Origin of the sequence: Pseudomonas sp. AA-38, from assembly GCF_029457475.1 — a bacterium.
Lineage (GTDB): Bacteria > Pseudomonadota > Gammaproteobacteria > Pseudomonadales > Pseudomonadaceae > Aquipseudomonas.
The window spans coordinates 688467-743391 of the sequence record NZ_CP120359.1 but is presented as its reverse complement, the minus strand read 5'-3'; the positions used below and the strand labels follow the sequence as shown (position 1 = coordinate 743391).

Sequence of the window (54925 nt, the reverse complement as noted above, 5' to 3'; positions counted from 1 at the left end):
GGCATGCTGGTGATGACCCCGAGCGACGAGAACGAGCTGCGCCGCATGCTCACCACCGGCCACCTGTTCGAGGGCCCGGCGGCGGTGCGCTACCCACGCGGCACTGGCCCCAACGCGCCGCTCGATGCCGGCCTGGAGCCGCTGCAGATCGGCAAGGCCGTAGTACGCCGCCAGGGCCAGGGCGTCGCCCTGCTGGCCTTCGGCGTGCAACTGGCCGAAGCCCTGCGCGTCGGGGAAACCCTGGATGCCACGGTGGTCGACATGCGCTTCGTCAAACCCCTGGACGAAGCCCTGCTGCGCGAACTGGCAGGCAACCACGCGCTGCTGGTGACCCTCGAAGAAAACAGCATCATGGGTGGCGCCGGCAGTGCGGTTGGCGAATTCTTCGCCGCCGAGAACCGCCAGGTACCGCTGCTGCACCTCGGCCTGCCGGACTACTACGTCGAGCACGCCAAGCCGAGCCAGATGCTTGCCGAATGCGGCCTCGACGAAGCCGGTATCGAACGTGCGGTACGCGAGCGCCTGAAACAGCTCCAGCCCTGACCTGACGCACCGCCCGGCCCAGTTATTGCTAGGGTCTGTTGCCGTTTCGACGCGAGCCGCGTTGCTGCGTCAACGGCAACAGACCCTAATACTTGGCCTAGACTCCCTGCACAAGAATCTCCAATCAGCAGGGGACAGGGGCGCATCATGCAACTACGCAGTGATGGGATGGATTTCACCGGGCACGAGCGACGCTGGCTGCCCTGGTTCGGCAAGACCGGCAAACTGGCCATGCGCTGGTCTTGTCTGCTCAACGCCGGGCAGGTCGAGCGGGTCGAGAAGACCTTCGCGGGGCTGGCCCGCACCCGAGTCGATCTGCTGACCAATTGGGCCAGCCAGCACTGGCAGGCACTGGAACTCATCGCCGCCGGCCTGCAGCAGGCCTGGCCACTCTCCAGCAACACCGATCTGAAACGTCTGCACCAGCATCTGCCGGAAGTCTCCGAGCTGTTCGTGGTCGATGCCAGCGGCCTGATCATCGCCTCCACCCATGCCCCTCGAATCGGCCAGCGTCACGATGCCAAGGCCCTGGCAGCAGGCCTGGCCGGGCAGTTCCTGCATGGCCCCTATGTCGACCCGCTGACCCTGCAACTGGGGGCCACCACCTCGAAGTTCCACGATGCCGTGACCCTGATGTTCCATCAGCCTCTGCACCAGGCCGGCAAGGCGCTCGGCTGCCTGTGCGCGCGCATCCCCAACGACGTGCTCAGCGATCTGATCCAGCGCGAGGCCGGTCACGTCTACCGCGACTCCGGCGATAACTACCTGTTCATGGTCAAAAGTGTGCACGATCCGCAGATCGTGCCAGGCACCGCCCTGTCCCGCTCGCGCTTCGAGGACGACACCTTCACCGGCGGCGACAACCTGAAACAGGGCGTGAAAACCCCCTTCGGCACCGTTAAGGTGCAGCATCACACCGAGTTCGAGCTGCGCTTCACCGACCCTTCCAGCGGCCAGTTGCATCCAGGGGTGCGGGAAACCATCCGCAAGGGGCACAACCTGTTCGCCCTGTACCCGGGCTACCCGGACTATCGCTACGTGCCGGTGATCGGTGCCGGCCTGACCTTGCAGATGCCCGGCTCCCCGGACACCTGGGGGCTGATGTGCGAAGGCGACCTGGAAGAGGTCTACCGCCAGCGCAGTCTCGGTTACAGGCTGACCAGCCACCTGCTGTTCGGCCTGCTGGCATTGGGCCTGCTGAACTGGCAATTACCACGCCTGCTGCCAACCCATGCCAACGCGCTGAGCATCACTGCCAGCGCCCTGCTGCTGCTCGTTTACTGGGCCTTCAGCCTGCGCCCACGCATACGCCAGCTCCAGGCGCTATCGGACTTCTTCCTGGAAACCGCCGAGTGCGGGGCGCCGCTGAGCAACCGCCTGCAACTGCAGCGTTTCAGCAGTGACGAGGCTGGCGCGCTGGCCGGCTGGGTCAATAGTTTCGTCGACAAGATGGACAACACCATGCAGGGCATTCTCAGCGCCGGGGCGGCCCTGCAGCAGAGTTCCAGCGACCTCAGCCGCATTTCCAGCAGTGCCAGCCAGTGTGCTGGCGAGGGACAGACGGCGGCGGTATCCACGGCCCGCGCGATGGTGGAGGTCAACCACAGCATCGGCGAAGCCACCGCCTACATAGTCGACAGCGAACGCGCCTCGCAACAGGCCCTGGCCATGACCCGCCAGGGCAGCGTGGCGGTCAAGCACAACGCCGAGGAAGTCAGCCAGTTGGCCGAGCGCATCAAGCAGTCCAGCCAGACCCTGCAAGCCCTGAACCAGCAGACCGAGGCCATCCAGCACATCAGCGAGGCCATTCACGCCATCGCCGACCAGACCAACCTGCTAGCGCTCAACGCCGCCATCGAGGCGGCACGCGCAGGCGACAGCGGACGCGGCTTCGCTGTGGTCGCCGATGAGGTGCGCAACCTGGCCAGGCGCACCTCGCAAGCGACCGAGGAGATCACCACCACATTGGCCAGCGTGCGCCAGCAGACGTTGGAGAGCATGCACAGCATGCACAGTTGTCAGGAAGCGGCGCAGCGCAGTGTGGCCCGCTCGGATGAGGCCACAGCAGCCCTGCAACGCATCCAGCATGACGTGGAGGCCATGCAAGACCGCCTCGCCAAGCTCAGCCAGAGCATGCAATCGCAACTGACCCAGGTGCATGCGGTCAACGAACAGGCCCAGGCCATCACTGGTGCCGCCGAGCGCAGTAGCCAGAGTGCCGAGGAGATCCTCCAGGCCGCTCAGGCACTGGCGCAACTGGTGCTGGATCTGCACAGGACGGCCAGTCGCCTCAGCCAGCAGGAGCCCACGACGAAGCCACGCGAGCTGCGCCACGAAAAGCAAGCGATGCCGCCCACGCCGACAAACCGCCCAAGCATGAACCCCGCTCATCGCTGAGTGAGCGGAGCTTGCTTGTCATTCCCACGGGCGCGCACTAAGGTGCGCGCACTTCATGTTCCGCCAGGGTGCGCTGCGCAAGCGGCGTTAAACGGGAAGTCGGTGCAATCCCGACGCTGCCCCCGCAACGGTAATCGACGGTAGCCGCAAGGCTGCAACGGCATCCAACAGCCACTGGGGCATCCTGGGAAGGCGGATGCCGGTCGAGAGCCCGGAGACCGGCCCTGACGGTGTGACTGCTGTTGCGGAGGGCGACAGGGTCGAGCGCCGCCCTGTCCGCGCTTGCGCCTGCCCCCTCGAACGTCTGCCGACCTTTGAGGAAAAACCATGAAACTGTCCCGCCTGGCCCTGGCCATCGCCCTTGTGCCCACGCTGTCACAGGCCGCCGAACCCTATGTGACCGAGCCGCTGGTGGTCACCTCCGGCCGCCAGGCCGAACCCCAGGCCCAGGCGACGGCGGCCACCAGCGTGTTCACGCGTGAGGATATCGAGCGTTTGCAGGCGCGCAGCGTGCCGCAGTTGCTCAGCCGCGTGCCCGGCGTGCAGGTTGGTAGCTCCGGCGGGGTGATTTCCTACTCCGTGCGCGGCACCAGTACCGCACAGACCCTGGTGCTGATCGACGGCCAACGCGTTGCCTCCGCTAGCAGTGGCATCGCCCGCCTGGACTACCTGAACATCGATAACGTGGAGCGCTTGGAAGTGACGCGCGGGCCGCGCTCATCCCTGTATGGCGCCGACGCCATTGGCGGGGTGATCCAGATTTTCACCCGCCGTGGCGAGGCAGGTCTGCAGCCACAGGTGCGCCTGGCGCTCGGCAGCCATCGTACCTTCCAGCGCAGCGTGACGCTGGCAGGCGGCGACGCGCGCACCACCTTCAACCTCGGTGGCAGCCTGGACGAAAGCCACGGCTGGGATCGCACCAGCGACGACGTCGGCGCCGACAGCGACCATGACGGCCTGCGCAACAAGGCCGTACATCTGAATCTGGATCATCGCTTCAGCGACGCCTGGCAAGCCGGGCTGAACCTGAACGACCAACGCGGCGACAGTGAATACGACGACGCTTACAGCTTCGCCCCCGGCCAGCCCCACGACGAGTTCCGCCTGAGCAGTTACAGCGGCTATCTGGATGGCCAGCTCAGCGATAGCTGGAACAGCCGTCTCGAACTGGGCCGCAGCTTCGACCGCAACAAGGCGCTGGGCGCGGCGGATAGCTGGAACAATGGCACGCTGGAAACCACACGCCACTCGGCGAGCTGGATCAATCGCCTGCAACTGGACGCCGCCAACCAACTGACCCTGGGCAGCGACTGGTACGAGGATCGGGTCGATGGCAGCACGGCATTTGCCGAAGACCAACGCGACAATCATGCCTTCTTCGCCCAGCACAGCTTCAAGGGCGAGCACTTCGGCACCGAACTGGGCCTGCGCCACGACGACAACCAGCGCTACGGCAGCCAGAATAGCTGGAATGCCGCGCTCAGCCTGCCCGTTGGCGACAGGCAGAGCTGGATCCTCAGCTATGCCGAGGGTTTTCGCGCGCCCACTTTCAGCGACCTCTACTACCCAGGTGCCGGCAACCCGAACCTGCAAGCGGAGACCTCGAAAACCTATGAGCTGCAATGGCGCGCCGACGCCTCCGGCACGCAGTTGAGCACGTCCCTGTATCGCACCGACATCGACGACATGATCGCCTGGGACAGCAACGCCAACCAGCCAGAGAACATCGCCAGGGCGCGCATCGATGGCTTCGAGGCCAGCGTTGCCCGCAACCTGCTGGGCTGGCGCGCCAACCTCAGCCTGAGCCTGATCGATCCACGCGACCGCGGCAACGGCCATACCCTTGCCTACCGCGCACGGCGTACCCTGAGCCTGGATCTCGACCGGCAGTTCGGTGCTTTCACCGTAGGCGGCTCCTGGCGCGCGGTGAGCCAACGCTACGATGACGCCGCCAATACCCGCCAACTCTCCGGCTATGGCGTACTCGACCTGCGCAGCAGTTGGCAGAGCACGCCCGAACTGCGCTGGGATCTGAAGCTGGACAATGTGTTGGATCGTCGCTACGCCCTGAGCAACTACATGCGACCGACCAGCGCGCTGGACTTCGTGGGCGAGCCACGCCCCTACCGAGATGCCGGCCGCACCGCGCTGCTGGCGGTGACCTGGACGCCAGCGCTGTAGATTCGATGTGGATGGGGTTAATTGCAGTTTTGGAGTGGACTGCTTGTTTGATACCGGACTGGCAAGTTTGTGTGATCCTGTTGGCTTGCGTTGGTGTTCTGGGCGCCGCTTCGGGTGTTTTCAGATATCCCGGGTTTCGCCCCCTCGGGCGACTCACTTTTCTTTGAAATGCGCAAAGAAAAGTAAGCAAAAGAAACGCACCCCCGCCATCCGGAACTAGGCGTCCCCGTCATGCTGCGCTCGACTGCCCTCACTCCGGCATCGCTCCGGGGTCGGCGTACATGGGCCATCCCTGGCCCATTACGCGGGGCCGCCATCGGTATCTCGCGGCATCCATGCCGCTCGCCCCCTGCGCAATGCCTACGTTCGGCCTCCTGAAGGGGGAGTTAGCGCGCCTGAACGTACACTGGCTCCGGACATGCCCGGCGTGTTCTGGTAACAGCGAAGTCACGACGTGGCCGTCGGTTAAACCAAAACTTTCATTCGCGTGATTTCATCCGCATGGATAGCTTGCCGGCTTTCAGCCGGCATTCGGGTCAGCCCTAAGGCTGACCTCATGCTCAAGCACTCAGAGCCCTTGGGAATAACCGCACGTTCAGGCGCGTGCAGAGCCCGCCCAGGAGGGCGAACGGAATCGCCGTGGAAGAGGTTGAGCGGCATGGATGCCGCGACGACTGCATGGATGCAGGAGGTAGAGCGACGCAGGATGCCAAAGCCGAGAGCCGCGATGGGCCAAGGATGGCCCACCGCGGCGGGCCTCTGGAGCGGTGATGGAGTGAGCGAACCCTCGCGCAGCAGGGCGGGGGCGCCTAGCTCGGATGATCGGGCGGAGGGTTTTGGTTACTTTTGCTCGTCAAAAGTGACTCGCCCGGGAGGGCGAAACCAGAAACATCAACAAAAACGCGGCAATTCGGAACAGGCACAAGAACAACCAACACCGTATTACCAAGCCAGCCCCTGCAAAGAACTACTGCCCAACGCAACTCCACCAGGACGACACCATGGGCGAGGCTCCAGGCACGAGCCGTCGCTGGCCTGAACAAACTCAACGCGCCACAGCAAGCCGCTCACACAACGCCTCGATAGCCCCGAGCATCTGCCCGCTCGGCCGCTCCAGTCCCTTGTCCGGCACCGTCCAGACCTGCCCCAGACGCACGGCATGGATCTGCGGCCAGGCCTGCCAGGTACTCAGCTCGGCGTCGCTGCCGCCAAGGATCACATCGGGATCTCGCGCCAGCACCGCCTCCACACTGACTTGCGGCGCCGGCTGCGGCAGATCGTCGAACAGGTTGCGCGCACCGCACACCGCCAATGCCTCACCGATCAACTGGTTGCCGCCAATGGTGTACAGCGGCTGGTGCCAAACCTGATAGAACACACCGAGCGGACGCTCGCGTCGATAACGTGCACGCAGTTCGGCCAGTCCTTGACGCAACGTGGTGGCCAGTCGCTCGCCCTGCTCGGGGCGGCCGATGCGCTCGGCGATGGTGGTGAAGGCACGGCTCAGTTGCGCCAGCGTTCGCGGCTCGACCGTCAGAAGCGGAATGCCGAAGTCCTGCAGCTGCGCCTGCTGCGCGGGCGGCACGCTCCCCGGTGCAATCAGGATCAGGTCGGGAGCAAGCTGCAGCAGGCGCTCGAACTCGAGCTGACCGTAACGGCCAACCCTTGGCAGATGCTTCAGCGCAGCCGGTTGGTCATCGCCCTCGAGCACACCGACCAGCCGATCGGCGGCATCCAGCTCCAGCATGATTTCGCTGAGCGAGGGCGCCAGGCTGATCACCCGCTCGGCGGCTTGCAACGGCAGCGCCAGCAGGCACAGAACCAGCAGCAGCGTGCGCATCAGCCCAGTTGGCGGGGAATACGATAAAGCAGGTGGATGACGACGCTGGAGAAAGTCAGCAGCACCAGCGGCACCGCTTCCAGCCCCGCCAGCACCGCCAGGGCAGCGATCCAGGCCGGCAGGGCCGCACCCAGCAGGGCACGCAGGCGCACCCGGTCAAGCTCCAGCCAGGCGGCCGGCTCTTCGGGACTGTCCAGGGCCTTGTCAGTGCCGATCAGGGCCTGCTTGTAGGCCTTGAACAGCGGCAGGCTGACGAACATCGAGGCGATGCCGGCGATGAACAGCGGCATGGCCAACAGCGCAGGGCCACCACCGCCGAACAGGGCATTGAGGATGATCACCGGCAGCACGGCCACGGCCAGTTGCCGCCACCAGGCCAGCGCCAGGCGCCGCTTGACCTGGGCGCGGGTCACAGGACTTCCTCGGCCTCGCCTTGATGCAGGTTGCCGAGCATGTGCCCGAGCTTGCCGGCCTTGGTGGCGAGGTATTTGCGGTTGTGCGGGTTCTGCCCCACCTGCAAGGGTCGGCGTTCGGCCACGCGCAGGCCGAAGCCTTCCATCGCCTTGACCTTGCGCGGGTTGTTGGTCATCAGCTTGAGGCTCTTGATGCCCAGGTGTTCGAGCATGGGCAGGCAGATGGCGTAATCACGCATGTCGGCGCCGAAGCCCAGGCGCTCATTGGCTTCGACGGTATCGGCACCGCCATCTTGCAGCTCATAGGCGCGAATCTTGTTCAGCAGGCCGATGCCACGGCCTTCCTGGCGCAGGTACAGGAGCACGCCACGGCCCTCGGCGGAGATCGCCTGCAACGCCGCTTCGAGCTGTGCTCCGCAGTCGCAGCGCAGGCTGAACAGGGCATCGCCGGTCAGGCATTCGGAATGCAGCCGGCCCAGCACCGGCTCGCCATCGGCCACATCGCCGAAGGTCAGGGCAACATGCTCCTTGCCGGTGGCCTCATCGAGAAAGCCGTGCATGGTGAACACACCGAAGGGCGTAGGCAGTTGGGAGGCGGCGACGAACAGAACGGACACCGAATGCTCCTGGCAGTGAATACGAAACAGGGCCGGCATTGTAGCAGCAGGCCAGCGTGGCGGGTCAGTCGGAATTACCGATCATCTTCATCGAAAACGGCATATCAGGAACCCTCAGAGGCGCGACTCGAGCACCAGCATGCCCTGCTCCTCGCGCCAGCCCACGCGGTTGAGAAAGCTCATGCCGAGCAGCGCCTCGGTGGGCGAGCCACCTTCCAGCACCACCGCCTCGACGCCCAGCACTTCGATATCGCCCACCTTCACCCGGTCGAGGGTCACCTGCCAGCCACGGCTGATGCCGCTGGCGGTATTGACCTGCAACGGCCGACCACTGGCACGAAAGTCGATGCCCAGACGCCGTGCCTGCCCTTCGTTGAGCGCCACCGAGGTGGCGCCGGTGTCCACCAGGAACGGCAGGTTATGGCCGTTGACCGAGCCCGTGATCCAGTAGTGCCCTCCAGGCCCCTTGGCGATGCTCAGGCGCTTCTTCAGCGGCTCGGCGTAGCCACCGCTGTATTCGCGGCTGAGCGGGTAGAGATGTTCGACACCATCGACGCGCAAGATCGCGCCCTGTTTGTCGACCTGCACCACCACCACGCCGCCCGGCCCGGTCTGACCTTCGCGAACCAGTTTGCGCTGGCCATCGACATTGATCACCGCCGCATCTGGAAACAGACCGACGACCTGCACCTGAGAGGCCGCACACACAGCCGAGGCGCCCAACAGCGAAAGAGCGAGGATGGCACGACGCAGCATGAAGGCAGCCTCCTGATTCAGAACGGATAGGGTTGTTGCCAACGCTTGAAGATCGGCCGCAGTTCGCCGCTGGCCACCAGTTGCTCCATGCGCTGATCGAAGATCCCAGCCAGTTGACGCCCTTTCGGGCTGGCGACGAAGCCGAGAAACAAAGGGATGTCCGCAAGCTTGGTCATGCGGTAACGATCACCCTGTTCGGCCTCGCCGAGCACATCCTCGACCTCGGTGAGCGAATCGATGTACAGATCCGCATTACCGAGATCGAGCATGCGCAGGATACCGCCGCGGCGCTGCACTTCCCGGTACTCACGCACATTGGGCAGAAATTCCTGGAATCCGTAGCCGTGAACCCAGGCCAGACGATAGCTGCCGAGGGTGTCCAGGCTCGGTGCCGGCGTGCTGCTGAGCCCCAGAGCAACGATATGGTCATCGTCATAGTGCCACTTGGGGTAGAGCACGCCATCGTCGATCTCGCCGCGGTAGGCACCGACCCAGGCGTCGGCCTCGCCGCGCTGCACCAGGCCGATCGAACGGGTATAAGGCTCGCTCTGAATACGCAGGCGCACCCCGGCGGGCTCGAAGACCTTGCGCAGCACGTCCCAGGCCAGGCCGCTGCCATCGGCATTGCTGTAATCACGCCAGGCTTCGCTGACGATGTGAATCTCGCTCGCCCGCTCGTTCGCTTCCAGCAGCGGCGCGAAACCGAGGAACAACAACAGGATCAGCCAGACGCGCCTCATGACCTAGAGCCCCAGGATCGAACCATAGCGAGCCCAGCTCCACACCAGGCCCTGCATCGCCAGCCAGGCGAACACGCCGGCGATCACATCGTCGAGCATGATGCCGACCCCACCATGCACGTGCCGATCGATCCAGCGAATCGGCCAGGGTTTGACGATGTCGAACAGGCGGAACATGAGAAAGCCCAGCAACAACCAGACCCAGCCCTCGGGCACCAGCCACAGGGTGATCCACATACCGACCATCTCGTCCCAGACGATGCCTTCGTGGTCGTGCACGCGCAGGTCGTCGGCCACCTTGCCGCACAGCCAGAAGCCGAACAGCATGGTCACCCCGAGCATCAGCCAGTAGCCCCAGTCCGGCAGCATCTGCCACAGCGGCACGAACGGCAGCGCCACCAGCGAGCCCCAGGTGCCCGGAGCCTTGGGCAGGGTGCCGGAGCCGAAGCCGAAGGCGATGAAGTGCCAGGGATTGCGCCATACCGAGGGTGGTACGTATTCGGCGGGAACCTGGTTGGGGTGATCGGTCACACGCGCTCCGCTCTTTCAGAAATGTTGATAGCCGCCGTGCGGCGCTTCGATGACCTGCCCCGCCGCGTCCAGCAGGTGCACACCTCGCCCGGCCACCACCTGGCCGATCATACGCACTTCGGGCCAGTCAGCCTGAATGACAGACAACCGCTCAGGCGGCAAGGTAAAGGCTAGCCGGTAATCGTCACCACCGGACAATGCGCAGGATAATGCGCGTTCATGACCGATCAGGGCGCACAGGGCGGCAGACAGCGGGATACGAGCTGCCTCGATCTGCAAGGCGACGCCGGAGGCCTTGGCAATATGACCGCAGTCGGCCAACAGGCCGTCGGAGATATCCAGGGCAGCCGTTGCCTGGCCACGCAATGCCTGGCCCAGCGCCAATTGCGGCATGGGCGACCAGTAACGCGCCAGCAAGGGCTCACTGATCTCGGCCGCCGCCTCATGCTGGCCCAGCACCAGCGGCAAGGCGCCAGCGGCATCGCCCAGTTGACCACCTACGCAGAGCAGATCGCCCTCTCGCGCGCCTGAACGCGTCAGCGCCTGACCAGCCGGAACACGGCCGAACACGGTCAGGGTCATGCTCAACGGGCCACGGGTAGTGTCGCCACCGACCAGCGCCAGCGTGCAGGCTGCGGCCATGCGCTGCAGCCCCTTGGCAAAGGCCTCCAGCCAGACGGCATCGGCCTGGTCGAGGGTCAGCGCCAGCGTGAAGGCCACGGGCGTCGCACCCATGGCGGCCAGATCGCTTGCGGAAACCGCCAGGGCGCGCTGGCCCAGCAGGAAAGGATCGCAGACGGCGGGGAAATGCACGCCGGCCACCAGAGTATCGGTGGATACCGCTAGCTGTTCGCCAGTCGACACGGCCAGCAGCGCGCAGTCATCGCCGATGCCGCGCACCACGCCATCCCCGCCCTGTGCACAGGGCGCCGTGGCGAAGTAATGCTGGATCAGCTCGAACTCACCCATGGGTATGCGACGATCTGCTGCGCGTCGGCCCTGCTGCGTTAAAAGCAGACTCGGAATGCTCATGTGCTACAGCACACTCCGCTTCCTCGCCTGCTTTTGCCTTGCATGGCTCTAGCTCGCAAGATCGTAAATCGAGCATCCCAAAAGGACTCAACGCTTGTTGGCGCCGACTTCCGCCGACCGCAGCTTGGGTGCCAGCTTGTCCAGCACGCCGTTGACGAACTTGTGCCCGTCGGTGGCACCGAACACCTTGGCCAGCTCGATGCCCTCGTTGATCACCACCTTGTAGGGCACGTCGACGCGATGCATCAGCTCGTAGGTGGACAGGCGCAGGATGGCCAGCTCGACCGGGTCCATGTCGTCCAGCGGACGATCGAGCAACGGAGCGAAGGCCGCGTCCAGCTCGGTCTTGTGCCGTGGCACGCCGTGCAGGATCTCATGGAAGTAAGCCCCGTCGACCTTGCTGAAATCGTTGTCGACGCGGAACTGCGCTTCGATCTCGTTCAGCGGCTGACCGGCGATATGCCAGGAGTACAGGGCCTGCATGGCCAGGGTACGGGCCTCGCGGCGGGCGAGGATCTTGCCGCTGGGGCCCTTCTTGGCCGGCTGGCCGTTGGCGGAGTTGCTCACTTGGCCTCCAACTGCGCCAGCAGGCTGACCATTTCCAGGGCAGACAGCGCAGCTTCGGCACCCTTGTTACCCGCCTTGGTGCCGGAACGTTCGATGGCTTGTTCGATGGAGTCGACGGTCAGCACGCCGAAGGCGACCGGCACGCCGTATTCCATGGACACCTGGGCCAGGCCCTTGGTGCACTCGCCCGCTACGTATTCGAAGTGCGGGGTGCCGCCACGGATCACCGCGCCCAGGGCGATGATCGCCGCATACTCGCCACGCTGAGCGACCTTCTGGGTAACCAGCGGAATCTCGAAGGCGCCCGGTGCGCGGATGATGGTGATGTCGCTCTCGCTCACGCCGTGGCGAACCAGGGCGTCGATGGCGCCGCTGACCAGGCTCTCGACGACGAAGCTGTTGAAACGGCCCACCACCAGGGCGTATTTGCCCTTCGGGGCGATGAAGGTACCTTCGATGGTCTTCAGGGTCATGACGGGTCTCACATGGGTTAAAGAGCCGGGGCGCTGTGCGCTCCGAAAATAAAATTCGTTTGTCGGCGTAGCCCGGATGCAAACCGGGGCCAGTGTGCCGATCTTCCCGGATTTCATCCGGGCTAGAGGTTTTAAGCTCCCCTCTCCCACTTGTGGGAGAGGGGCTGGGGGAGAGGGCTGCGCGTTGGTCACAACACCCTCTCCCGCCCTGCGGGCACCCTCGGCTTGAGCATCCTGCGTCGCCCTACCTCCTGCATCCATGCAGTCCTCTCCCATAAATGGGAGAGGATCATCAGATGCGGCTCTTCGAGCCGCCTGTTAATCAGCCGGCAGGTATTCTACAACCTCGAGGTCGAAGCCGGATATCGCGTTGAACTTCATCGGCGAGCTCATCAGGCGCATCTTGCGCACGCCGAGATCGCGCAGAATCTGCGAGCCGGCGCCCACGGTGCTGTAGGTCGCAGGGTTGGCCGGCTGCTGGCGGCTGATCAGCGCCAGCAACTCCGGCCCGGTCAGCGGGTTGCCGAGCAGCAGCACCACGCCGCTACCGGCCTTGGCCACTTCCGCCATCGCCGCACGCATGCTCCAACGGCCCGGCTGGTTGACCAGGAACAGGTCGCGCAGCGGGTCCATGTTGTGCACGCGCACCAGGGTCGGTTCCTCGGCGCAGATGGAGCCCAGGGTCAGCGCCATGTGTGCGGTGTCTTCCACCGCGTCGCGGTAGGTCACCAGATTGAACTGGCCCAGCTCGGTATCCAGCGGCTGCTCGCTGATGCGCTCGACGGTGCGCTCGTGGATCAGGCGGTAGTGGATCAGGTCGGCGATGGTGCCGATCTTCAGATTGTGCTGCTCGGCGAAGGCCTCCAGCTCCGGACGACGGGCCATGGTGCCGTCGTCGTTCATGATCTCGCAGATCACCCCGCTCGGCTCGAAACCGGCCATGCGCGCCAGGTCGCAGGCCGCTTCGGTATGGCCGGCACGCGCCAGCACGCCGCCGGGTTGGGCCATCAGCGGAAAGATGTGGCCGGGGCTGACGATGTCGTCGGCCACCGCATTGCGCGCCACCGCGGCCTGCACGGTACGGGCGCGGTCGGCGGCGGAGATGCCGGTGGTCACGCCCTCGGCGGCCTCGATGGAGACGGTGAACTTGGTGCCGAAACCGGAGCCGTTGCGCGGCGCCATCAGCGGTAGCTTGAGCAGCTCGCAGCGTTCGCGGGTCATCGGCATGCAGATCAGGCCACGGGCGAAGCGGGCCATGAAGTTGATGTGCTCGGCGGTGACGCATTCGGAGGCGATGATGATATCGCCTTCGTTCTCGCGGTCCTCGTCATCCATGAGGATGACCATCTTGCCGGCGCGGATGTCTTCGATCAGTTCTTCAGCGGTGTTGAGCGCCATCGGGGCGTCTCCTCAATTCTTCAGGTAGCCGTGTTCGGCGAGAAAGCTTTCGGTCAGGCCCGAGGCCTTGGGCTCGGCGGCCTTGTCGCCGAGCAGCAGGCGCTCCAGGTAACGCGCCAGCAGGTCGACTTCGAGGTTGACCTTACGCCCCGCCTGGTAGTCGACCATGATGGTCTCGGCCAGGGTGTGCGGCACGATGGTCAGTTCGAACTCGGCGCCATCGACCGCATTGACGGTCAGGCTGGTGCCGTCGACGGTGATCGAGCCCTTGTGCGCGATGTACTTGGCCAGCTCACGCGGGGCGCGCACCCTGAACTGCACGGCGCGGGCGTTATCGGCGCGCGAGACGATCTCGCCGACGCCATCGACGTGGCCGCTGACCAGATGCCCGCCGAGGCGGCTGGTCGGCGTCAGAGCCTTTTCCAGGTTCACCGCGCTGCCGGGTTTGAGGTCGACGAAGGCGGTACGCGCCAGCGTCTCGCGGCTGACGTCGGCCCAGAAGCCGTCGCCGGGCAATTCCACCGCGGTCAGGCACACGCCGTTGACAGCGATGCTGTCGCCAAGCTTGACGTCGCCCAGATCGAGCTTGCCGGTGGCCACGTAGACGCGCACGTCGCCGCCCTTGGGCGTCATGGCGCGGATGCTGCCGATGGCTTCGATTATGCCGGTGAACATACGCCCTCCGGTTTCACGTTGAAGATGATGCGCAACAGCATGGATGAACTCCTGTTTTGGTCAAAAACAGGGCAACTGCCGATCGATAGGGATTTCGCGGACGCACAAGAAGCGCCCGAGGAGGGAATCCCGCTCTCTCTTTATCCGGACTATACCGTCGGCCCCGGAATCGCACCGGGTCTGCTTGACCTCGCCCGGCAGGAACCGTGGCGAGCGCTCGCGGGCTAGGTTCTGCGAACCATTACCGCCGGTGGGGAATCGCACCCCGCCCTGAGAACGTTGCGGCCAAGCGAATGGCCGCGTGGCGTTTTACCATATTTATCGCCACGCCGCATGCGCCAGACAGCGGCCGCTTGCGGCAATGTCGCGCATGCCTGTGTGATTGTCGGATCCCACCCTTCGCATGCATTCGCGATTCTGGCGGCCGTAGGGTGCGCTGTGCGCACCGGGGTTAAGCACCGACCTGCCAGGCCAGCGCCTATCCCATTCCCGCAAGGGGTATTTGCAGAGAACCGCAGCGGCAGCGGTGCGCATAGCGCACCCTACCTGGGCTTGGGCACCGCGGTGATCTGCCAGTCCTCGCCCACCGCGCGGATATCGAGGATCTGCAACTCCGGCGCCTCGGCCATGCGGTTGAGCGGCAGGTCGAGCAGCGGTCGGGCACTGGAACCGAGCAGCTTGGGCGCCATGAAGATACGGAACTCGTCCACCAGACCGGCACGGGCGAAGGCGCCGGCCAGGCGTGGCCCAGCCTCTACCAGCACCTCGTTGGCACCACGGCCAGCCAGCTCACGCAGCAGCTTATGCAGATCCACATGGCCATTGCTGCCGGGCACGGCCAGCAGCTCATGGCCTTCGGCCAGGTAGCGGTCGCGCGCTGCCGCTGCCGCGCAGGTGGCCACCAGCGTCGGGCCGGCCTGGAAAAAAGCCTTGCTCAGCGGCACGCGCAGGCGCCCGTCGAGCAACACCCGCAGCGGTGGGCGACGCTGCGCCAGGGCGGTCAGCTCGGCGCCAAGGCCCAGCTCATCCGGGCGCACGGTGAGCCGCGCATCATCGGCCAGCACCGTGTCGGCGCCGCTGAGCACCACGCTGGCCTGCGCGCGCAAGCGCTGCACCTCGGCCCGCGCCGCCGGGCCGGTGATCCACTGGCTCTCGCCGCTGGCCATGGCGGTGCGCCCATCCAGGCTCATGGCCAGCTTGACCCGCACGAAAGGCAAGCCCTGCTCCATGCGCTTGATGAAGCCGGCATTGAGAGCACGCGCCTCGCTTTCCAGCACGCCGCTGCTGACCTCGATACCCGCGCCCATCAGGCGCAGCAGGCCATTGCCGGCCACCTGCGGGTTGGGATCCTGCATGGCCGCGACCACCCGGCTGACGCCAGCAGCGATCAGGCCATCGGCACAGGGCGGGGTGCGTCCATGATGGCTGCAGGGCTCCAGGGTGACGTAGGCCGTGGCGCCGCGTGCCTTGTCGCCGGCCTGGCGCAGCGCATGCACTTCGGCATGCGGCTCGCCGGCGCGGGCATGCCAGCCTTCACCCACGATCTGCCCATCGCGCACGATGACGCAGCCGACACGCGGATTGGGATGGGTGGAATACAGACCTTTGCGCGCCAGCTTGAGAGCTCGCGCCATGTACAGGTGATCGTGTTCGCTCATCGGCTTTTCGACGGCTCGCGCGCCAGTCGCTCGATTTCTTCGCGGAACTCGTTGAGGTCCTGGAAACGCCGGTAGACCGAGGCGAAGCGGATATAGGCCACCTCGTCGAGCTTGCTCAGCTCGGTCATCACCAGCTCACCCAGCACCAGCGACTTCACCTCACGCTCGCCGGTGGCGCGCAGTTGTTGCTTGATACGGGCGATGGCCTCTTCCAGGCGCTCGACGCTCACCGGCCGCTTCTCCAGGGCACGCTGCATGCCGGCACGCAGCTTCTCCTCGTCGAAGGGCTGACGGCTGCCGTCCTGCTTGATCAGGCGCGGCATGACCAGTTCGGCGGTCTCGAAGGTGGTGAAACGCTCGCCACAGGCCACGCATTCGCGGCGGCGGCGCACCTGATCGCCTTCTGCGACCAGGCGGGAATCGATGACTTTGGTGTCGTTGGCGGCGCAGAAGGGACAATGCATGGCAGGCGCGGACTGATTGGCGGCAAAGTCGCCATGGTAGCGCATAGCACGCCATTGAAAAATGTAAGGAGCCTTGAGATGGCCTGCTGAGCAGGCGCAAGACAAATTAAGCTATGCCCATACACGTCTAAAAAGCAGAACCTGCCATGAACCGATACCTGTCCTTCCTGCCACTGGCGTTGAGCGGCCTGCTCGCCGCTTGCGCCAATGAACCCACTGCTACTCCACCATCTCCCACGCCAGCTCCGACAGAGACCGAAGTCAGTACGCCTGCCATCCAGGGCCCTGGCCTGCGCGGCGAACTGCTCGGCGTTGCCGCCGGTGCCAATGTCGACCTGGCGCTATTGGGCGTGGACATGCGCGGCCGGCCGCGCGCCCTGCTCGGTCAGGTGCATCTGCGTGGCAACGGCGAAGCGCTGCCGTTTCATCTGCCACTGAGCAGCCAGCAGGCACCCCAGAATCTGCGCCTGGAACTGCGCGGCCGCGTCAGTCAGTCCGGGCGCCTTGTACAACGTCTGCCGGCACGCACCATCGCCGAGCTGACCGATCAGGATCTCGGCGCCCTGCATCTGGTGCCGGCGCCATGAGACCACCCGCAGCGCTGCAGCAGGCGCTGAGCGAATTGCTCGGCGATGCCCGTCTGCTGGCCGAAACGCTGCCGGGTAGCGATATCGCCCTGTGGCTGATCGACGCCAGCAATATGGATCGCGCCTTCAGCCCCGAAGAAACCCGGCGCATCCTCGAGGAACCACCCTACTGGTGCTTCTGCTGGGCCAGCGGCCTGGTGCTGGCGCGCTGGCTGGCCGAACGCCCGGAGTAGGTACGCGGCAAACGTGTGCTGGATTTCGGTGCCGGCAGTGGCGTCGCCGCCATCGCCGCGGCCAGGGCGGGAGCCACCGAGGTGGTGGCCTGCGACCTCGACCCGCTGGCCTTGGCCGCCTGCCGCGCCAATGCCGAGCTGAACGGGGTGACCCTGAGCTACTCGGCGGATTTCTTCGCCGAAGCCGATCGCTTCGACCTGATCCTGGTGGCCGATGTGCTCTACGACCGCGCCAACCTGCCGCTGCTGGATCACTTCCTCAGTCGCGGACGCGAGGCGCTGGTGGCCGATTCGCGGGTCAAGGACTTCCGCCACCCCTTGTATCAGCGTCTGGCGCTGCTCGACGGCTGCACCTGGCCCGATCTGGCCGAGCCAGCGGAATTTCGCGAGGTCAGCCTGTATCATGCGCGACGACCGACGTAGCCCAAAGGCAATCCGCGAAACAGCAACCGACCATCCCCGGATTGCATCGACGCCCCTTGTTTCACGTGCCGCCTGCCCGCATTAATAATGCCATTGCCCAGCTTTTCGAGACCGACCATGAGCGAATCCCCCTACATCTTCGATATCTCCGGCGCCGCCAACTTCGAGCAGCTCGTCATCGAGAACTCCTTCCACAAGCCGGTGCTGGTGGACTTCTGGGCCGAGTGGTGCGCGCCGTGCAAGGCGCTGATGCCGATGCTGGCGAAGATCACCGAGGAATACGCCGGCGAGCTGCTGCTGGCCAAGGTCAACTGCGATATCGAGCAGGACATCGTCATGCGCTTCGGCATTCGCAGCCTGCCCACCGTGGTGCTGTTCAAGGACGGCCAGCCGGTGGACGGTTTCGCCGGAGCCCAGCCGGAGGCAGCGATCCGCGAGATGCTCAAGCCCCATGTCGCCGAGCCGGCCCCGGCTGCCGCCGACCCGATGGAGGCAGCTCAGGCGCTGTTCGCCGAAGGTCGCTTCGCCGAGACCGAAGCGCTGCTCAAACAGGTACTGAGCGAGGACAACGAGAATGGCGCGGCGCTGATTCTTTACGCTCGCTGCCTGGCCGAGCGCGGTGAGCTGGGCGAGGCCGAAGTGCTACTCGACGCCGTGAAGGGCGACGAACACAAGCAGGCGCTGGCCGGCGCCAAGGCGCAACTGACCTTCCTGCGCCAGGCCGCCGACCTGCCGGAAGTCGCCACCCTCAAGAGCCGCCTGGCGCAGAACGCCGAGGACGACGAAGCGGTGTACCAACTGGCCGTGCAACAACTGGCGCGCCAGCAGTACGAAGCCGCGCTGGACGCTCTGCTCAAGCTGTTCGTGCGCAACCGCAGCTACCAGGAAGGCCTGCCGCACAAGACCCTGCTGCAGGTCTTCGATCTGCTCGGCAACGACCACCCCCTGGTCACCGCCTACCGCCGCAAGCTGTATCAGGCGATCTACTAAGAGCAGCTACAAGCGGCAAGCCTCAAGCTGCAAGCTGCAAGCAAAGCCAGGTGCTCTTTCTTGCGGCTTGAAACTTGCAGCTTATAGCTGCCCCTGCCAGTGATAGATCGGCGCATCCGCGCCGGTTTCCATGCGGATCTGCTCGCAATGGCGCAGGCGCACCAGCAGGCGTTTGCCCGCCGCGTCACCTCCCGCCAAGGCGGCCAGTTGTGCCAGCAGCTTCGGGCCTTCGATCTGGCCGGCGTCGCGCACCAGTTGCAGCGCCGTCTGCCATAAGCCATCACCTGCAACTGCCGGCGTTGCCACGGTGGACGGCACGGGCTCCAAGGGAGCGCCTTGCAGTGCCTGCGCCAGTTGCGCCCAATCCTCGCGCTCCAGCTCCAGCGTCAGGTCGACGGGCCAGTCGCCTATGCGTCCGCGTATTCGCATCATCATCTCCTTCCGGGGTGGCGCGCATGCTCCCACGAGCTGAACGAAGCGCCAAGTCGCACTGGTCAGCCGCATAATAAAGTTGTTATAACGTAACGCCTCATTTCACCCTGCTACGGAGCCGTCCATGCGCCGCTTACTGCTCGCCCTCCCCTTCGCCCTGCTGCCCCTGGCTGTCGCCCAGGCTCATGACGACCACGACCATGAACACGGAAGCCTCGGCGCCCACGAGCATGGCGTGGCCAGCCTCAACGTGGCCCTCGACGGTCAGACCCTGGAACTGCAGGTCGACAGCCCGGCGATGAACTTCGTCGGCTTCGAGCATGCAGCCAAGAGCGATGCGGACAAGGCCAAGGTCGCCGCCGCCAAGGCCGAGCTGGAAAAACCCATCGAGCTGTTCGGCCTGGCTGCCGGTGCCTGCCAGGTGACCAAGCAGGAGCTGGAAAGCCCGCTGTTCGGCGGTCACGAGCACCATCACGACGATGACGCCGACGAGCACGAGCACGAGCACGAGCACAGCGATATCGAAGCCAGCTATCAGCTCTCCTGCAAGCAGGTCGACGCCCTCGAGCAACTGGATCTGAGCGAGCTGTTCAAGCGCTTCCCCGCCACGCACAAGGTCAACGTGCAACTGATCGGCCGCAGTGGCCAGCAAGGTGCCGAACTCACCGCCGCGCAGCCGCGCCTGAGCTTCTGATACCCTGCCCGGGCCAGCCATGCGCGGGCCTGGATCCTGTCGGCGACCCTGTACCGGATGACGCCCGTGCATCGCACGGGCGCAGTCTGTCAGCCGCATGCAGCACCACCCAAGACGCCCAACGAGTGTGCCATGAGTTCAGCCCTGATCGAACTGTCCGACCTCGGTTTCGCCTGGCCTGGCCAGCCCGAGTTGCTCGACATCCCCAGCTTCACCCTCGCACGCGGTGAAACCCTGTTCCTCAAAGGCCCGAGTGGTAGCGGCAAGACCACCCTGCTGGGCCTGCTCGGCGGTGTGCAGAAGGCCCAGCGTGGCCATATCCGTCTGCTCGGCCAGGATCTGGCGGCGCTCTCGGCCAGCGCCCGTGACCGCTTTCGCGTCGATCACACCGGCTACATCTTCCAGCAGTTCAACCTGCTGCCGTTTCTCTCGGTGCGCGAGAACGTCGAGCTGCCCTGCCGCTTCTCGCGCCTGCGCGCGCAACGTGCGGTACAACGCCATGGCAGCGTCGATGCAGCCGCCGCCGGCCTGCTCGAACATCTGGGCCTGCGCGCCGATCTGCTCGAACGCCGCGCCGACAGCCTGTCCATCGGCCAGCAGCAACGGGTCGCCGCCGCCCGCGCGCTGATCGGCCAGCCGGAACTGGTGATCGCTGACGAGCCCACCTCGGCGCTGGACGCCGATGCCCGCGAGGCCTTTCTGCAACTGCTGTTCGCCGAATGCCGCGGCGCCGGCGCCAGCCTGCTGTTCGTCAGCCACGATCAGAGCCTGGCTCCCCTGTTCGACCGCAGCCTGTCGCTGGCCGAACTCAACCGCGCCGCCAAGCCTGTCGAGGTCTGAGATGCACCTTCTGCGTATCGCCCTGGCCAGCCTGGCCAATCGCCGTTTCACTGCCCTGCTCACGGTGTTCGCCATCGCCCTGTCGGTCTGCCTGCTGCTGGCCGTCGAGCGCGTGCGCACCGAGGCACGCGCCAGCTTCGCCAATACCATCAGCGGTACCGACCTGATCGTCGGCGCCCGTTCCGGCAGCGTGAACCTGTTGTTGTATTCGGTGTTCCGCATCGGCAATGCCACCAACAACATCCGCTGGGACAGCTTCGAGCATTTCGCCAACCATCGTCAGGTGAAATGGGCCATCCCCATTTCCCTCGGTGACTCGCACCGTGGCTATCGGGTGATGGGCACCAGCACCGCCTACTTCGAGCACTATCGCTACGCCCGCACGCAACCGCTGAAGCTGGCCCAGGGCCGACCGTTCGCCGACGACCCATTCGAGGTGGTACTCGGTGCCGAGGTGGCCAGTGCGCTGGGTTACGGCCTGGGGCAGAAGATCGTCCTGGCCCACGGCGTGTCCACCATCAGCCTGGTGCAGCACGACGACAAGCCCTTCACCGTGGTCGGCATTCTCGAACGCACTGGCACGCCGGTGGATCGCACCCTGCACATTTCCCTCGCGGGCATGGAGGCGCTGCACATCGACTGGCAGAACGGCATGCCGGCCCGTGGCGATGCGCGGATCAGCGCCGACCAGGCCCGTGCCATGGATCTGCAGCCCAAGCAGATCACCGCTTTCATGCTGGGCCTGAAGAGCAAGATCGCCACCTTCAGCCTGCAGCGCGAGATCAACGAATTCCGTGGCGAGCCGCTGCTGGCGATCCTCCCTGGCGTGGCGCTGCAGGAGCTGTGGAGCCTGATGGGCACGGCCGAGCAGGCGCTGTTCGTGGTGTCGTTATTCGTCGTGCTGACCGGCCTGATCGGCATGCTCACGGCCATTCTCACCAGCCTCAACGAACGCCGCCGAGAAATGGCCATCCTGCGTTCGGTGGGCGCGCGCCCCTGGCATATCGCCAGCCTGCTGGTACTGGAAGCCTTCGCCCTGGCCCTGGCCGGAGTGGCCTTCGGCCTGGCACTGCTGTACCTGGGCATCGCCGGGGCGCAGGGCTACGTGCAGGCCAATTACGGTCTCTACCTGGCGCTGAGCGCGCCGTCGAGCTACGAGTGGAGGCTACTCGGCGGCATCCTGCTGGCAGCGTTGCTGATGGGCAGCGTGCCGGCCTGGCGCGCCTACCGGCAGTCGCTGGCCGACGGTTTGTCGATCCGTCTGTAAGGCAAGGAAGGAGCGCCTCGCGTAAACTGCGCGGGCGCTCCTGCTACGAGGTATTTCATGTCCCGCCGCCTGCTCGCCACCCTGTTGCTGACGCTGTGCCTGCCGTTGTCCGCCGCCGAGGTGCGTGAGCTCAACTGGTCCGATCTGATTCCGCCCGATGCCCCACCACAGAAGGTCGACCCAACGCCCATCCACGACCTCTCGCAACTGGCCGACACCCTGTCCGAGGCCGGCCCGGCCGCCGCCCAGCAGTCGCCCGCCGCGCCGGTGGTCAAGGCGCTCGATGGCCAGCACATCAAGCTGCCTGGCTATATCGTGCCGCTGGATGTGACCGACGAAGGTCGCGTCACCGAGTTCCTCCTGGTGCCCTATTTCGGCGCCTGCATCCACGTACCACCGCCACCATCCAACCAGATCGTGCATGTCACCAGCGAGCTGGGGGTGATGCTCGATGCGCTGTACCAACCCTTCTGGGTCGAAGGCCTGGTGAAGGTGGAACACATGAGCAGCGAACTGGCCGAGGTCGGCTACCAGATGGAAGCGGACAAGATCTACGTCTACGAGTTACCCGATAGCTGAAAGCCCGACAGTGACTGACAAAACGTCGCATCTGCCCACGCTCATCTATTGAGCCAGGTCAAAAAGCGAATCGTTGCGTGGCTTAGCATTGAACCCAGCCAAGACACTCGACTCGACTGGAGTTCGCTATGTACAAGTCACTGTTCACCGCCTCACTGCTCGCCCTCGCCATTGCTGCTCCCGTAGCTCAGGCTCACCAAGCCGGCGACATCCTCATCCGTGCCGGCGCCATCACCGTCAACCCGGACGCCGACTCCTCCAGCGTCAAGGTCGACCGCGGCGGCCTGGCCGGCACCAACCTGGGCGGCAAGGCGACCCTGAGCAATGACACCCAGCTCGGTCTGAACTTCGCCTACATGGTCACCGACCACCTGGGCGTCGAACTGCTGGCCGCCACGCCGTTCGAGCATGACGTGAAGATCAAGGGCACCATCCTCGATGCCGCCAACGGCAAGCTGGGTACCCTCAAGCACCTGCCGCCAACCCTGAGCCTGGTGTACTACCCGCTCGATGCCAAGTCGGCCTTCCAGCCGTATCTGGGCGCAGGCATCAACTACACCTGGATCTTCGACGAGCACGTCGGCAGCGAGGCAACCGCCAACGGCTTCGACAACTTCCGCGCCAAGAACTCCTGGGGTCTGGCCTGGCAGGTCGGCGCCGACTACATGCTGACCGACAACCTGCTGATCAACGCCCAGGTGCGCTACATCGACATCGACACCACCGCCTATGTCGACAACACCGCTCTCGGCGTGCGCGCCAAGGTGGACGTGGATGTCGATCCGTACGTCTATATGGTTGGCCTGGGCTACAAGTTCTAAGCCCTCTGCAAACGAAAGAAGCCGGCATCAGCCGGCTTCTTGCATTCTGGGCGCGTGCCCGAAGTCACATACCGAGCAAGCGCGCCAGGCCTTCACGCAGCGGCGTTTGCGCAGGCAGTCGATATTGCGTGCTCAGCCGAGCGATATCGGCACGCGAATGGCGGATGTCGCCCGCACGCGGCGCCAGGTGGCTCACCGGCGGCAAGCCTCCGCACAATGCACCGATCTCGGCCAGCAACTGGTTGAGACTGACCGCCTGGCTCCAGCCGACGTTCACCGGTAGCGGCTCGATGCGCGCATCGGTCAGCGCCTGCAACAACAGCGCTACCAGGTCACCGATGTAGAAGAAATCACGGGTCTGCTCGCCATCGCCGAACACGCTGATCGGCAGCCCCTGCTGAGCGCGCTGGGTGAAGATGCTGATGACGCCGGAATAGGGCGAGGAAGGATCCTGGCGTGGCCCGAAGATATTGAAGAAACGAAAGATCGCCGGTTCCAGGCCATGCTGGCGGCGATAGAAGTCCAGGTAGTGCTCGCTGGCCAGCTTGTCCGAAGCGTAGGGCGTCAAGGGCGCCTTGGCGGTCTCTTCATCGATGGCCACCCCTTCACCATTGTTGCCATACACCGCCGCGCTGGAGGCGAACAGCACACGCCGCACCCCCTGCTGACGCATGGCCTCGCAGACATTCAGGGTGCCGATGAAGTTGCTCTGGTGCGTGGCCACCGGGTCGTCCACCGACGCCTGCACCGAAGCCACGGCAGCCAGGTGCGCCACCGCGCTGCAACCGGCCAGCGCCTCGCCCACCTGACGGGCATCGGCCACGTCGCCTTCGATGAAGCGCAAGCGCGGGTTGTCCAGCGGCAGGTTATCGCGCTTGCCCATGGACAGGTTGTCCAGCACGCGCACGTCATGACCTGCTGCCAGCAGGGCGTCGACCAGGTGCGAGCCGATGAAGCCGGCACCGCCGGTTACGAGAATTTCAGCCATGACGGTAGTAACGATCCAGCAAGGTCGGCAAACCGGCACGCCAGGCGCGCGGCTTGATGCCGAAAGTATGGAAAATCTTCTTGCACGCCAGCACCGCGTGCTGCGGTTCGTCGGCGGCATCCGGGCGGGCGGCATGCGCCTGTGGCGTCACCTCCTCGACCAGATTGCTGCGGTAATGCCGCGCCTCGCTCAGCACCGCCTGGCCCAGGCTCAGCGCCGTGCTCGCCTCGTGCCCACCGTAGTGGTAGGTGCCCCATAGTGGGGATTCGCAGTCGAGCTGCTTGAGCACCGCCAGGGTGACCCGCGCTGCGTCGTCCACCGGGGTCGGATTGCCACGGCGGTCATCGGCCAGGCAGAGCATCTCGTCACGCTCGGCGCGCTGCAGGAAACGCCCGAGTCGGCCATCGCGGCTGTCGTCGAGCAGCCAGCCGAAGCGCAGCAGCACATGCCGCGGACAGATCGCCCGTACGCTCTGCTCCAGACGCCACATGGCCTGACCACGCTGCCCCAGAGGCAGCGGCTCTTCCTTCTCACCGTAGGCGGTGATCCGCGAGCCGTCGAACACCCGATAGCTGGAGGGCTGCAGCAACATGATGCCATGGTGCTGACACAGCTCGGCCAGGCGCTCCACGGCCAGTTCCTGGGTCTGCAGGCGCACCTCGGCCACCGACTCGGCCTGGAACCAGTCGAAGTAATAGGCCAGATTGACCAGTGCATCCGGGCGGGTATCGTCGAGCAGCTCGGTGAGGTTGGTGGCGTTCCAGCCACCTTCCGGCGGGCGTGGCGCCAGGAAGCCGATGTCTTCCTCGGCACCGAGACGGATCAGCGCTTGCCCCAGGGCACTACCGCCGCCCAGCAGCATCAGGCGCATACGCATGGTGGTTGGGGTGACTCCAGAATTGTTCTGCCGGCCGGTATGGCGGCGATGATGATCGATATTTTGCTGGTTTTACCCGGTGTCGTCACCCTGCAATCGCGGGTTGCAATGGATCCTCGACACGTTCACTGGCCTGGTCGAAGGCCTGCTGCGCGCGGGTGATCTCGCTGACGTTGCGCTCCACCCAGTGGTCGATGGCGCGGATCGGCTCGCTGAGCGAATGCCCCAGCGGCGTCAGCGAGTATTCCACCCGTGGCGGCACTTCAGCGTAGGCCTGACGAGCGACCAGGCCGAAACGCTCGAGCCGGCGAAGCGTCTGGATCAGCATCTTTTCCGAAATACCCTCGACACGCCGGCGCAACTCGGCAGTGCGCAAGGTACCGCCGTGCGCCAGGGCATGAATCAGCAGCAGCGACCACTTGTCGGCGATCACCGCGAGAATATGGCGGGCAGGGCAAGCCCCACTGAATACATTGCCGAGGCGAACGGCATCGGGCATCGAAACGACTCCAATACTTACCCAAAGGTGGGTACTTGTCGAAATGAAAGCAAAGAGTAAGCTCTTTCGCGTCCATTCTCCACCCACGCACTCAAGGAATTTCGCATGAAGCTGTACTACAAAGCCGGCGCTTGCTCGCTCTCGCCGCATATCGCCCTGTGCGAAGCCGGTATCGAATTCGAGATGGAAGCCGTCGACCTGCAGACCAAGCGCACCGCCTCGGGCGCCGACTTCACCCAGATCAATGGCAAGGGCTATATCCCCGCCCTGGTACTGGACAACGGCAAGGTGCTGACCGAAGGCGCGGCCATCGTGCAATACATCGCCGACCTCAAACCCGAGAGTGGCCTCGCCCCGGCCAATGGCAGCGAAGCCCGTTACGAACTGCAGAGCTGGCTGAGCTTCATCTCAAGCGAACTGCACAAACCGCTTGGCAGCATGTTCAACCCGGCGCAGAGCGAGGACTGGAGGGCCGCGGCGCAGGCCCTGCTGAGCAAGCGCCTGGACTGGCTGGTCGGCGAACTCGGTGAGCGCGAATTCCTGCTTGGTGATCGCTTCAGCGTGGCCGACGGCTACCTGTTCACCGTGCTGGGCTGGACCGGCATGCTCGGTTTCTCCCTCGACCCATGGCCGAGTTTGCAGGCCTACCGAGCCCGTATCGGCGCCCGCCCAAAGGTGATCGAAGCGCTGAAGGCCGAAGGCCTGATCTGAAGCCAGAAAGAAAAACCCCGATACAAGCTCGGGGTTTTTCTATCGGCTCGATAGCGCGTCAGAACGGAATATCGTCGTCGAAGCTATCGTAGTCCGGAGCCGGCTGCGATTGCTGCGGCGCCGGACGTTCCTGACGCGGAGTCGACTGCTGCGGCTCACGCTGCTGCGGCGCCGGGCGCGATTGACGCGGGGCACCGCCTTCATCACCACCCGGACGACCACCGAGCAACTGCATCTGGCCGTTGATGTCCACCACGATCTCGGTGGTGTAACGATCCTGACCATCCTGCCCCTGCCACTTGCGGGTGCGCAGGCTGCCTTCGACATACACCTGCGAGCCCTTGCGCAGGTACTCACCGGCGATTTCCGCCAGACGCCCGAAGAACACCACGCGGTGCCACTCGGTACGCTCCTGCTGCTGGCCGGTCTGCTTGTCCTTCCAGCTCTCGGAGGTGGCCAGGGTGATGTTGGTCACGGCGTTGCCGTTGGGCATGTAGCGGGTTTCCGGGTCGCCGCCGACGTTGCCGATCAGAATGACTTTGTTAACCCCACGGGCCATAACGTTCTCCTAGGCGTGGCACGCCGTCGGCGCAGAGGAAATCATGCGCTCCAACGACGTGCGATCCACTTGTTGGGTGTCCACTTTGATATAAATGGCCGCTTCATCGACCACCACCACGGCGTCCGCCACTCCCGGCGTCGCCTTGAGGCGTTCGACCAGTCCGGCATCGGCCAGTGCCGCAGCATCGAGCGGCAGACGCAGGCTGGTGACATACGGCGGTTCACGCATAGTAACAGCAATGGCCAGCCAAATCGCACAGAGCAGGGCGCAGCCGATGAACACACCGCTCAGACCGACGTGCTGGTAGAGCCAGCCGCCAAGAATGCCACCCAGGGCCGCACCGAGGAACTGGCTGGTGGAGTAGACCCCCATCGCCGTGCCCTTGCCGCCGGCCGGCGCCACCTTGCTCACCAGCGACGGCAGCGAGGCCTCCAGCAGGTTGAACGCGGTGAAGAACACCACGATGCCCACCACCAGCATCCGCAGGCTGTGACCCAGCACGGCGAAATACAGTTCGCAGACCAGCAGCACCGTCACCGCGCCGAGCAGCACGCGCTTCATCTGCCGCTTCTTCTCGCCATAGATGATGAACGGCACCATACCGAAGAAGCCGATCAGCAGCGCGGTGAGGTACACCCACCAGTGCTGCTCCTTGGGCAGCCCGCCCTGCTCCACCAGCGCCAGCGGCAAGGCCACGAAGCTGGCCATGAGCACGGCATGCAGGGCCAGGATGGCGAAATCCAGGCGCAACAGGTCGGTGTGCTTCAAGGTCGGCCACAACGCCTGGGCCGCCACGCCGGACTCGCGATGCTGCAACGGCCCGGCACTTTTCGGCACGATGCCGGCGACGATGACGATGCCCAGCAGTGCCATGCCCGCCGTGGCCCAGAACAGCCCGGCCAGGCCGAAGGCGCGGGTCAGCAGCGGGCCGACCACCATGGCCACGGCGAACGACAGGCCGATGCTCATGCCGATCATGGCCATGGCCTTGGTGCGATGCTGTTCGCGAGTCAGGTCTGACAACAGCGCCATCACCGCCGCCGAGATGGCCCCGGCGCCCTGCAACACCCGCCCGGCAATCACACCCCAGATCGAGTCGGCATTGGCCGCCAGCACGCTACCGGCGACGAAGATCAGCAGGCCGGCATAGATCACCGGTCGTCGGCCGATACGATCGCTGATGATGCCGAAGGGAATCTGCAGCACGGCCTGGGTCAGACCGTAGGCACCGATGGCCAGGCCAATCAGTGCGGGAGTGCTTCCGGCCAGATCCATGCCGTAAGTAGCCAGCACTGGCAGCACCATGAACATGCCCAGCATGCGGAAGGCGAACACCAGGGCCAAGCCGCCGGCAGCGCGAGTCTCGCTGCCACTCATGCGGTCGCTATGGGAATCGTGCATGAAAAATGCCCCATGAAAAACAGCCGGCGATTCTAGCAGCCCTCACAGCGCCGATACAGGCACTCACTTTGCCGCGGGGTGCCGCCTGCCCCTATACTCGACCGTTTTCCGCTCGCCAAAGGTGGCCAGCACCAGGCCACTCGTCAGCGCTGATGAATGCACCTGCAACCGGCGCGCTGATGGCAACGCAGACAGCTTTTAGAGGTTTTCCAGTGGACAAGATCCTGATTCGTGGCGCCCGCACCCATAACCTCAAGAACATCGACCTGACCCTGCCACGCGACAAGCTGATCGTGATTACCGGCCTGTCCGGTTCCGGCAAGTCGTCGCTGGCCTTCGACACGCTCTACGCCGAGGGCCAGCGCCGTTACGTCGAGTCGCTGTCGGCCTATGCCCGGCAGTTCCTGTCGATGATGGAAAAGCCCGACGTCGATACCATCGAGGGTCTTTCCCCGGCCATTTCCATCGAGCAGAAGTCCACCTCGCACAACCCGCGCTCCACCGTCGGCACCATCACCGAGATCTACGACTACCTGCGTCTACTCTACGCCCGCGTCGGCACGCCGCGCTGCCCGGATCACGACGTACCGCTGGAGGCACAGACCGTCAGCCAGATGGTCGACCAGGTGCTGGCCCTGCCGGAAGGGCGCAAGCTGATGTTGCTCGCCCCGGTGGTGCGCGAACGCAAGGGCGAGCACCTGTCGGTGTTCGAGGAGCTGCGTGCGCAGGGTTTCGTCCGTGCCCGGGTCAACGGCAAGCTGCATGAGCTGGACGAGTTGCCCAAGCTGGACAAGCAGAAGAAGCATAGCATCGACGTGGTGGTGGACCGCTTCAAGGTGCGTGAAGACCTGCAGCAGCGCCTGGCCGAATCCTTCGAGACCGCCCTCGGCCTGGCCGACGGCATCGCCCTGATCGCCCCCATGGATGATGAGGAAGGTGAGGAAATCATCTTCTCCGCGCGCTTCGCCTGCCCGCACTGCGGCCATTCGATCAGCGAGCTGGAACCCAAGCTGTTCTCCTTCAACAACCCGGCCGGTGCCTGCCCGACCTGCGACGGCCTGGGGGTGAAGCAGTTCTTCGACGCCAAGCGCCTGATCAACGGCGAACTGACCCTGGCCGAAGGCGCCATTCGCGGCTGGGACAGGCGCAACGTCTATTACTTCCAGATGCTCGGCTCGCTCTCGAATCACTACGGTTTCAGCCTGGAAGAGCCCTTCGACGAGCTGGCGGCCGAGCACCAGAAGGTGATCCTGTTCGGCAGCGGCACGCAGAGCGTGGACTTCAAGTACCTCAACGACCGCGGCGATATCGTCAAACGCTCGCACCCCTTCGAGGGCATCATCCCCAACCTCGAGCGGCGTTATCGCGAGACCGAGTCGAACAGCGTGCGCGAGGAACTGGCCAAGTTCCTCAGCACCCAGCCCTGCCCCGACTGCCGTGGCACGCGCCTGCGCCGCGAGGCACGGCACGTCTGGGTCGGCGAGAAGACCCTGCCGGCGGTCACCGGCCTGCCGGTGGGCGAGGCCTGCGATTACTTCGGCGAACTGCACCTGAGCGGCCGCCGTGGCGAGATCGCCGAGAAGATCCTCAAGGAAATCCGCGAACGTTTGCAGTTCCTGGTCAACGTCGGCCTCGACTACCTGACCCTGGATCGCAGCGCCGACACCCTGTCCGGCGGCGAGGCCCAGCGTATTCGCCTGGCCAGCCAGATCGGCGCCGGCCTGGTGGGGGTCATGTACATCCTCGACGAGCCGTCCATCGGTCTGCACCAGCGCGACAACGAACGCCTGCTGGCCACCCTCACCCACCTGCGCAACCTGGGCAACACGGTGATCGTGGTGGAGCACGACGAGGACGCCATCCGCCTGGCCGACTACGTGGTGGACATCGGCCCCGGCGCCGGCGTGCATGGCGGGCAGATCGTCTCGCAGGGCACACCCGACCAGGTGATGGCCGACCCGCAGTCGCTGACCGGCAGCTACCTGTCCGGGCGCAAGAAGATCCTTTACCCGGCCACCCGCACCCCGCGCGACAAGAAGAAGTTGCTCAAGCTCAAGGGGGCGCGCGGCAACAACCTGCGCAAGGTCGATCTGGAGATCCCGGTCGGCCTGCTCACCTGCGTCACCGGCGTGTCCGGCTCGGGCAAGTCGACGCTGATCAACAACACCCTGTTCCCCATCACCGCCACCGCGCTGAACGGCGCCACCAGCCTGGAGGCCGCGCCCTACGACTCGTTCGACGGCCTGCAACACCTGGACAAGGTGGTGGACATCGACCAGAGCCCGATCGGCCGCACACCGCGCTCCAACCCGGCCACCTACACCGGCCTGTTCACCCCGATCCGCGAACTGTTCGCCGGCGTGCCGGAGTCGCGCTCGCGCGGTTACGGGCCGGGGCGCTTCTCCTTCAACGTCAAGGGCGGGCGCTGCGAGGCGTGCCAGGGCGACGGCGTGATCAAGGTGGAGATGCACTTCTTGCCGGACATCTACGTGCCCTGCGACGTGTGCAAGGGCAAGCGCTACAACCGTGAAACCCTGGAAGTGAAATACAAGGGCAAGAGCATCACCGAAGTGCTGGACATGACCATCGAGGATGCCCGCGCCTTCTTCGACGCCGTGCCGGCCATCGCCCGCAAGTTGCAGACGTTGATGGACGTCGGCCTGTCCTATATCAAGCTGGGGCAGAGCGCGACCACCCTGTCCGGCGGCGAGGCGCAGCGGGTCAAGCTGAGCCGCGAGCTGAGCAAGCGCGACACCGGCAAGACCCTGTACATCCTCGACGAACCCACCACCGGCCTACACTTCGCCGATATCCAGCAACTGCTCGATGTGCTGCACCGCCTGCGCGACCACGGCAACACCGTGGTGGTGATCGAGCACAACCTGGACGTGATCAAGACCGCCGACTGGCTGGTGGATCTCGGCCCGGAGGGCGGCTCCAAGGGCGGCATGATCATCGCCACCGGCACACCGGAAGAAGTGGCGGCCAATCCGGCTTCGCATACCGGCCACTTCCTCAAGCCGTTGCTGGAACGAGATAGCGGCAAGCGGCAAGCTTCAAGCGGCAAGTAAGAGCAAAAACAAAAAGCCAGAGCATCAGCTCTGGCTTTTTCTTGCAGCTTGCGGCTTGAAGCTCACATCTGACTTTGCAGGTACTTCTCCAGCCCCAGCTTGTCGATCAGTTGCAGTTGGATCTCCAGCCAGTAGGCATGGTCTTCCTCGGTGTCCTTGAGCTGAGCCAGGAGGATGTCGCGGGTCTGGTAATCCTGGTGTTTCTCGCACAGTTCGATGCCCTTGCTCAGGGCCGCACGCACTTCGTACTCCAGGGCCAGATCCAGCTTCAGCGCTTCGGGTACGGTCTGGCCGAACTTGAAGGGGCTCGGCACCATGTCCGGCACGCCTTCGAGAAAGAGAATCCGCTTGAGCAGCGCATCGGCGTGCTGGGTTTCCTCTTCCATCTCGTGATTGATGCGCTCGTAGAGCTTGTCAAAGCCCCAGTCCTCGTACAGCCGCGAGTGGATGAAATACTGGTCGCGCGCGGCCAGTTCACCCTTGAGCAGGTGCTTGAGGTAGTCGATGACTTCGATATGGCCTTTCATGCCGGCAATCCTTGTTGCATTCGAGTGGGCAATGCTCCGCTTGACGGCGCTCATGGTCAAGCAAAAGCACAACGCCTCCACGAGGGAGGCGTTGTGTTTTGCTGACGCACTGCGGTGCGTCATTCAGACTCAGGCCAGGTCGAAGCGATCCAGGTTCATTACCTTGGTCCAGGCAGCGACGAAGTCCTTGACCAGCTTCTCCTTGCCGTCGGCACTGGCGTACACCTCGGCGTAAGCACGCAGTATCGAGTTGGAGCCGAACACCAGATCATTGCGGGTCGCCGTGTATTTAACCGCACCGGTCTTGCGCTCACGCCCCTCGAACACTTCGCTGGAGCTGTCCACGGCCTTCCACTCGGTGCCCATGTCCAGCAGGTTGACGAAGAAGTCGTTGCTCAGTACGCCGACCTTGTCGGTGAATACACCATGCTGGCCACCGTCATGGTTGGCACCCAGTACACGCAGGCCACCGACCAGGGCGGTCAGCTCCGGCGCGGTCAGGGTCAGCATCTGCGCCTTGTCCACCAGCATGGCCTCGGTGGGCACACCCAGGTTGCCCTTGCTGTAGTTGCGGAAGCCATCGGCAACCGGCTCCAGCACATCGAAGGACTCCACATCGGTCTGATCCTGGCGCGCATCGACACGGCCCGGTGCGAAGGGTACGTCCACAGCCACGCCAGCGGCCTGGGCGGCCAGCTCGACACCGACGTTACCGGCCAGCACGATCACATCGGCCAGCGAAGCCTTGCCGGAGGCCTGCTGGATCTCAACCAGCTTCGGCAGCACCTGAATTGCCCGCTGGTTCACGGCCCAGTCCTTCTGCGGCGTCAGTGCCAGGCGCGCACCATTGGCACCACCACGCTTGTCGCCACCACGGAAGGTGGAAGCCGAAGCCCAGGCCACGGACACCAGATCGCCCACCGACAGCCCGGATGCAGCGATCTTCGCCTTCAGCTCGGCGATATCGGCAGCGCTCGGGTTGTGCACGGCAGCCGGCAGCGGGTCTTGCCAGATCAGATCCTCTTTCGGCACTTCCGGGCCCAAGTAACGCGCTTTCGGCCCCATGTCACGGTGGGTCAGCTTGAACCAGGCGCGGGCGAAGGCATCGGCGAAGGACTGCGGATCCTCGTAGAAGCGCTTGGAGATCTTGCCGAACTCCGGATCGAAACGCAGGCTCAGATCGGTGGTGAGCATGGTCGGCTTGTGGAATTTACCCGGCACATGGGCATCGGGAATGATTTCCGGTGCATCCTTGGCCACCCACTGCTTGGCGCCTGCGGGGGAATGGGTCAGCTCCCACTCGAACTTGAACAGGTTCTCGAAGAAGTTGTTGCTCCATAGCGCCGGCGTCTTCGTCCAGGTCACCTCCAGGCCGCTGGAAACGGTGTCCTTGCCATGGCCGCTACCGTAGTTGCTCATCCAGCCCAGGCCTTGCGCCTCAATGGGCGCAGCCTCCGGCTCCGGCCCCTTGTGCGACTCGGGCGCCGCGCCATGGCATTTGCCGAAGGTATGGCCGCCAGCGATCAGCGCAACGATCTCCTCGTCATTCATGGCCATGCGGTAGAAGGTGGCGCGAATGTCCTTGGCCGCCTCCATGTAGTCGCCGCTGGCATTAGGGCCTTCCGGATTCACATAGATCAGGCCCATGTGCGTGGCACCAAAGGGCTCGGCGAGTTCACGCTTTTCATCCACACGCTTGGGATCGACCCCCAGCCAGGCCTCTTCGGCCCCCCAGTTGACGTCCTGATCCGGTTCCCATACGTCCTCACGACCGCCGGCAAAACCGAAGGTACGGAAGCCCATGGTTTCCAGCGCGACGTTACCGGCGAGGATATACAGGTCAGCCCAGGAGATGGACTGGCCATATTTCTGCTTGATCGGCCACAGCAGGCGACGCGACTTGTCGATATTGACGTTGTCCGGCCAGGAGTTCAGCGGGGCAAAACGTTGCTGACCACGGCCACCGCCGCCCCGGCCGTCGGTGGTGCGATAGGTACCGGCGGAGTGCCAGGCCATACGGATGAACTGCGGGCCATAGTGACCGAAGTCCGCCGGCCACCAATCCTGGCTGTCGGTCATCAGCTTGACCAGATCGGCCTTGAGCGCCTTGTAGTCGAGTTTCTTGAAGGCTTCGGCGTAACTGAAGGTTTCGCCCAGCGGGTTGGAGCGGTCGGAATGCTGATTCAGCAGATCCACACGCAGTTGCTTCGGCCACCAATCCCTGTTGGACGTGCCGCCACCGGCGACGTGATTGAATGGACATTTACCTGGGTTCGACATGGTTCTCTCCTTCTCCTCATCGGGTCGACCCTTGGCCTGCAGTCGACTTTGGAACAAGCGTAGCCGCGCTTTGATAAGAGAACCAATATATGAATTCCAAGAAGCCGATAGGTTTTATCTTTATTTGTTTCAGGAACCAAAGAGCAATGGAAAGCATCAGAGCGCCAAGCCCCTGAAACAAAAAAACCGGGCACAGGGCCCGGTTCTTTCTACAACGTGACGCTTACTCGGCAGTTTCTACCGAGCCAGCGACCGGACGGTCAACCAGCTCGACATAAGCCATCGGGGCGTTGTCGCCAGCGCGGAAGCCGCACTTGAGGATGCGCAGGTAGCCGCCGTTACGGGTGGCGTAGCGCTTGCCCAGATCGTTGAACAGCTTGCCGACGATGGCTTTCGAGCGAGTGCGGTCGAAGGCCAGACGACGGTTGGCAACGCTGTCTTCCTTGGCCAGGGTGATCAGCGGCTCGGCAACGCGACGCAGTTCCTTGGCTTTCGGCAGGGTAGTTTTGATCAGCTCGTGCTCGAACAGCGAGACCGCCATGTTCTGGAACATGGCCTTGCGGTGAGCGCTGGTGCGGCTGAGGTGACGGCCACTTTTACGATGACGCATGGTTCAATTCCTTACCAAACTTGTTCGTTCGGTGATGATGACGATCAGGCAGTCGCCTTGTCGTCTTTCTTCAGACTTGCCGGCGGCCAGTTATCGAGGCGCATACCGAGGGACAGACCACGAGAAGCCAGAACGTCCTTGATTTCGGTCAGGGACTTCTTGCCCAGGTTCGGAGTCTTCAACAGCTCTACTTCGGTGCGCTGGATCAGATCGCCGATGTAGTAGATGTTCTCCGCCTTGAGGCAGTTGGCCGAACGCACGGTCAGTTCCAGATCGTCGACAGGGCGCAGCAGGATCGGATCGATCTCGTCTTCCTGCTCGACCACCACCGGCTCGCTATCACCCTTGAGGTCGACGAACGCGGCCAACTGCTGCTGCAGGATGGTCGCGGCACGACGAATGGCCTCTTCAGGGTCGAGGGTGCCGTTGGTTTCCAGATCGAGAACCAGCTTGTCCAGGTTGGTACGCTGCTCGACACGGGCGTTTTCCACCACGTAAGCAACACGGCGAACGGGGCTGAACGAAGCGTCGAGCTGCAAGCGACCAATGCTGCGGCTTTCGTCTTCGTCGCTCTGACGCGCATCGGCCGGCTCGTAACCGCGGCCACGGGCCACGGTGAGCTTCATGTTCAGCGCGCCGTTGTCGGCCAGGTTGGCGATGACGTGGTCGCCGTTGACGATTTCGACATCGTGATCCAGCTGAATATCGGCAGCGGTAACGACGCCCGGGCCCTTCTTGGACAGAGACAGGGTCACTTCGTCACGGCCGTGCAGCTTGATGGCCAGACCTTTCAGGTTCAGGAGGATCTCGATGACATCTTCCTGCACACCTTCGATCGCGGAGTACTCGTGGAGTACGCCATCGATCTCGGCCTCGACCACTGCACAGCCAGGCATGGAGGACAACAGGATGCGACGCAGCGCGTTGCCCAGGGTATGGCCAAAGCCACGCTCGAGAGGCTCGAGGGTGATCTTGGCGCGGGTCGGACTGACCTCCTGCACATCGATGTGGCGGGGGGTCAGGAACTCATTTACCGAAATCTGCATGGATGCACCTATTTTCTAGCCCTTACTTGGAGTAGAGCTCGACAATCAGGCTCTCGTTGATGTCAGCGGACAGATCGCTACGAGCCGGGACGTTCTTGAACACACCCGACTTCTTCTCGGCGTCTACTTCTACCCACTCAACACGGCCGCGTTGGGCGCAGAGCTCGAGAGCCTGAGCGATGCGCAGCTGGTTGCGCGACTTCTCGCGAACAGCAACGACGTCGCCAGCCTTAACCTGGTAGGACGGTACGTTTACGGTCTTACCGTTGACGCTGATCGCTTTGTGCGAAACTAGCTGACGGGACTCGGCACGAGTGGCGCCAAAACCCATACGGTAAACCACGTTATCCAGACGGCACTCCAGCAGTTGCAGCAGGTTTTCGCCGGTGGCGCCCTTCTGGCTGGCAGCTTGCTTGTAGTAACCACTGAACTGACGCTCCAGCACGCCGTAGATACGACGGACTTTCTGCTTCTCACGGAGCTGGGTGCCGTAGTCGGATTGACGACCGCGACGCTGACCGTGGATGCCGGGAGCGGATTCGATATTGCATTTGGATTCCAGCGCGCGAACACCGCTCTTCAGGAAGAGATCGGTGCCTTCACGGCGAGACAGTTTGCACTTGGGACCAATGTAACGAGCCATTTCTCACTGTCTCCTGTTTACACGCGACGCTTCTTCGGCGGACGGCACCCGTTGTGCGGGATGGGCGTCACGTCGGTGATGCTGGCGATTTTGTAGCCGCAGGCGTTCAGAGCACGCACAGCGGATTCGCGACCCGGGCCCGGGCCCTTGACGTTCACGTCGAGGTTCTTCAGGCCATACTCCAGGGCGGCCTGACCGGCACGCTCGGCGGCGATCTGGGCAGCGAACGGAGTGGACTTACGCGAGCCGCGGAAACCCGAACCACCAGAGGTAGCCCAGGACAGGGCGTTACCCTGACGGTCGGTAATGGTCACGATGGTGTTGTTGAAAGACGCGTGGATGTGGGCGATGCCATCGACCACCGTCTTTTTGACTTTCTTACGAGTACGAGCAGCAGGTTTTGCCATGACTAGATTCCTGTCGATTCGCGAATGCGATTACTTGCGGATCGGCTTACGCGGGCCCTTACGGGTGCGAGCGTTGGTCTTGGTGCGCTGACCGCGAACCGGCAGACCTTTACGATGACGCAGGCCGCGGTAGCAACCCAGATCCATCAAGCGCTTGATCTTCATATTCACTTCACGACGCAGGTCGCCTTCGGTATTCACCTTGGCTACTTCGCCACGCAGTTGCTCGATCTGCTCGTCAGTCAGATCCTTGATTTTCGCAGCCGGATTTACGCCGGTAGCGGCACAGATTTTCTGTGCAGTGGTGCGACCAACACCATAGATGTAGGTCAGCGAGATAACAGTGTGCTTGTTATCCGGAATGTTAACGCCTGCAATACGGGCCATTCAGTGGAACTCCAATTGACAGCTACCTACGCCCCGGAAGCCAAGAAATAGGGCGCGAGATATTAACGCTGTAAAAACAAATAATCAACCCGGCAGCGCACTAGCTGCCGGGCTTATCACGCGTGGTTCACACTCAGCCTTGGCGCTGCTTGTGACGCGGCTCTGCGCTGCAGATCACCCGCACGACACCTTCGCGACGGATAATTTTGCAGTTACGGCACAGCTTTTTCACCGATGCACGAACTTTCATTACCAACTCCTCGAACCTTACGGGTGGATCAGCGGAGCATGCCGCTGCCATAACCCTTCAGGTTGGCTTTCTTCATCAGGGAATCGTACTGGTGAGACACGAGGTGCGATTGCACTTGGGACATGAAGTCCATGACAACCACGACCACGATCAGCAACGAGGTCCCGCCAAGGTAGAACGGAACGTTGGCCGCCACCACCAGGAACTGGGGCAGCAGGCACACGGCCGTCATGTACAGAGCACCGAACATGGTCAAACGGGTCAGAACGCCATCGATATAGCGCGCCGACTGCTCGCCCGGACGGATACCCGGAATAAAGGCACCGGACTTCTTCAGGTTTTCCGCTACGTCTTTCGGGTTGAACATCAGCGCCGTGTAGAAGAAGCAGAAGAAAATGATCCCTGCACTAAACAGCAAGATGTTCAACGGCTGACCGGGAGCGATCGCCTGCGCAATGTCCTGCAACCAGCCCAGACCTTCGGACTGACCGAACCAGGAACCCAGCGAAGCCGGGAACAGCAGAAGGCTGCTGGCGAAAATGGCCGGAATCACACCCGCCATGTTCACCTTCAACGGCAGGTGACTGGTCTGCGCAGCGAAGACCTTGCGGCCCTGCTGACGCTTGGCGTAGTGCACCGCAATGCGGCGCTGACCACGCTCGATGAACACCACGAAAGCGATGATCGCCACAGCCAGCAGAGCGATGGCAACCAGAGCGAAGATATTGATATCGCCCTGACGCGCAGACTCGAAAGACTGCCCGATCGCCCTCGGCAGACCGGCCACGATGCCAGCGAAGATCAGCATCGAGATACCGTTGCCGACACCGCGCTCGGTGATCTGCTCGCCCAGCCACATCATGAACATCGCGCCCGCCACGAAAGTGGTGACCGCCACGAAGTGGAAACCGAAACCGACCGAGAACGCGACGCCCTGACTGGCCAGCCCCACGGACATGCCGGTGGCCTGTACCAATGCCAGGACGAGAGTGCCGTAGCGGGTGTACTGGCTGATCTTGCGACGGCCAGCTTCACCTTCCTTCTTCAACTGCTCCAGCTGCGGGCTGACGGCGGTCATCGGCTGCATGATGATCGAAGCCGAGATGTACGGCATGATCCCCAGTGCAAAGATGCTCATCCGCTCCAGCGCGCCGCCGGAAAACATGTTGAACAAGCTAAGAATGGTCCCCTCATTCTGGCGGAACAAGTCCGCCAGGCGGTCCGGGTTAATGCCGGGCACCGGGATGTGCGCGCCTATCCGATAGACGATGATCGCCAGGAACAGAAAACGCAGACGAGCCCAGAGTTCGGACAACCCGCCACCTGCCAACGCAGAGAGAGCACCTTGCTTAGCCATTTAGTCCTCGAACTTACCGCCATCTGCTTCGATAGCCGCACGCGCACCCTTGGTGGCAGCGATACCTTTCAGGGTGACCGCACGGGTAACCTCGCCGGACAGCATGACTTTCACACGCTGTACGTGATGGCCAACCAGATTGGCATCCTTCAGAGCCTGCAGAGTGACGACACCTTCGACCTTGTTCAGCTCGGAGGTACGCACTTCGGCGCGATCCATAGCCTTCAGGGAAACGAAGCCGAACTTCGGCAGACGGCGGTGCAACGGCTGTTGACCACCCTCGAAGCCCGGAGCGATGGAACCACCGGAGCGGGAGGTTTGACCCTTGTGGCCACGGCCACCGGTCTTGCCCAGACCGCTACCGATGCCACGGCCCGGACGGTGCTTTTCGCGACGGGCACCCGGCGCGGAACGCAGATCGTTCAGTTGCATGATTAACCCTCCACCTTCAGCAGGTAGTAAGCCTTGTTGATCATGCCGCGGTTTTCAGGAGTGTCCTGAACTTCGACGGTGTGACCAATGCGACGCAGGCCCAGGCCCTTGACGCAAGCTTTGTGATTGGCCAGACGGCCATTGGTGCTCTTGATCAGAGTCACTTTGACGGTGTTAGCCATGGTTAGAGAATCTCCTCGACGCTCTTGCCACGCTTGGCCGCAACGGACGCAGGGGATTGCATGGCCTTCAGACCTTCGAAAGTGGCATGCACCACGTTCACCGGGTTGGTGGAGCCGTAGCACTTGGCCAGAACGTTCTGTACGCCAGCCACTTCCAGCACGGCACGCATGGCGCCGCCGGCGATGATGCCGGTACCTTCGGATGCCGGCTGCATGTACACCTTGGAGGCGCCATGAGCGGACTTGACCGGGTACTGCAGGGTGGTGCCGTTCAGATCCACCTGGATCATGTTGCGACGCGCAGCTTCCATCGCCTTCTGGATGGCAGCCGGTACTTCACGGGACTTGCCACGGCCGAAACCGACGCGACCCTTGCCATCACCTACCACGGTCAGCGCGGTGAAGGTGAAGATACGGCCGCCTTTAACGGTCTTGGCAACGCGGTTCACCTGAACCAGCTTCTCGATGTAGCCTTCGTCGCGCTTTTGGTCGTTATTTGCCATAACTTAGAACTCCAGCCCGCCTTCACGAGCAGCATCGGCCAGCGCCTTGACGCGACCGTGGTACTTGAAGCCAGAACGGTCGAATGCAACCTGGGTCACACCAGCGGCTTTCGCACGCTCGGCTACCAGCTGACCAACTTTCTTGGCGGCGTCGACGTTGCCAGTGGCGCCGTCGCGCAGTGCTTTGTCCAAAGTCGAGGCACTGGCCAGGACCTTGCTGCCGTCGGCCGAGATGACCTGGGCATAGATGTGCTGCGAGGAGCGGTACACGCACAGACGCACGGCTTCGAGCTCGTGCATTTTCAGGCGTGCTTTGCGAGCGCGACGCAGACGAGTAACTTTTTTCTCGTTCATATCTCAGCCCCTTACTTCTTCTTGGCTTCTTTACGACGGACGACTTCATCCGCGTAACGAACACCCTTGCCCTTGTACGGCTCAGGACGACGGAAATCACGGATTTCCGCAGCTACCTGACCCACCATCTGCTTGTCGATACCCTTGATCAGGATCTCGGTCTGGTTCGGGGTTTCGGCCACGACGCCTGCCGGCAGTTCGTAGTCGATCGGGTGGGAGAAGCCCAGAGCGAGGTTCAGCACCTGACCTTTGGCCTGAGCTTTGTAGCCCACGCCGACCAGTTGCAGCTTACGCTCGAAGCCTTGGCTGACACCGATGACCATGTTGTTGACCAGGGCACGAGTAGTACCGGCCATGGCGCGGTTCTGCTGATCGCCATTACGAGCGGCGAAACGCAGCTCGGAGCCTTCCTGGATCACTTCCACGGACGAGTGAACGTTCAGTTCCAGAGCGCCCTTGGCACCCTTGACCGAAAGCTGCTGACCGGCGAGTTTGACCTCGACACCGGCAGGCAGCACGACGGGGTTCTTAGCAACGCGAGACATGCTTATCCCCCCTTAGAACACGGTGCAGAGCACTTCGCCGCCGACACCGGCAGCGCGCGCAGCGCGATCCGTCATCACACCCTTGTTGGTGGAGACGATGGAAACACCGAGACCGCCGCGTACCTTCGGCAGGTCATCGACGGATTTGTATTGACGAAGGCCGGGACGGCTCACGCGCTTGACTTCCTCGATGACCGGACGGCCCTCGAAGTACTTCAGCTCGATGGACAACTGCGGCTTGGCTTCGCCATTGACTTCGTAACCCGCAATGTAACCTTCGTCCTTCAGAACCTTGGCTACAGCCACCTTCAGAGTGGAAGACGGCATGCTTACGACGGACTTTTCAGCCATCTGGGCATTACGGATACGAGTTAGCATGTCCGCTAACGGGTCCTGCATACTCATGGGCTAGACGCTCCTGATACAAAAAGAACAGCCAGAAGGCTGTGGGATCATCCAAAAGCTCGGCACGCAAATACCAGGCTCAGGAGAGCCGGACATTCTAGAGACCGATCAAAAATGAATCAAGCCCCAAAAGGGGCTTGTTCACATAAAGACAAAGCCGGCACTAGGCCGGCTTCGCTTTTTTACTACGCCTTACCAGCTGGCTTTCACCAGGCCCGGTACGTCACCGCGCATGGCGGCTTCGCGCAGCTTGTTACGCGACAGACCGAACTTGCGGTAAACGCCGTGCGGACGGCCGGTGATGCGGCAGCGGTTACGCAGGCGCGAGGCGCTGGCGTCACGCGGCTGCTTCTGCAGGGCGACCTGGGCTTCCCAACGAGCTTCCGGAGTGGAGTTCGGGTTGGCGATGATCGCTTTCAGCTCGGCACGCTTCTTGGCGTACTTGGCAACCGTCTGCTGACGCTTCAGCTCGCGGTTCTTCATGCTTGTCTTGGCCATTTGTCCAGACTCCGATCAGTTGCGGAACGGGAAGTTGAAAGCACGCAGCAGAGCGCGGCCTTCATCATCGTTACGGGCAGTGGTAGTCAGGGTGATGTCCAGACCACGCAGCGCATCGATCTTGTCGTAATCGATTTCCGGGAAGATGATCTGCTCTTTCACGCCCATGCTGTAGTTGCCACGGCCGTCGAAGGACTTGGCATTCAGGCCGCGGAAGTCACGCACGCGCGGCAGGGAGATGGACAGCAGACGATCCAGGAACTCGTACATACGCTCGCGACGCAGAGTGACCTTGACGCCAATCGGCCAGCCCTCACGAACCTTGAAACCTGCGATCGACTTGCGGGCATGAGTCACGACGACTTTCTGACCGGTGATCTTCTCGAGGTCGGCAACGGCGTTCTCGATGACTTTCTTGTCACCGATCGCTTCGCCCAGGCCCATGTTCAGGGTGATTTTGGTGATGCGCGGAACTTCCATCACGTTCGCCAGCTTCAGTTCTTCCTTCAGCTTGGGCGCGATTTCCTTCCGGTAAATCTCTTTCAGTCGTGCCATGGTGTTCTACCTATGATTCTCAAGCGCCAACCGGCTTCTGGGTGGACTTGAAGACACGAATTTTCTTGCCGTCTTCAACCTTGAAGCCAACGCGATCAGCCTTGTTGGTTTCAGAGTTGAAGATGGCAACGTTGGAAGCGTGCAGTGGCGCTTCTTTCTCGACGATACCGCCCTGAACGCCCGACATCGGGTTCGGCTTGGTATGACGCTTCACCAGGTTGATGCCACCGACGACCAGACGGTCGTCAGCGAGAACCTTGAGCACCTTACCGCGCTTACCTTTGTCTTTGCCGGCGATCACGATGATCTCGTCGTCACGACGAATCTTTTGCATGTCGGATCTCCTTAAAGCACTTCAGGGGCGAGCGAGACGATCTTCATGAACTTCTCGGAACGCAGTTCACGGGTCACTGGCCCGAAAATACGGGTACCGATCGGCTCTTGCTTGTTGTTCAGCAGAACAGCAGCGTTGCCGTCGAAGCGGATGATCGAACCATCGGCACGGCGAACGCCGTGACGGGTACGAACGACCACTGCGGTCATGACCTGACCTTTCTTCACCTTGCCGCGCGGAATTGCTTCCTTGACGGTGACCTTGATGATGTCGCCGATGCCGGCGTAGCGACGATGGGAGCCGCCCAGCACCTTGATGCACATCACACGACGTGCACCACTGTTGTCAGCCACATCGAGCATGGATTGAGTCTGAATCATAAAATTTCTCCGACCCCTAGCCCTTAGACTTCGACTGCGCGTTCAACGACTTCAACCAGGGCCCAGGACTTGGTCTTGGACTGCGGGCGGGTCTCACGGATGGAGACGAAATCGCCGATCTTGCACTGGTTGTTTTCGTCGTGAGCGTGCAGCTTGGTCGAACGCTTGACGTATTTACCGTAGATCGGGTGCTTGACGCGACGCTCGATCAGAACGGTGATGGTCTTGTCCATCTTGTCGCTGACAACACGGCCGGTCAGCGTACGGACTGTTTTTTCAACTTCGGCCATGATTACTTACCTGCCTGCTGGCTGAGGACAGTCTTGACGCGAGCGATGTCGCGCTTCACTTGCGAGAGCAGGTGAGTCTGCCCCAGTTGGCCAGTCGCCTTCTGCATACGCAGATTGAACTGGTCGCGCAGCAGGCCGAGCAGTTGCTCGTTCAGCTGTTGCGCGCTTTTTTCACGAAGTTCGGTCGCTTTCATCACATCACCGTCCGCTTAACAAAGGTGGTGGCGAGCGGCAGCTTTGCAGCAGCCAGGGCGAAAGCCTCGCGCGCCAACTCTTCGGATACGCCTTCGATCTCGTACAGGACCTTGCCCGGTTGGATCTGGGCTACCCAGTACTCGACGCCACCCTTACCTTTACCCATACGCACCTCGAGAGGCTTCTTGGTAACCGGCTTGTCCGGGAAGACGCGGATCCAGATCTTGCCGCCACGCTTAACGTGACGGGTCAGAGCACGACGAGCGGACTCGATCTGACGAGCGGTGAGACGACCGCGGGCAACGGACTTCAGCGCGAATTCGCCGAAGCTCACTTTGCTACCGCGCTGAGCCAGACCACGGTTGTGGCCGGTCATCTGCTTGCGGAACTTCGTACGCTTTGGTTGCAACATGATGCGTACTCCTTATTTCTTGGCAGCTTTACGAGGAGCGGGCGCTTGCGGCTTCAGCTCTTCAGTGCGGCCACCGATGACCTCACCCTTGAAGATCCAAACCTTGACGCCGATCACACCGTAGGTGGTGTGCGCTTCGTAGGTGGCGTAATCGATGTCGGCACGCAGGGTGTGCAGGGGCACACGACCTTCGCGATACCACTCGGTACGGGCGATTTCAGCGCCGCCGAGACGACCACTCACCTGGATCTTGATGCCCTTGGCACCAATGCGCATGGCGTTCTGTACAGCGCGCTTCATGGCGCGACGGAACATCACACGACGCTCCAGCTGCTGAGCTACGCTCTGCGCAACCAGCATACCGTCGAGCTCCGGCTTGCGGATCTCTTCGATATTGATGTGCACCGGCACACCCATTTGCTTGGTCAGGTCCTGACGCAGCTTCTCAACATCTTCACCTTTCTTGCCGATCACGATGCCGGGACGAGCGGTGTGGATGGTGATGCGTGCGGTTTGAGCCGGGCGAGCGATGTCGATACGGCTAACGGACGCGCTTTTTAGTTTGTCTTGCAGGTATGCACGAACCTTCAGGTCGGCATTCAGATAGTCGGCATAATTGCGACCGTCTGCGTACCAGACCGAGGTGTGATCCTTGACGATTCCCAGGCGGATGCCAACGGGATGTACTTTCTGACCCATCTGATCGACTCCGTTACTTGTCCGCAACCTTGACAGTGATATGGCAAGACCGCTTGACGATGCGATCAGCACGGCCTTTGGCACGCGGCATGATGCGCTTAAGCGAACGCCCTTCGTTGACGAAAACGGTGCTGACCTTCAGATCATCAACGTCTGCGCCTTCGTTGTGCTCGGCGTTGGCCACGGCCGACTCCAGCACCTTCTTCATGATCTCGGCGGCTTTCTTGTTGCTGAAAGCCAGGAGGTTGAGCGCTTCGCCCACCTTCTTCCCGCGGATCTGGTCAGCGACCAAGCGGGCTTTCTGGGCGGAGATGCGAGCGCCCGACAACTTAGCGGCTACTTCAGTCATTTCCTAACCCCTTAGCGCTTGGCTTTTTTGTCTGCCACGTGACCACGGTAGGTACGAGTGGCAGCAAATTCGCCGAGTTTGTGGCCGACCATGTCTTCGTTCACGAGAACCGGGACATGTTGACGACCGTTATGCACAGCGATGGTCAGACCGACCATCTGCGGCAGGATCATGGAACGGCGCGACCAGGTTTTAACCGGCTTGCGATCGTTCTTTTCCACCGCCGCCTCGACCTTCTTCAGTAGGTGAAGATCGATAAAAGGACCTTTTTTCAGAGAACGTGGCACTGTCGTATCCCTCTATTTACTTGCGACGACGGACGATCATGTTGTCGGTGCGCTTGTTAGCACGGGTCTTCGCGCCCTTGGTCGGGAAGCCCCATGGCGACACCGGATGACGACCACCGGAGGTACGACCTTCACCACCACCGTGCGGGTGATCTACCGGGTTCATGGCAACACCACGAACGGTCGGACGAACGCCACGCCAGCGTTTGGCACCGGCTTTACCCAGCGAACGCAGGCTGTGCTCGGAGTTCGAGACTTCGCCCAGGGTCGCACGGCACTCGGCCAGGACTTTACGCATCTCGCCGGAGCGCAGACGCAGGGTCACATAAGCACCTTCACGAGCGATCAGCTGAGCGGAAGCTCCAGCGGAGCGAGCGATCTGAGCACCCTTGCCCGGCTTCAGCTCGATACCGTGAACGGTCGAACCCACCGGAATGTTGCGCAGCTGCAGGCTGTTGCCCGGCTTGATCGGGGCCATGATGCCCGCAACCAGTTGATCGCCAGCTACCACGCCTTTCGGGGCGATGATGTAGCGACGCTCACCGTCGGCGTACTTCAGCAGAGCGATGTGAGCAGTACGGTTCGGATCGTATTCCACGCGCTCGACGGTGGCAGGGATGCCATCCTTGTCGTTGCGACGGAAGTCGACCAGACGGTAATGCTGCTTGTGACCACCACCGATATGACGGGTGGTGATGCGGCCGTTGTTGTTACGACCACCGGATTTCGACTTCTTCGCCAGCAGCGGAGCATAAGGAGCGCCTTTGTGCAGCTCCTGATTGACCACCTTGACCACAAAACGGCGGCCAGCGGAAGTCGGTTTGCATTTAACGATTGCCATGATGCACCCCTTCCTTACTCAGCACTGCTGGTGAAATCGAGATCTTGGCCCGGCTGAAGGGAGATAACTGCCTTCTTCCAGTCGTTACGCTTGCCCAGACCGCGAGCGGTGCGCTTGCTCTTGCCCAGAACATTCTGGGTAGTAACGCGCTGAACCTTCACGTTGAACAGGCTTTCGACGGCCTTCTTGATTTCCAGCTTGGTCGCATCGGTAGCGACTTTGAAAACGAACTGACCTTGCTTGTCAGCCAGCGTCGTGGCCTTCTCGGAGACGTGCGGGCCAAGCAGCACTTTGAATACGCGTTCCTGGTTCATCCCAGCAGCTCCTCGAATTTCTTCACGGCCGAAACGGTGACCAGCACCTTTTCGTACGCGATCAGGCTGACCGGATCAGAACCCTGGACGTCACGTACGTCGACGTGCGGCAGGTTGCGGGCAGCCAGGTACAGGTTCTCGTCGACGGCATCGGAAACGATCAGCACGTCGTTCAGGCCCAGGCCGTTGAGCTTGCTCAGCAGCGCCTTGGTCTTCGGAGCCTCGACGGCGAAGTCTTCGACCACGACCAGACGATCGGTACGCACCAGCTCAGCAAGGATGGAGCGCAGGGCAGCGCGGTACATCTTCTTGTTCAGCTTTTGCTCGTGGTTGCGGGTGGACGCTGCGAAGGTCACACCACCGCCACGCCAGATCGGACCACGGGTGGTACCGGCACGGGCACGACCGGTGCCCTTCTGACGCCAGGGGCGCTTGCCGCCACCGGAAACGTCGGAACGGGACTTCTGGCCTTTGGTGCCCTGACGGCCGCCAGCCATGTAGGCTACGACTGCTTGGTGAACCAGGGTCTCATTGAACTCGCCACCGAAGGTCGCATCGGACACTTCGATCGCCTGAGCGCCATTTACATTCAATTGCATCTCAGATTCTCCCCTTACGCCTTGACAGCCGGACGAACGATAACGTCGCCGCCAGTAGCGCCAGGAACGGCACCCTTGACCAGCAGCAGGTTACGCTCGGCGTCTACGCGCACGACTTCCAGGGACTGAACGGTAACGCGCTCGGCACCCAGGTGACCGGACATCTTCTTGCCCTTGAATACGCGACCCGGGGTCTGGCACTGGCCAATGGAACCCGGAACACGGTGGGACACGGAGTTGCCGTGAGTGTTGTCTTGGCCGCGGAAGTTCCAACGCTTGATGGTACCGGCGAAGCCTTTACCTTTGGACTGACCAGTGACATCCACCAGTTGACCAGCTTGGAATATTTCAGCGTTGATCAGATCGCCAGCCTGGTAGTCGCCTTCTTCAAGACGGAACTCCATGACGGTACGACCTGCCGCGACGTTCGCCTTGGCGAAGTGACCGGCCTGAGCCTTGCTGACACGGGAGGCACGGCGCTCACCTACAGTGACCTGCACTGCGCGGTAGCCATCGGACTCCTCGTTTTTGAACTGGGTGACGCGATTCGGCTCGATCTCGATGACCGTGACCGGAATGGAGACACCTTCTTCGGTGAAAATGCGGGTCATGCCGCACTTACGACCGACTACACCAATAGTCATGTTATAAACCTCATGAGTGTACGGGGCTTTCACCCGCTATGGCCGCCCATTTCAGAGCGTTACACGACTAAAACCGCCAGGTTTTAGCCGAGGCTGATCTGCACTTCCACGCCTGCCGCAAGGTCGAGCTTCATCAGCGCGTCGACGGTTTTGTCCGTCGGCTGAACGATGTCCAGCACACGCTTATGAGTGCGGATTTCGTACTGATCGCGCGCGTCCTTGTTGACGTGCGGAGAGATCAGAACGGTGTACCGCTCCTTACGAGTAGGCAGAGGAATCGGACCACGCACCTGAGCACCAGTACGTTTCGCGGTTTCCACGATTTCCTGGGTAGATTGATCGATCAGGCGATGGTCAAAAGCCTTCAACCGAATACGGATTTGTTGGTTTTGCATTTTGACCTCAGATTCCAAGCTGCTAATTCCCACAGACGGACTACGCCCGCTCGAGGGAGGCGCAATTGTACGGATGCCCCCTGGGGGTGTCAACTTTTAACCAGCTCAATAAAAAAGGGCCCCGAAGGGCCCTTTCCTTACCGCGGATCGAGGAGATTATTCGACGATCTTGGCAACCACGCCGGCACCAACGGTACGACCACCTTCGCGAATCGCGAAGCGCAGGCCGTCTTCCATGGCGATCGGCTTGATCAGGGTGACAACCATCTTGATGTTGTCGCCCGGCATTACCATCTCAACGCCTTCCGGCAGTTCGCACGAACCGGTCACGTCAGTGGTACGGAAGTAGAACTGCGGACGGTAGCCCTTGAAGAACGGGGTGTGACGACCACCTTCTTCCTTGGACAGCACGTAAACCTCAGCCTCGAACTTGGTGTGCGGCTTGATGGTGCCCGGCTTGGCCAGTACCTGACCACGCTCGACTTCATCACGCTTGGTGCCGCGCAGCAGCACGCCGCAGTTCTCGCCAGCACGACCTTCGTCCAGCAGCTTGCGGAACATTTCCACGCCGGTGCAGGTGGTCTTGGTGGTCGGACGCAGACCGACGATCTCGATCTCTTCCTGAACCTTGACGATACCGCGCTCGACACGGCCAGTTACCACGGTGCCGCGGCCGGAGATCGAGAACACGTCTTCGATCGGCATCAGGAACGGCTTGTCGATGGCACGAACCGGCTCAGGGATGTAGGTATCCAGAGTCTCGACCAGCTTCTTGACCGCAGTGGTGCCCAGTTCGTTGTCGTCTTCGCCATTCAGCGCCATCAGCGCGGAACCGATGATGATCGGAGTGTCGTCACCCGGGAAGTCATAGGTGCTCAGCAGGTCGCGAACTTCCATCTCGACCAGTTCCAGCAGCTCAGCGTCGTCAACCATGTCGGCCTTGTTCAGGAACACGACGATGTACGGTACGCCTACCTGACGGGACAGCAGGATGTGCTCACGGGTTTGCGGCATGGGGCCGTCGGCAGCCGAGCAGACCAGGATCGCGCCGTCCATCTGGGCAGCACCGGTGATCATGTTCTTCACGTAGTCGGCGTGACCCGGGCAGTCAACGTGCGCGTAGTGACGAATGTTGGAGTCGTACTCTACGTGCGCAGTGTTGATGGTGATACCACGAGCTTTCTCTTCCGGAGCGCTGTCGATCTTGTCGAAGTCGACCTTGGCCGAACCGAAAACTTCGGAGCAGACGCGGGTCAGAGCAGCGGTCAGAGTGGTCTTACCGTGGTCAACGTGACCGATGGTGCCGACGTTGACGTGCGGTTTGTTACGTTCGAATTTTTCCTTAGCCACGACAGTAAACCTCTTACTTAAAGGGCGGGATTAGCCTTGTTTTTTAACCAGAGCTTCGACGATGTTCGACGGAGCTTCGGCGTATTTGGAGAATTCCATGGAGTAGCTGGCGCGACCCTGGGACATGGAACGGACGTCGGTAGCGTAACCAAACATCTCGCCCAGCGGAACTTCGGCACGGATAACCTTACCGGAAACCGAATCTTCCATACCCTGGATCAGACCACGACGACGGTTCAGGTCACCCATCACGTCACCCATGTAGTCCTCGGGAGTCACCACTTCCACCTTCATGATCGGCTCGAGCACCTTACCACCGCCCTTCTGGGCCAGTTGCTTGGTCGCCATGGAGGCAGCGATCTTGAACGCCATCTCGTTGGAGTCGACGTCGTGGTAGGAACCATCGAACACGGTCGCCTTCAGGCCGATCAGCGGATAGCCGGCAACGACGCCGTTCTTCATCTGCTCTTCGATACCCTTCTGGATGGCCGGGATGTATTCCTTCGGAACCACACCACCTACGACTTCGTTGGTGAACACCAGACCCTCGGTGATGTTGCCCTTGTCGTCCACGTCCGGAGTCGAGAAGCGGATCCAGCAGTGACCGAACTGACCACGACCACCGGACTGACGAACGAACTTGCCTTCGATCTCGACATTGTCCTTGGAAATGGTTTCGCGGTAGGCCACCTGCGGCTTGCCAATGTTGGCCTCGACGCCGAACTCGCGCTTCATGCGGTCAACGAGGATGTCCAGGTGCAGCTCACCCATACCACCGATGATGGTCTGGCCGGACTCTTCGTCGGTCTTGACGCGGAAGGACGGGTCTTCCTGGGCCAGCTTGCCCAGCGCGATACCCATCTTCTCCTGGTCAGCCTTGGTCTTCGGCTCGACAGCCACGTGAATTACGGGCTCCGGGAAGTCCATACGCTCGAGAACGATCGGCTTGTCCGGATCGCACAGGGTGTCACCAGTGGTGACGTCCTTCATGCCGATCAGAGCAGCGATGTCGCCCGCGCGCACTTCCTTGATCTCGTCACGCTGGTTGGCGTGCATCTGCACCATACGACCAACGCGCTCTTTCTTGCCTTTCACGGAGTTGATGACCGACTGGCCGGACTCCAGAACGCCCGAGTAAACGCGAACGAAGGTCAGGGTACCGACGAAGGGGTCGGTCGCGATCTTGAACGCCAGCGCCGAGAACGGCTCGTTGTCGTCCGCATGACGCTCGTCCTTCGGTGCTTCGTCGCCAAGATCGATGTGATCCGGGTGGATACCCTGAATCGCAGGAATCTCGGTCGGCGCCGGCAGGAAGTCGATGACGGCATCGAGAACCAGAGGAACACCCTTGTTCTTGAACGAGGAACCGCAGACAGCCGGAACGATCTCGCTCGCCAGAGTACGGGCGCGCAGACCAGCCTTGATGTCCTCGGCAGAGAGATCACCCTCTTCGAGGTACTTGTTCATCAGCTCTTCGTTGGCCTCGGCAGCCGCCTCGACCATGTTGGAACGCCATTCGTTGGCCAGGTCTACCAGCTCGGCAGGAATCTCTTCCTCGCGGTAGGTAGTACCCTTGTCGTCATCGTTCCAGTAGATGGCCTTCATCTTGATCAGGTCGACCTGACCCTCGAAGTTATCCTCGGCACCGATGGCGATCTGGATCGGAACCGGGGTGTGACCCAGACGGTTCTTGATCTGACCGACGACACGCAGGAAGTTGGCGCCAGCACGGTCCATCTTGTTCACGTAGACGATACGCGGAACACCGTACTTGTTGGCCTGACGCCATACGGTTTCGGACTGCGGCTCAACGCCCGAGGTACCGCAGAACACCACGACCGCGCCGTCGAGTACGCGCAGGGAGCGCTCTACTTCGATGGTGAAGTCGACGTGACCGGGGGTATCGATGACGTTTACGCGGTACTTGTCGTACTGGCGACGCGAACCTTCCCAGAAGGTGGTGATCGCAGCAGAAGTAATGGTGATACCACGCTCCTGCTCCTGAACCATCCAGTCGGTGGTCGCGGCGCCATCATGCACCTCGCCCATCTTGTGGCTCAGGCCTGTGTAGAACAGGATCCGCTCGGTAGTGGTCGTCTTGCCCGCATCGACGTGCGCGCAGATACCGATGTTACGGTAGCGGTTAATTGCTGTATTACGAGCCATAAAGCCCTCGCAAGGTTAGTGGAGCCGGAATTAGAAGCGGTAGTGCGAGAAAGCCTTGTTGGCCTCGGCCATACGGTGCACGTCTTCACGCTTCTTGACAGCAGCGCCTTTGCCTTCAGCAGCATCCAGCAGCTCACCAGCCAGGCGCAGAGCCATGGACTTCTCACCGCGCTTGCGCGCGAAGTCCACCAGCCAGCGCATGGCCAGAGCGTTACGACGGGACGGACGAACTTCGACCGGAACCTGGTAGGTAGCACCGCCTACACGGCGGGACTTGACTTCGACCAGCGGAGCGATGGCGTCGAGAGCTTTCTCGAAGATCTCCAGGGGATCGCTGTTCTTGCGCGCCTTGACAGTGTCCAGAGCACCGTAAACGATGCGCTCGGCCACGGCCTTCTTGCCGCTTTCCATCACGTGGTTCATGAATTTGGCGAGGATCTGGCTTCCGTATTTCGGATCGTCCAGGATCTCACGCTTTGCTGCTACACGACGTCTTGGCATTGATAAGCCCTCAAACGGTCTTCAGGTTAGCTCGGGACTCACAGCATCAGCCGGCCCGACCTTACTCTTATCGACTCAACTAGATAAAAAGGATCAAGCGGCCTTACTTCGGACGCTTGGTACCGTACTTGGAACGACCCTGCTTACGGTCTTTGACGCCGGAGGTATCCAGCGAACCACGCACGGTGTGGTAGCGCACACCCGGAAGGTCTTTTACACGACCGCCACGGATCAGCACGACGCTGTGCTCTTGCAGGTTGTGGCCTTCACCACCGATGTACGAAGACACTTCGTAGCCGTTGGTCAGACGCACGCGGCACACTTTACGCAGTGCCGAGTTAGGTTTCTTCGGCGTGGTGGTGTACACGCGGGTGCACACGCCACGACGCTGCGGGCAGTTCTGCAGCGCAGGCACGTCGGATTTCTCGACGATACGCTTACGCGGCTGACGTACCAGCTGGTTGATAGTTGCCATCTACTAGCTCCACTGTTGTCTTTCGACGCTCACAAATAAAGATGGCAGAGCCAAACGCCCTGCCAAATTTAGGGGTGCATGAGTCTAAAGAGACGCACGCCCCCAGTCAAGGCAAAGCCCCACTAGCGAACTAGCGAGGCTTCGACTCAATTGCCGCTGGAGTTCAGCGCTTCGGTCAGTGCGGCTTCCACCTCACTGGCGCTGACACGTACCGGCTTGTCGGCATCACGCTTGCGCTTGCGCTCGCTGTGATAGGCCAGACCGGTACCGGCCGGGATCAGACGACCCACGACCACGTTCTCTTTCAGACCACGCAGGTAGTCGCGCTTGCCGGTAACCGCCGCCTCGGTAAGGACGCGAGTGGTTTCCTGGAAGGAGGCCGCCGAGATGAAGGACTCGGTGGACAGCGACGCCTTGGTGATACCCAGCAGTACACGGGTGTACTTGGCGACGAACTTGTCCTCTTCGGCCAGACGCTCGTTCTCGCCCAGCACCTGGGTGAGTTCCATCTGATCGCCCTTGATGAAGGACGAATCGCCGGCTTCGGTGATCTCGACCTTGCGCAGCATCTGACGCAGGATGGTCTCGATGTGCTTGTCGTTGATCTTCACGCCCTGCAGACGGTAAACGTCCTGGATCTCGTTGACGATGTACTTGGCCAGCGCGCTGACGCCCAACAGACGCAGGATGTCGTGCGGGTCGCTCGGACCGTCGGAGATCACCTCGCCCTTGTTCACCTGTTCGCCTTCAAACACGTTCAGGTGACGCCACTTCGGAATCAGCTCCTCATACGGATCGCTGCCATCGGTCGGGGTGATGACCAGACGGCGCTTGCCCTTGGTCTCTTTACCGAACGAGATGGTGCCGCTGATCTCCGCCAGGATCGACGCTTCCTTCGGACGACGCGCCTCGAACAGGTCGGCAACGCGCGGCAGACCACCGGTGATGTCGCGGGTCTTCGAGGTTTCCTGCGGGATACGGGCGATAACGTCACCCACTGCAATCTGCGCACCGTCGGCCACACCGACCAGAGCGTTGGCTGGCAGGAAGTACTGAGCGGGAACGTCGGTACCCGGCAGCAGCAGCTCCTTGCCATTGGCATCGACCATCTTGATCGCCGGACGGATGTCCTTGCCGGAAGCCGGACGATCCTTCGGATCCATCACCTCGATGTTGGTCAGACCGGTCAGTTCGTCGGTCTGACGCTTGATGGTGATGCCCTCCTCCATGCCGACGAAGGTCACGATACCCTTCATTTCGGTCACGATCGGGTGGGTGTGCGGATCCCACTTGGCGACGATGGCGCCAGCATCGACCTTGTCGCCTTCCTTCACCGAAATCACGGCACCGTAAGGCAGCTTGTAGCGTTCACGCTCACGGCCGAATTCGTCGGCGATGGCCAGCTCACCGGAACGCGAGACGGCCACCAGGGCGCCGTCGGTACGTTCGACATGCTTGAGGTTATGCAGGCGCACCACGCCACCGTTCTTCACCTGGACGCTGTCGGCAGCCGAGGTACGGCTGGCGGCACCACCGATGTGGAAGGTACGCATGGTCGGCTGGGTACCCGGCTCACCGATGGACTGGGCAGCGATGACGCCGACCGCTTCACCGATGTTCACCTGGTGACCGCGAGCCAGGTCGCGACCGTAGCACTTGGAGCAGATACCGTAGCGGGTTTCGCAGGTGATCGGCGAACGCACCACCACTTCGTCGACGCTGTTCAGCTCGATGAACTCGACCCACTTCTCGTCGATCAGGGTACCGGCCGGCACGATGATCTCATCGCTGCCAGGCTTGGGCACGTCACGGGCGATGACACGGCCCAGCACGCGCTCACCGAGCGGCTCGACCACGTCACCACCTTCGATGTGCGGGGTCATCAACAGACCCTGCTCGGTGCCGCAATCGATCTCGGTCACCACCAGGTCCTGGGCCACATCGACCAGACGACGAGTCAGGTAACCGGAGTTCGCGGTCTTCAGTGCGGTATCCGCCAGACCTTTACGCGCACCGTGAGTGGAGATGAAGTACTGCAGTACCGACAGACCTTCGCGGAAGTTCGCGGTGATCGGCGTTTCGATGATGGAGCCGTCCGGCTTGGCCATCAGACCACGCATACCGGCCAGCTGACGAATCTGGGCAGCGGAACCCCGCGCACCGGAGTCAGCCATCATGTACATGGAGTTGAAGGACTCCTGCTCGACGGTCTTGCCTTCGCGATCGACCACCGGCTCTTTCGAGAGGTTGGCCATCATCGCCTTGGACACTTCGTCGTTGGCCTTCGACCAGAGGTCGATCACCTTGTTGTACTTCTCGCCCTGGGTTACCAGGCCGGAGGCGTACTGCGATTCGATTTCCTTCACTTCTTCGGTGGCGGCATCGATGATGCGCGCCTTCTCGGCCGGGATGACGAAGTCATTCACGCCGATCGATACACCGGAGATGGTGGA

The 54925-nt window shown here is 62.4% G+C and carries 66 protein-coding genes, 1 pseudogene and 2 riboswitches (2 of these 69 only partly in view); of the genes and pseudogenes, 13 read left to right on the top strand and 54 right to left on the bottom strand.

What is annotated here, in order from left to right:
- The 3 genes from dxs to PVE35_RS03385 all read left to right on the top strand — a co-directional run.
- Positions 1-543, top strand: partial view of a 1-deoxy-D-xylulose-5-phosphate synthase gene (gene dxs, locus PVE35_RS03395; protein ID WP_277373810.1) — the final stretch only. It extends 1353 nt beyond the left edge of the window; 543 of the gene's 1896 nt are visible here — the last part of the coding sequence; the start codon falls outside the window, past its left edge; its stop codon occupies positions 541-543.
- A gap of 147 nt (positions 544-690) precedes the next feature.
- Positions 691-2940: a methyl-accepting chemotaxis protein gene (locus PVE35_RS03390; RefSeq protein ID WP_277373809.1), complete on the top strand. Its 2250-nt coding sequence runs from the start codon at positions 691-693 to the stop codon at positions 2938-2940.
- A 49-nt stretch (positions 2941-2989) separates the two neighbouring features.
- Positions 2990-3182: riboswitch (cobalamin riboswitch) on the top strand.
- A gap of 85 nt (positions 3183-3267) precedes the next feature.
- Positions 3268-5121, top strand: a complete 1854-nt coding sequence (locus PVE35_RS03385; protein ID WP_277373808.1) for a TonB-dependent receptor — start codon at positions 3268-3270, stop codon at positions 5119-5121.
- A 1045-nt stretch (positions 5122-6166) separates the two neighbouring features.
- Here PVE35_RS03385 and PVE35_RS03380 read toward each other — a convergent pair.
- From PVE35_RS03380 to nrdR, 13 genes are all read right to left on the bottom strand, one after another.
- Complete coding sequence (locus tag PVE35_RS03380; RefSeq protein WP_268181229.1) at positions 6167-6961, bottom strand: cobalamin-binding protein; 795 nt, start codon at positions 6959-6961, stop codon at positions 6167-6169.
- The gene (locus tag PVE35_RS03375; RefSeq protein WP_268181227.1) at positions 6961-7374 is read right to left on the bottom strand and encodes an MFS transporter; all 414 of its coding nucleotides are present in this window, start codon (positions 7372-7374) and stop codon (positions 6961-6963) included. Before PVE35_RS03375 ends, PVE35_RS03380 begins: the two co-directional genes overlap by 1 nt.
- Entirely contained in the window at positions 7371-7991 is a 621-nt protein-coding gene (gene ribA / locus PVE35_RS03370; protein WP_268181226.1) for a GTP cyclohydrolase II, read from the bottom strand. The genes PVE35_RS03375 and ribA overlap by 4 nt, the downstream gene beginning before the upstream one ends.
- 114 nt (positions 7992-8105) lie before the next feature.
- The gene (locus PVE35_RS03365; RefSeq protein ID WP_268181224.1) at positions 8106-8747 is read right to left on the bottom strand and encodes a TIGR02281 family clan AA aspartic protease; all 642 of its coding nucleotides are present in this window, start codon (positions 8745-8747) and stop codon (positions 8106-8108) included.
- 17 nt (positions 8748-8764) lie between these two features.
- The gene (locus PVE35_RS03360; RefSeq protein ID WP_268181222.1) at positions 8765-9487 is read right to left on the bottom strand and encodes a transporter substrate-binding domain-containing protein; all 723 of its coding nucleotides are present in this window, start codon (positions 9485-9487) and stop codon (positions 8765-8767) included.
- Positions 9488-9490: 3 nt separating this feature from the next.
- Positions 9491-10018: a phosphatidylglycerophosphatase A gene (locus PVE35_RS03355; RefSeq protein WP_268181221.1), complete on the bottom strand. Its 528-nt coding sequence runs from the start codon at positions 10016-10018 to the stop codon at positions 9491-9493.
- A gap of 15 nt (positions 10019-10033) precedes the next feature.
- Entirely contained in the window at positions 10034-10987 is a 954-nt protein-coding gene (gene thiL, locus PVE35_RS03350) for a thiamine-phosphate kinase (protein WP_277373807.1), read from the bottom strand.
- Between the two features lie 150 nt (positions 10988-11137).
- Positions 11138-11617, bottom strand: coding sequence for a transcription antitermination factor NusB (gene nusB, locus PVE35_RS03345; RefSeq protein WP_277373806.1), 480 nt, complete (start codon positions 11615-11617; stop codon positions 11138-11140).
- Entirely contained in the window at positions 11614-12090 is a 477-nt protein-coding gene (gene ribE / locus PVE35_RS03340; RefSeq protein WP_012019761.1) for a 6,7-dimethyl-8-ribityllumazine synthase, read from the bottom strand. Before ribE ends, nusB begins: the two co-directional genes overlap by 4 nt.
- 318 nt (positions 12091-12408) lie before the next feature.
- Positions 12409-13488, bottom strand: coding sequence for a bifunctional 3,4-dihydroxy-2-butanone-4-phosphate synthase/GTP cyclohydrolase II (gene ribBA, locus PVE35_RS03335; RefSeq protein WP_277373805.1), 1080 nt, complete (start codon positions 13486-13488; stop codon positions 12409-12411).
- Positions 13489-13500: 12 nt separating this feature from the next.
- A complete protein-coding gene (locus tag PVE35_RS03330; protein ID WP_003243995.1) occupies positions 13501-14163 on the bottom strand; it encodes a riboflavin synthase in 663 nt (220 codons plus the stop codon).
- Positions 14164-14290: 127 nt separating this feature from the next.
- Positions 14291-14445, bottom strand: a riboswitch (FMN riboswitch).
- A 260-nt stretch (positions 14446-14705) separates the two neighbouring features.
- Positions 14706-15821, bottom strand: coding sequence for a bifunctional diaminohydroxyphosphoribosylaminopyrimidine deaminase/5-amino-6-(5-phosphoribosylamino)uracil reductase RibD (gene ribD / locus PVE35_RS03325; RefSeq protein ID WP_268181211.1), 1116 nt, complete (start codon positions 15819-15821; stop codon positions 14706-14708).
- The gene (gene nrdR, locus PVE35_RS03320) at positions 15818-16285 is read right to left on the bottom strand and encodes a transcriptional regulator NrdR (RefSeq protein ID WP_003243991.1); all 468 of its coding nucleotides are present in this window, start codon (positions 16283-16285) and stop codon (positions 15818-15820) included. The genes ribD and nrdR overlap by 4 nt, the downstream gene beginning before the upstream one ends.
- 146 nt (positions 16286-16431) lie before the next feature.
- Here nrdR and PVE35_RS03315 point away from each other — a divergent pair, with 146 nt between their 5' ends.
- The 3 genes and pseudogenes from PVE35_RS03315 (at position 16432) to trxA (ending at position 18518) form a co-directional block, all read left to right on the top strand.
- A complete protein-coding gene (locus PVE35_RS03315; protein WP_268181209.1) occupies positions 16432-16872 on the top strand; it encodes a hypothetical protein in 441 nt (146 codons plus the stop codon).
- A pseudogene (locus tag PVE35_RS03310) lies at positions 16869-17528 on the top strand (50S ribosomal protein L11 methyltransferase). The gene PVE35_RS03315 and the pseudogene PVE35_RS03310 overlap by 4 nt, the downstream one beginning before the upstream one ends.
- Positions 17529-17645: 117 nt before the next feature.
- On the top strand, positions 17646-18518 hold the full coding sequence (gene trxA / locus PVE35_RS03305) for a thioredoxin (RefSeq protein WP_277373804.1): 873 nt from the start codon (positions 17646-17648) through the stop codon (positions 18516-18518).
- An 81-nt stretch (positions 18519-18599) separates the two neighbouring features.
- On the opposite strand, the gene PVE35_RS03300 is transcribed toward trxA, so the two are convergent.
- Positions 18600-18950, bottom strand: a complete 351-nt coding sequence (locus tag PVE35_RS03300) for a hypothetical protein (protein WP_277373803.1) — start codon at positions 18948-18950, stop codon at positions 18600-18602.
- A gap of 124 nt (positions 18951-19074) precedes the next feature.
- Here PVE35_RS03300 and PVE35_RS03295 point away from each other — a divergent pair, with 124 nt between their 5' ends.
- From PVE35_RS03295 to PVE35_RS03275, 5 genes are all read left to right on the top strand, one after another.
- Positions 19075-19644, top strand: a complete 570-nt coding sequence (locus tag PVE35_RS03295) for a DUF2796 domain-containing protein (protein WP_277373802.1) — start codon at positions 19075-19077, stop codon at positions 19642-19644.
- Positions 19645-19776: 132 nt separating this feature from the next.
- The gene (locus PVE35_RS03290) at positions 19777-20484 is read left to right on the top strand and encodes an ABC transporter ATP-binding protein (RefSeq protein WP_277373801.1); all 708 of its coding nucleotides are present in this window, start codon (positions 19777-19779) and stop codon (positions 20482-20484) included.
- 1 nt (position 20485) lies between these two features.
- Complete coding sequence (locus PVE35_RS03285) at positions 20486-21751, top strand: ABC transporter permease (RefSeq protein ID WP_277373800.1); 1266 nt, start codon at positions 20486-20488, stop codon at positions 21749-21751.
- A gap of 57 nt (positions 21752-21808) precedes the next feature.
- The gene (locus PVE35_RS03280; protein WP_268181196.1) at positions 21809-22330 is read left to right on the top strand and encodes a DUF3299 domain-containing protein; all 522 of its coding nucleotides are present in this window, start codon (positions 21809-21811) and stop codon (positions 22328-22330) included.
- Between the two features lie 128 nt (positions 22331-22458).
- On the top strand, positions 22459-23151 hold the full coding sequence (locus PVE35_RS03275; protein WP_268181194.1) for an OmpW family outer membrane protein: 693 nt from the start codon (positions 22459-22461) through the stop codon (positions 23149-23151).
- A gap of 64 nt (positions 23152-23215) precedes the next feature.
- On the opposite strand, the gene PVE35_RS03270 is transcribed toward PVE35_RS03275, so the two are convergent.
- The 3 genes from PVE35_RS03270 to PVE35_RS03260 all read right to left on the bottom strand — a co-directional run bounded on the left by PVE35_RS03270 (position 23216) and on the right by PVE35_RS03260 (position 25515).
- On the bottom strand, positions 23216-24139 hold the full coding sequence (locus PVE35_RS03270) for an NAD-dependent epimerase/dehydratase family protein (RefSeq protein ID WP_277373798.1): 924 nt from the start codon (positions 24137-24139) through the stop codon (positions 23216-23218).
- Positions 24132-25016, bottom strand: coding sequence for a sugar nucleotide-binding protein (locus tag PVE35_RS03265; RefSeq protein WP_268181190.1), 885 nt, complete (start codon positions 25014-25016; stop codon positions 24132-24134). Before PVE35_RS03265 ends, PVE35_RS03270 begins: the two co-directional genes overlap by 8 nt.
- An 85-nt stretch (positions 25017-25101) precedes the next feature.
- Positions 25102-25515: a helix-turn-helix domain-containing protein gene (locus PVE35_RS03260; protein ID WP_268181188.1), complete on the bottom strand. Its 414-nt coding sequence runs from the start codon at positions 25513-25515 to the stop codon at positions 25102-25104.
- Positions 25516-25620: 105 nt separating this feature from the next.
- Between PVE35_RS03260 and gstA the strand changes: the two genes are divergently transcribed.
- A complete protein-coding gene (gene gstA, locus PVE35_RS03255) occupies positions 25621-26226 on the top strand; it encodes a glutathione transferase GstA (protein WP_277373797.1) in 606 nt (201 codons plus the stop codon).
- Positions 26227-26284: 58 nt separating this feature from the next.
- On the opposite strand, the gene ssb is transcribed toward gstA, so the two are convergent.
- Positions 26285-26785, bottom strand: a complete 501-nt coding sequence (ssb, locus tag PVE35_RS03250) for a single-stranded DNA-binding protein (protein WP_268181186.1) — start codon at positions 26783-26785, stop codon at positions 26285-26287.
- Between the two features lie 9 nt (positions 26786-26794).
- Entirely contained in the window at positions 26795-28189 is a 1395-nt protein-coding gene (locus tag PVE35_RS03245) for an MFS transporter (protein WP_268181185.1), read from the bottom strand.
- Positions 28190-28401: 212 nt separating this feature from the next.
- Between PVE35_RS03245 and uvrA the strand changes: the two genes are divergently transcribed.
- Positions 28402-31260 carry an excinuclease ABC subunit UvrA gene (gene uvrA / locus PVE35_RS03240; RefSeq protein ID WP_277373796.1) on the top strand — a complete coding sequence of 953 codons (2859 nt, stop codon included), beginning with the start codon at positions 28402-28404 and terminating at the stop codon, positions 31258-31260.
- A gap of 62 nt (positions 31261-31322) precedes the next feature.
- Here uvrA and bfr read toward each other — a convergent pair whose 3' ends face one another.
- The 35 genes from bfr to rpoC form a co-directional block, all read right to left on the bottom strand.
- Positions 31323-31787 (bottom strand): bacterioferritin, encoded by a 465-nt coding sequence (bfr, locus tag PVE35_RS03235; RefSeq protein WP_268181183.1) that lies wholly within the window; start codon positions 31785-31787, stop codon positions 31323-31325.
- 129 nt (positions 31788-31916) lie between these two features.
- Positions 31917-34067: a catalase/peroxidase HPI gene (gene katG / locus PVE35_RS03230; protein ID WP_268181181.1), complete on the bottom strand. Its 2151-nt coding sequence runs from the start codon at positions 34065-34067 to the stop codon at positions 31917-31919.
- A 223-nt stretch (positions 34068-34290) separates the two neighbouring features.
- Positions 34291-34677: a 50S ribosomal protein L17 gene (rplQ, locus tag PVE35_RS03225; protein ID WP_277373794.1), complete on the bottom strand. Its 387-nt coding sequence runs from the start codon at positions 34675-34677 to the stop codon at positions 34291-34293.
- Positions 34678-34721: 44 nt separating this feature from the next.
- Positions 34722-35723: a DNA-directed RNA polymerase subunit alpha gene (gene rpoA, locus PVE35_RS03220; protein ID WP_268181178.1), complete on the bottom strand. Its 1002-nt coding sequence runs from the start codon at positions 35721-35723 to the stop codon at positions 34722-34724.
- Positions 35724-35745: 22 nt separating this feature from the next.
- Positions 35746-36366 carry a 30S ribosomal protein S4 gene (gene rpsD, locus PVE35_RS03215; RefSeq protein WP_268181176.1) on the bottom strand — a complete coding sequence of 207 codons (621 nt, stop codon included), beginning with the start codon at positions 36364-36366 and terminating at the stop codon, positions 35746-35748.
- Between the two features lie 17 nt (positions 36367-36383).
- The gene (gene rpsK / locus PVE35_RS03210; protein ID WP_003243933.1) at positions 36384-36773 is read right to left on the bottom strand and encodes a 30S ribosomal protein S11; all 390 of its coding nucleotides are present in this window, start codon (positions 36771-36773) and stop codon (positions 36384-36386) included.
- Positions 36774-36803: 30 nt separating this feature from the next.
- Entirely contained in the window at positions 36804-37160 is a 357-nt protein-coding gene (gene rpsM, locus PVE35_RS03205; protein WP_012019780.1) for a 30S ribosomal protein S13, read from the bottom strand.
- Between the two features lie 133 nt (positions 37161-37293).
- Positions 37294-37410 carry a 50S ribosomal protein L36 gene (rpmJ, locus tag PVE35_RS03200; RefSeq protein ID WP_002555468.1) on the bottom strand — a complete coding sequence of 39 codons (117 nt, stop codon included), beginning with the start codon at positions 37408-37410 and terminating at the stop codon, positions 37294-37296.
- A 28-nt stretch (positions 37411-37438) separates the two neighbouring features.
- Positions 37439-38767 carry a preprotein translocase subunit SecY gene (gene secY / locus PVE35_RS03195; RefSeq protein WP_277373789.1) on the bottom strand — a complete coding sequence of 443 codons (1329 nt, stop codon included), beginning with the start codon at positions 38765-38767 and terminating at the stop codon, positions 37439-37441.
- Complete coding sequence (rplO, locus tag PVE35_RS03190) at positions 38768-39199, bottom strand: 50S ribosomal protein L15 (protein ID WP_277373788.1); 432 nt, start codon at positions 39197-39199, stop codon at positions 38768-38770.
- A gap of 2 nt (positions 39200-39201) precedes the next feature.
- Positions 39202-39381 carry a 50S ribosomal protein L30 gene (rpmD, locus tag PVE35_RS03185; protein ID WP_159973761.1) on the bottom strand — a complete coding sequence of 60 codons (180 nt, stop codon included), beginning with the start codon at positions 39379-39381 and terminating at the stop codon, positions 39202-39204.
- A 2-nt stretch (positions 39382-39383) separates the two neighbouring features.
- Positions 39384-39884: a 30S ribosomal protein S5 gene (gene rpsE, locus PVE35_RS03180; RefSeq protein WP_268181171.1), complete on the bottom strand. Its 501-nt coding sequence runs from the start codon at positions 39882-39884 to the stop codon at positions 39384-39386.
- A gap of 3 nt (positions 39885-39887) precedes the next feature.
- Positions 39888-40238 carry a 50S ribosomal protein L18 gene (rplR, locus tag PVE35_RS03175; RefSeq protein WP_268181169.1) on the bottom strand — a complete coding sequence of 117 codons (351 nt, stop codon included), beginning with the start codon at positions 40236-40238 and terminating at the stop codon, positions 39888-39890.
- A gap of 11 nt (positions 40239-40249) precedes the next feature.
- Entirely contained in the window at positions 40250-40783 is a 534-nt protein-coding gene (gene rplF, locus PVE35_RS03170) for a 50S ribosomal protein L6 (protein ID WP_277373786.1), read from the bottom strand.
- Between the two features lie 12 nt (positions 40784-40795).
- Complete coding sequence (gene rpsH, locus PVE35_RS03165) at positions 40796-41188, bottom strand: 30S ribosomal protein S8 (protein ID WP_003243915.1); 393 nt, start codon at positions 41186-41188, stop codon at positions 40796-40798.
- Between the two features lie 192 nt (positions 41189-41380).
- A complete protein-coding gene (rpsN, locus tag PVE35_RS03160; protein ID WP_003243912.1) occupies positions 41381-41686 on the bottom strand; it encodes a 30S ribosomal protein S14 in 306 nt (101 codons plus the stop codon).
- A gap of 15 nt (positions 41687-41701) precedes the next feature.
- Positions 41702-42241, bottom strand: a complete 540-nt coding sequence (gene rplE / locus PVE35_RS03155; protein WP_003243911.1) for a 50S ribosomal protein L5 — start codon at positions 42239-42241, stop codon at positions 41702-41704.
- A 19-nt stretch (positions 42242-42260) separates the two neighbouring features.
- Positions 42261-42575: a 50S ribosomal protein L24 gene (rplX, locus tag PVE35_RS03150; RefSeq protein WP_003463290.1), complete on the bottom strand. Its 315-nt coding sequence runs from the start codon at positions 42573-42575 to the stop codon at positions 42261-42263.
- A gap of 11 nt (positions 42576-42586) precedes the next feature.
- Positions 42587-42955, bottom strand: a complete 369-nt coding sequence (gene rplN, locus PVE35_RS03145; protein ID WP_003243907.1) for a 50S ribosomal protein L14 — start codon at positions 42953-42955, stop codon at positions 42587-42589.
- A gap of 23 nt (positions 42956-42978) precedes the next feature.
- Entirely contained in the window at positions 42979-43245 is a 267-nt protein-coding gene (gene rpsQ / locus PVE35_RS03140) for a 30S ribosomal protein S17 (protein WP_268181164.1), read from the bottom strand.
- 2 nt (positions 43246-43247) lie between these two features.
- The gene (rpmC, locus tag PVE35_RS03135; protein WP_268181162.1) at positions 43248-43439 is read right to left on the bottom strand and encodes a 50S ribosomal protein L29; all 192 of its coding nucleotides are present in this window, start codon (positions 43437-43439) and stop codon (positions 43248-43250) included.
- Positions 43439-43852, bottom strand: a complete 414-nt coding sequence (gene rplP / locus PVE35_RS03130) for a 50S ribosomal protein L16 (RefSeq protein ID WP_003243901.1) — start codon at positions 43850-43852, stop codon at positions 43439-43441. Before rplP ends, rpmC begins: the two co-directional genes overlap by 1 nt.
- A gap of 12 nt (positions 43853-43864) precedes the next feature.
- Entirely contained in the window at positions 43865-44551 is a 687-nt protein-coding gene (gene rpsC / locus PVE35_RS03125) for a 30S ribosomal protein S3 (protein ID WP_003243898.1), read from the bottom strand.
- Between the two features lie 13 nt (positions 44552-44564).
- Positions 44565-44900, bottom strand: coding sequence for a 50S ribosomal protein L22 (rplV, locus tag PVE35_RS03120; protein WP_159973768.1), 336 nt, complete (start codon positions 44898-44900; stop codon positions 44565-44567).
- 11 nt (positions 44901-44911) lie between these two features.
- A complete protein-coding gene (rpsS, locus tag PVE35_RS03115; RefSeq protein WP_268181160.1) occupies positions 44912-45187 on the bottom strand; it encodes a 30S ribosomal protein S19 in 276 nt (91 codons plus the stop codon).
- Positions 45188-45203: 16 nt separating this feature from the next.
- Positions 45204-46028, bottom strand: coding sequence for a 50S ribosomal protein L2 (gene rplB / locus PVE35_RS03110; protein ID WP_268181158.1), 825 nt, complete (start codon positions 46026-46028; stop codon positions 45204-45206).
- A 14-nt stretch (positions 46029-46042) separates the two neighbouring features.
- The gene (gene rplW / locus PVE35_RS03105; RefSeq protein ID WP_268181157.1) at positions 46043-46342 is read right to left on the bottom strand and encodes a 50S ribosomal protein L23; all 300 of its coding nucleotides are present in this window, start codon (positions 46340-46342) and stop codon (positions 46043-46045) included.
- Positions 46339-46941, bottom strand: coding sequence for a 50S ribosomal protein L4 (gene rplD, locus PVE35_RS03100; protein ID WP_268181155.1), 603 nt, complete (start codon positions 46939-46941; stop codon positions 46339-46341). Before rplD ends, rplW begins: the two co-directional genes overlap by 4 nt.
- Positions 46942-46955: 14 nt before the next feature.
- Positions 46956-47585 (bottom strand): 50S ribosomal protein L3, encoded by a 630-nt coding sequence (gene rplC / locus PVE35_RS03095; RefSeq protein WP_268181153.1) that lies wholly within the window; start codon positions 47583-47585, stop codon positions 46956-46958.
- 83 nt (positions 47586-47668) lie between these two features.
- Positions 47669-47980 carry a 30S ribosomal protein S10 gene (gene rpsJ, locus PVE35_RS03090; RefSeq protein WP_003243886.1) on the bottom strand — a complete coding sequence of 104 codons (312 nt, stop codon included), beginning with the start codon at positions 47978-47980 and terminating at the stop codon, positions 47669-47671.
- A gap of 156 nt (positions 47981-48136) precedes the next feature.
- Positions 48137-49330 (bottom strand): elongation factor Tu, encoded by a 1194-nt coding sequence (gene tuf, locus PVE35_RS03085; protein ID WP_268181140.1) that lies wholly within the window; start codon positions 49328-49330, stop codon positions 48137-48139.
- A gap of 30 nt (positions 49331-49360) precedes the next feature.
- Positions 49361-51496 (bottom strand): elongation factor G, encoded by a 2136-nt coding sequence (gene fusA, locus PVE35_RS03080; protein ID WP_268181151.1) that lies wholly within the window; start codon positions 51494-51496, stop codon positions 49361-49363.
- Positions 51497-51526: 30 nt separating this feature from the next.
- The gene (gene rpsG / locus PVE35_RS03075) at positions 51527-51997 is read right to left on the bottom strand and encodes a 30S ribosomal protein S7 (protein ID WP_009397350.1); all 471 of its coding nucleotides are present in this window, start codon (positions 51995-51997) and stop codon (positions 51527-51529) included.
- Positions 51998-52100: 103 nt separating this feature from the next.
- A complete protein-coding gene (rpsL, locus tag PVE35_RS03070; RefSeq protein ID WP_004373429.1) occupies positions 52101-52472 on the bottom strand; it encodes a 30S ribosomal protein S12 in 372 nt (123 codons plus the stop codon).
- A gap of 146 nt (positions 52473-52618) precedes the next feature.
- Positions 52619-54925 carry the 3' portion of a DNA-directed RNA polymerase subunit beta' gene (gene rpoC, locus PVE35_RS03065; RefSeq protein WP_277373777.1) on the bottom strand. Its footprint extends 1893 nt past the window's final position, so the window shows 2307 of its 4200 coding nt (coding positions 1894-4200); the start codon falls outside the window, past its right edge; the stop codon is at positions 52619-52621.

Bases quoted from the DNA above. Each gene is read 5' to 3' on its own strand.
- rplQ (WP_277373794.1), bottom strand. From the start codon at position 34,677: ATGCGTCATCGTAAAAGTGGCCGTCACCTCAGCCGCACCAGCGCTCAC.
- rpmJ (WP_002555468.1), bottom strand. From the start codon at position 37,410: ATGAAAGTTCGTGCATCGGTGAAAAAGCTGTGCCGTAACTGCAAAATT.
- rplF (WP_277373786.1), bottom strand. From the start codon at position 40,783: ATGTCTCGCGTTGCTAAGAACCCCGTCGTGCTGCCTGCCGGTGTCGAG.
- rpsC (WP_003243898.1), bottom strand. From the start codon at position 44,551: ATGGGTCAGAAAGTACATCCCGTTGGCATCCGCCTGGGAATCGTCAAG.
- rpsE (WP_268181171.1), bottom strand. From the start codon at position 39,884: ATGGCAAATAACGACCAAAAGCGCGACGAAGGCTACATCGAGAAGCTG.
- rplX (WP_003463290.1), bottom strand. From the start codon at position 42,575: ATGCAAAAGATTCGTCGTGACGACGAGATCATCGTGATCGCCGGCAAA.
- PVE35_RS03390 (WP_277373809.1), top strand. From the start codon at position 691: ATGCAACTACGCAGTGATGGGATGGATTTCACCGGGCACGAGCGACGC.
- PVE35_RS03300 (WP_277373803.1), bottom strand. From the start codon at position 18,950: ATGATGCGAATACGCGGACGCATAGGCGACTGGCCCGTCGACCTGACG.
- rpmD (WP_159973761.1), bottom strand. From the start codon at position 39,381: ATGGCTAACACCGTCAAAGTGACTCTGATCAAGAGCACCAATGGCCGT.
- bfr (WP_268181183.1), bottom strand. From the start codon at position 31,787: ATGAAAGGCCATATCGAAGTCATCGACTACCTCAAGCACCTGCTCAAG.
- rplN (WP_003243907.1), bottom strand. From the start codon at position 42,955: ATGATTCAGACTCAATCCATGCTCGATGTGGCTGACAACAGTGGTGCA.
- rpsK (WP_003243933.1), bottom strand. From the start codon at position 36,773: ATGGCAAAACCTGCTGCTCGTACTCGTAAGAAAGTCAAAAAGACGGTG.
- rpsL (WP_004373429.1), bottom strand. From the start codon at position 52,472: ATGGCAACTATCAACCAGCTGGTACGTCAGCCGCGTAAGCGTATCGTC.
- rplB (WP_268181158.1), bottom strand. From the start codon at position 46,028: ATGGCAATCGTTAAATGCAAACCGACTTCCGCTGGCCGCCGTTTTGTG.
- PVE35_RS03365 (WP_268181224.1), bottom strand. From the start codon at position 8,747: ATGCTGCGTCGTGCCATCCTCGCTCTTTCGCTGTTGGGCGCCTCGGCT.
- PVE35_RS03270 (WP_277373798.1), bottom strand. From the start codon at position 24,139: ATGGCTGAAATTCTCGTAACCGGCGGTGCCGGCTTCATCGGCTCGCAC.
- PVE35_RS03290 (WP_277373801.1), top strand. From the start codon at position 19,777: ATGAGTTCAGCCCTGATCGAACTGTCCGACCTCGGTTTCGCCTGGCCT.
- gstA (WP_277373797.1), top strand. From the start codon at position 25,621: ATGAAGCTGTACTACAAAGCCGGCGCTTGCTCGCTCTCGCCGCATATC.
- PVE35_RS03380 (WP_268181229.1), bottom strand. From the start codon at position 6,961: ATGCGCACGCTGCTGCTGGTTCTGTGCCTGCTGGCGCTGCCGTTGCAA.
- rplP (WP_003243901.1), bottom strand. From the start codon at position 43,852: ATGTTGCAACCAAAGCGTACGAAGTTCCGCAAGCAGATGACCGGCCAC.
- thiL (WP_277373807.1), bottom strand. From the start codon at position 10,987: ATGGGTGAGTTCGAGCTGATCCAGCATTACTTCGCCACGGCGCCCTGT.
- rpmC (WP_268181162.1), bottom strand. From the start codon at position 43,439: ATGAAAGCGACCGAACTTCGTGAAAAAAGCGCGCAACAGCTGAACGAG.
- rpsN (WP_003243912.1), bottom strand. From the start codon at position 41,686: ATGGCCAAGACAAGCATGAAGAACCGCGAGCTGAAGCGTCAGCAGACG.
- trxA (WP_277373804.1), top strand. From the start codon at position 17,646: ATGAGCGAATCCCCCTACATCTTCGATATCTCCGGCGCCGCCAACTTC.
- PVE35_RS03245 (WP_268181185.1), bottom strand. From the start codon at position 28,189: ATGCACGATTCCCATAGCGACCGCATGAGTGGCAGCGAGACTCGCGCT.
- rplE (WP_003243911.1), bottom strand. From the start codon at position 42,241: ATGGCACGACTGAAAGAGATTTACCGGAAGGAAATCGCGCCCAAGCTG.
- rpsD (WP_268181176.1), bottom strand. From the start codon at position 36,366: ATGGCTCGTTACATTGGTCCCAAGTGCAAACTGTCTCGCCGTGAAGGC.
- ribE (WP_012019761.1), bottom strand. From the start codon at position 12,090: ATGACCCTGAAGACCATCGAAGGTACCTTCATCGCCCCGAAGGGCAAA.
- PVE35_RS03280 (WP_268181196.1), top strand. From the start codon at position 21,809: ATGTCCCGCCGCCTGCTCGCCACCCTGTTGCTGACGCTGTGCCTGCCG.
- ribBA (WP_277373805.1), bottom strand. From the start codon at position 13,488: ATGGCGCTCAACACCGCTGAAGAACTGATCGAAGACATCCGCGCCGGC.
- PVE35_RS03265 (WP_268181190.1), bottom strand. From the start codon at position 25,016: ATGCGTATGCGCCTGATGCTGCTGGGCGGCGGTAGTGCCCTGGGGCAA.
- rplV (WP_159973768.1), bottom strand. From the start codon at position 44,900: ATGACTGAAGTAGCCGCTAAGTTGTCGGGCGCTCGCATCTCCGCCCAG.
- rpoA (WP_268181178.1), bottom strand. From the start codon at position 35,723: ATGCAGATTTCGGTAAATGAGTTCCTGACCCCCCGCCACATCGATGTG.
- ribD (WP_268181211.1), bottom strand. From the start codon at position 15,821: ATGAGCGAACACGATCACCTGTACATGGCGCGAGCTCTCAAGCTGGCG.
- PVE35_RS03385 (WP_277373808.1), top strand. From the start codon at position 3,268: ATGAAACTGTCCCGCCTGGCCCTGGCCATCGCCCTTGTGCCCACGCTG.
- nrdR (WP_003243991.1), bottom strand. From the start codon at position 16,285: ATGCATTGTCCCTTCTGCGCCGCCAACGACACCAAAGTCATCGATTCC.
- fusA (WP_268181151.1), bottom strand. From the start codon at position 51,496: ATGGCTCGTAATACAGCAATTAACCGCTACCGTAACATCGGTATCTGC.
- rpsQ (WP_268181164.1), bottom strand. From the start codon at position 43,245: ATGGCCGAAGTTGAAAAAACAGTCCGTACGCTGACCGGCCGTGTTGTC.
- ssb (WP_268181186.1), bottom strand. From the start codon at position 26,785: ATGGCCCGTGGGGTTAACAAAGTCATTCTGATCGGCAACGTCGGCGGC.
- rplO (WP_277373788.1), bottom strand. From the start codon at position 39,199: ATGCAACTGAACGATCTGCGTTCCGCGCCGGGTGCCCGTCGCGAAAAG.
- rplC (WP_268181153.1), bottom strand. From the start codon at position 47,585: ATGACTATTGGTGTAGTCGGTCGTAAGTGCGGCATGACCCGCATTTTC.
- rpsG (WP_009397350.1), bottom strand. From the start codon at position 51,997: ATGCCAAGACGTCGTGTAGCAGCAAAGCGTGAGATCCTGGACGATCCG.
- PVE35_RS03315 (WP_268181209.1), top strand. From the start codon at position 16,432: ATGAACCGATACCTGTCCTTCCTGCCACTGGCGTTGAGCGGCCTGCTC.
- secY (WP_277373789.1), bottom strand. From the start codon at position 38,767: ATGGCTAAGCAAGGTGCTCTCTCTGCGTTGGCAGGTGGCGGGTTGTCC.
- rplR (WP_268181169.1), bottom strand. From the start codon at position 40,238: ATGAACGAGAAAAAAGTTACTCGTCTGCGTCGCGCTCGCAAAGCACGC.
- PVE35_RS03285 (WP_277373800.1), top strand. From the start codon at position 20,486: ATGCACCTTCTGCGTATCGCCCTGGCCAGCCTGGCCAATCGCCGTTTC.
- rplW (WP_268181157.1), bottom strand. From the start codon at position 46,342: ATGAACCAGGAACGCGTATTCAAAGTGCTGCTTGGCCCGCACGTCTCC.
- katG (WP_268181181.1), bottom strand. From the start codon at position 34,067: ATGTCGAACCCAGGTAAATGTCCATTCAATCACGTCGCCGGTGGCGGC.
- PVE35_RS03295 (WP_277373802.1), top strand. From the start codon at position 19,075: ATGCGCCGCTTACTGCTCGCCCTCCCCTTCGCCCTGCTGCCCCTGGCT.
- rpsH (WP_003243915.1), bottom strand. From the start codon at position 41,188: ATGAGTATGCAGGACCCGTTAGCGGACATGCTAACTCGTATCCGTAAT.
- PVE35_RS03330 (WP_003243995.1), bottom strand. From the start codon at position 14,163: ATGTTCACCGGCATAATCGAAGCCATCGGCAGCATCCGCGCCATGACG.
- PVE35_RS03360 (WP_268181222.1), bottom strand. From the start codon at position 9,487: ATGAGGCGCGTCTGGCTGATCCTGTTGTTGTTCCTCGGTTTCGCGCCG.
- PVE35_RS03260 (WP_268181188.1), bottom strand. From the start codon at position 25,515: ATGCCCGATGCCGTTCGCCTCGGCAATGTATTCAGTGGGGCTTGCCCT.
- rplD (WP_268181155.1), bottom strand. From the start codon at position 46,941: ATGCAATTGAATGTAAATGGCGCTCAGGCGATCGAAGTGTCCGATGCG.
- PVE35_RS03275 (WP_268181194.1), top strand. From the start codon at position 22,459: ATGTACAAGTCACTGTTCACCGCCTCACTGCTCGCCCTCGCCATTGCT.
- rpsJ (WP_003243886.1), bottom strand. From the start codon at position 47,980: ATGCAAAACCAACAAATCCGTATTCGGTTGAAGGCTTTTGACCATCGC.
- rpsM (WP_012019780.1), bottom strand. From the start codon at position 37,160: ATGGCCCGTATTGCAGGCGTTAACATTCCGGATAACAAGCACACTGTT.